The organism is Acidiphilium sp. PA (assembly GCF_026191915.1).
Lineage (GTDB): Bacteria > Pseudomonadota > Alphaproteobacteria > Acetobacterales > Acetobacteraceae > Acidiphilium.
This window is the reverse complement of the sequence record NZ_JAIMBY010000005.1, coordinates 115,344-172,195: the sequence shown is the minus strand read 5'-3', so window position 1 is coordinate 172,195 and position 56,852 is coordinate 115,344. Positions and strand designations below refer to the sequence as shown.

At 62.7% G+C, this 56,852-nt stretch carries 55 protein-coding genes (2 of these 55 cut by a window edge); 34 read left to right on the top strand and 21 right to left on the bottom strand.

Going from position 1 to position 56,852, the window contains the following annotated elements:
* The 6 genes from AruPA_RS09430 to AruPA_RS09405 all read left to right on the top strand — a co-directional run.
* A protein-coding gene (locus AruPA_RS09430) for an ABC transporter ATP-binding protein/permease (protein ID WP_265636418.1) crosses the window boundary here: on the top strand, positions 1-611 show its 3' portion. 1,168 nt of this gene lie to the left of the window's left edge; only the last 611 of its 1,779 coding nucleotides appear in the window; its start codon lies beyond the left edge, outside the window; the stop codon is at positions 609-611.
* Positions 608-1,558 (top strand): glycerophosphodiester phosphodiesterase, encoded by a 951-nt coding sequence (locus AruPA_RS09425; RefSeq protein ID WP_265636417.1) that lies wholly within the window; start codon positions 608-610, stop codon positions 1,556-1,558. The genes AruPA_RS09430 and AruPA_RS09425 overlap by 4 nt, the downstream gene beginning before the upstream one ends.
* Positions 1,559-1,621: 63 nt before the next feature.
* Positions 1,622-2,185 (top strand): hypothetical protein, encoded by a 564-nt coding sequence (locus AruPA_RS09420; RefSeq protein ID WP_265636416.1) that lies wholly within the window; start codon positions 1,622-1,624, stop codon positions 2,183-2,185.
* Positions 2,186-2,352: 167 nt separating this feature from the next.
* Positions 2,353-3,399, top strand: a complete 1,047-nt coding sequence (locus AruPA_RS09415; protein WP_265636414.1) for an HlyD family secretion protein — start codon at positions 2,353-2,355, stop codon at positions 3,397-3,399.
* Positions 3,396-4,961: a DHA2 family efflux MFS transporter permease subunit gene (locus tag AruPA_RS09410; protein WP_265636413.1), complete on the top strand. Its 1,566-nt coding sequence runs from the start codon at positions 3,396-3,398 to the stop codon at positions 4,959-4,961. Before AruPA_RS09415 ends, AruPA_RS09410 begins: the two co-directional genes overlap by 4 nt.
* On the top strand, positions 4,951-6,528 hold the full coding sequence (locus AruPA_RS09405; protein ID WP_265636412.1) for an efflux transporter outer membrane subunit: 1,578 nt from the start codon (positions 4,951-4,953) through the stop codon (positions 6,526-6,528). The genes AruPA_RS09410 and AruPA_RS09405 overlap by 11 nt, the downstream gene beginning before the upstream one ends.
* Positions 6,529-6,589: 61 nt before the next feature.
* Here AruPA_RS09405 and AruPA_RS09400 read toward each other — a convergent pair whose 3' ends face one another.
* The 3 genes from AruPA_RS09400 to AruPA_RS09390 all read right to left on the bottom strand — a co-directional run bounded on the left by AruPA_RS09400 (position 6,590) and on the right by AruPA_RS09390 (position 9,744).
* Positions 6,590-7,252, bottom strand: coding sequence for a PEP-CTERM sorting domain-containing protein (locus tag AruPA_RS09400; protein ID WP_265636411.1), 663 nt, complete (start codon positions 7,250-7,252; stop codon positions 6,590-6,592).
* A gap of 196 nt (positions 7,253-7,448) precedes the next feature.
* Entirely contained in the window at positions 7,449-8,459 is a 1,011-nt protein-coding gene (locus tag AruPA_RS09395; protein ID WP_265636489.1) for an LLM class flavin-dependent oxidoreductase, read from the bottom strand.
* Positions 8,460-8,514: 55 nt separating this feature from the next.
* Entirely contained in the window at positions 8,515-9,744 is a 1,230-nt protein-coding gene (locus tag AruPA_RS09390) for an NADP-dependent isocitrate dehydrogenase (protein ID WP_265636410.1), read from the bottom strand.
* 138 nt (positions 9,745-9,882) lie between these two features.
* Between AruPA_RS09390 and AruPA_RS09385 the strand changes: the two genes are divergently transcribed.
* Complete coding sequence (locus tag AruPA_RS09385) at positions 9,883-10,611, top strand: orotate phosphoribosyltransferase (RefSeq protein WP_265636409.1); 729 nt, start codon at positions 9,883-9,885, stop codon at positions 10,609-10,611.
* Here AruPA_RS09385 and AruPA_RS09380 read toward each other — a convergent pair whose 3' ends face one another.
* From AruPA_RS09380 to AruPA_RS09340, 9 genes are all read right to left on the bottom strand, one after another.
* Entirely contained in the window at positions 10,612-12,321 is a 1,710-nt protein-coding gene (locus tag AruPA_RS09380; RefSeq protein WP_265636408.1) for a TadE/TadG family type IV pilus assembly protein, read from the bottom strand. It abuts the gene before it with no gap.
* Positions 12,318-13,106 carry a TadE/TadG family type IV pilus assembly protein gene (locus tag AruPA_RS09375; protein ID WP_265636407.1) on the bottom strand — a complete coding sequence of 263 codons (789 nt, stop codon included), beginning with the start codon at positions 13,104-13,106 and terminating at the stop codon, positions 12,318-12,320. The genes AruPA_RS09380 and AruPA_RS09375 overlap by 4 nt, the downstream gene beginning before the upstream one ends.
* A gap of 8 nt (positions 13,107-13,114) precedes the next feature.
* Complete coding sequence (locus AruPA_RS09370; protein WP_265636406.1) at positions 13,115-13,765, bottom strand: TadE/TadG family type IV pilus assembly protein; 651 nt, start codon at positions 13,763-13,765, stop codon at positions 13,115-13,117.
* Between the two features lie 59 nt (positions 13,766-13,824).
* Positions 13,825-14,382, bottom strand: coding sequence for a nucleotidyltransferase family protein (locus tag AruPA_RS09365; protein ID WP_265636405.1), 558 nt, complete (start codon positions 14,380-14,382; stop codon positions 13,825-13,827).
* Between the two features lie 5 nt (positions 14,383-14,387).
* Positions 14,388-15,044, bottom strand: coding sequence for a DUF1345 domain-containing protein (locus AruPA_RS09360; RefSeq protein WP_265636404.1), 657 nt, complete (start codon positions 15,042-15,044; stop codon positions 14,388-14,390).
* 7 nt (positions 15,045-15,051) lie between these two features.
* Positions 15,052-16,263: a phytanoyl-CoA dioxygenase family protein gene (locus tag AruPA_RS09355; RefSeq protein WP_265636403.1), complete on the bottom strand. Its 1,212-nt coding sequence runs from the start codon at positions 16,261-16,263 to the stop codon at positions 15,052-15,054.
* A gap of 184 nt (positions 16,264-16,447) precedes the next feature.
* Positions 16,448-18,088 (bottom strand): FGGY-family carbohydrate kinase, encoded by a 1,641-nt coding sequence (locus tag AruPA_RS09350; RefSeq protein WP_265636402.1) that lies wholly within the window; start codon positions 18,086-18,088, stop codon positions 16,448-16,450.
* A gap of 22 nt (positions 18,089-18,110) precedes the next feature.
* Positions 18,111-19,058: a sugar kinase gene (locus AruPA_RS09345; RefSeq protein ID WP_265636401.1), complete on the bottom strand. Its 948-nt coding sequence runs from the start codon at positions 19,056-19,058 to the stop codon at positions 18,111-18,113.
* 10 nt (positions 19,059-19,068) lie between these two features.
* Positions 19,069-19,962 (bottom strand): DeoR/GlpR family DNA-binding transcription regulator, encoded by an 894-nt coding sequence (locus tag AruPA_RS09340; protein ID WP_265636400.1) that lies wholly within the window; start codon positions 19,960-19,962, stop codon positions 19,069-19,071.
* A gap of 390 nt (positions 19,963-20,352) precedes the next feature.
* Between AruPA_RS09340 and AruPA_RS09335 the strand changes: the two genes are divergently transcribed.
* The 10 genes from AruPA_RS09335 to AruPA_RS09290 all read left to right on the top strand — a co-directional run bounded on the left by AruPA_RS09335 (position 20,353) and on the right by AruPA_RS09290 (position 31,474).
* The gene (locus AruPA_RS09335) at positions 20,353-21,666 is read left to right on the top strand and encodes a sugar ABC transporter substrate-binding protein (protein ID WP_265636399.1); all 1,314 of its coding nucleotides are present in this window, start codon (positions 20,353-20,355) and stop codon (positions 21,664-21,666) included.
* A 63-nt stretch (positions 21,667-21,729) separates the two neighbouring features.
* Positions 21,730-22,644 (top strand): carbohydrate ABC transporter permease, encoded by a 915-nt coding sequence (locus AruPA_RS09330; RefSeq protein WP_265636398.1) that lies wholly within the window; start codon positions 21,730-21,732, stop codon positions 22,642-22,644.
* Between the two features lie 10 nt (positions 22,645-22,654).
* Positions 22,655-23,476 (top strand): carbohydrate ABC transporter permease, encoded by an 822-nt coding sequence (locus AruPA_RS09325; protein ID WP_265636397.1) that lies wholly within the window; start codon positions 22,655-22,657, stop codon positions 23,474-23,476.
* Between the two features lie 8 nt (positions 23,477-23,484).
* Positions 23,485-24,582, top strand: coding sequence for an ABC transporter ATP-binding protein (locus AruPA_RS09320; protein ID WP_265636396.1), 1,098 nt, complete (start codon positions 23,485-23,487; stop codon positions 24,580-24,582).
* Positions 24,583-24,615: 33 nt separating this feature from the next.
* Positions 24,616-25,389: an SDR family NAD(P)-dependent oxidoreductase gene (locus AruPA_RS09315; RefSeq protein WP_265636395.1), complete on the top strand. Its 774-nt coding sequence runs from the start codon at positions 24,616-24,618 to the stop codon at positions 25,387-25,389.
* Between the two features lie 223 nt (positions 25,390-25,612).
* Entirely contained in the window at positions 25,613-27,112 is a 1,500-nt protein-coding gene (zwf, locus tag AruPA_RS09310; RefSeq protein ID WP_265636394.1) for a glucose-6-phosphate dehydrogenase, read from the top strand.
* A 27-nt stretch (positions 27,113-27,139) separates the two neighbouring features.
* Positions 27,140-28,954 carry a phosphogluconate dehydratase gene (gene edd / locus AruPA_RS09305; RefSeq protein WP_265636393.1) on the top strand — a complete coding sequence of 605 codons (1,815 nt, stop codon included), beginning with the start codon at positions 27,140-27,142 and terminating at the stop codon, positions 28,952-28,954.
* A complete protein-coding gene (gene eda / locus AruPA_RS09300) occupies positions 28,951-29,586 on the top strand; it encodes a bifunctional 4-hydroxy-2-oxoglutarate aldolase/2-dehydro-3-deoxy-phosphogluconate aldolase (RefSeq protein ID WP_265636391.1) in 636 nt (211 codons plus the stop codon). Before edd ends, eda begins: the two co-directional genes overlap by 4 nt.
* Positions 29,587-29,644: 58 nt before the next feature.
* Positions 29,645-30,991 carry a sugar porter family MFS transporter gene (locus AruPA_RS09295; RefSeq protein ID WP_265636390.1) on the top strand — a complete coding sequence of 449 codons (1,347 nt, stop codon included), beginning with the start codon at positions 29,645-29,647 and terminating at the stop codon, positions 30,989-30,991.
* An 18-nt stretch (positions 30,992-31,009) separates the two neighbouring features.
* Entirely contained in the window at positions 31,010-31,474 is a 465-nt protein-coding gene (locus AruPA_RS09290) for a DUF983 domain-containing protein (RefSeq protein ID WP_265636389.1), read from the top strand.
* On the opposite strand, the gene AruPA_RS09285 is transcribed toward AruPA_RS09290, so the two are convergent.
* Positions 31,467-32,738, bottom strand: a complete 1,272-nt coding sequence (locus AruPA_RS09285) for a sodium:proton antiporter (RefSeq protein ID WP_265636388.1) — start codon at positions 32,736-32,738, stop codon at positions 31,467-31,469. The two genes, AruPA_RS09290 and AruPA_RS09285, sit on opposite strands and share 8 nt — an antisense overlap.
* A 110-nt stretch (positions 32,739-32,848) precedes the next feature.
* Here AruPA_RS09285 and AruPA_RS09280 point away from each other — a divergent pair, with 110 nt between their 5' ends.
* Genes AruPA_RS09280 through AruPA_RS09250 form a run of 7 tightly spaced genes read left to right on the top strand, consistent with a single transcriptional unit; the run spans position 32,849 to position 39,178 of the window.
* Positions 32,849-33,493, top strand: coding sequence for a carbon monoxide dehydrogenase subunit G (locus tag AruPA_RS09280; protein ID WP_265636387.1), 645 nt, complete (start codon positions 32,849-32,851; stop codon positions 33,491-33,493).
* Positions 33,490-34,392 (top strand): MoxR family ATPase, encoded by a 903-nt coding sequence (locus AruPA_RS09275; RefSeq protein WP_265636385.1) that lies wholly within the window; start codon positions 33,490-33,492, stop codon positions 34,390-34,392. Before AruPA_RS09280 ends, AruPA_RS09275 begins: the two co-directional genes overlap by 4 nt.
* A complete protein-coding gene (locus AruPA_RS09270; protein WP_265636384.1) occupies positions 34,389-35,603 on the top strand; it encodes a VWA domain-containing protein in 1,215 nt (404 codons plus the stop codon). The genes AruPA_RS09275 and AruPA_RS09270 overlap by 4 nt, the downstream gene beginning before the upstream one ends.
* Positions 35,600-35,923 (top strand): XdhC family protein, encoded by a 324-nt coding sequence (locus AruPA_RS09265; RefSeq protein ID WP_265636383.1) that lies wholly within the window; start codon positions 35,600-35,602, stop codon positions 35,921-35,923. The genes AruPA_RS09270 and AruPA_RS09265 overlap by 4 nt, the downstream gene beginning before the upstream one ends.
* Entirely contained in the window at positions 35,920-36,606 is a 687-nt protein-coding gene (locus AruPA_RS09260; RefSeq protein ID WP_265636382.1) for an XdhC family protein, read from the top strand. Before AruPA_RS09265 ends, AruPA_RS09260 begins: the two co-directional genes overlap by 4 nt.
* Positions 36,603-38,222: a molybdopterin-binding/glycosyltransferase family 2 protein gene (locus AruPA_RS09255; protein WP_265636381.1), complete on the top strand. Its 1,620-nt coding sequence runs from the start codon at positions 36,603-36,605 to the stop codon at positions 38,220-38,222. Before AruPA_RS09260 ends, AruPA_RS09255 begins: the two co-directional genes overlap by 4 nt.
* Complete coding sequence (locus tag AruPA_RS09250; RefSeq protein ID WP_265636380.1) at positions 38,219-39,178, top strand: D-glycerate dehydrogenase; 960 nt, start codon at positions 38,219-38,221, stop codon at positions 39,176-39,178. The genes AruPA_RS09255 and AruPA_RS09250 overlap by 4 nt, the downstream gene beginning before the upstream one ends.
* A gap of 59 nt (positions 39,179-39,237) precedes the next feature.
* Here AruPA_RS09250 and AruPA_RS09245 read toward each other — a convergent pair whose 3' ends face one another.
* Genes AruPA_RS09245 through AruPA_RS09235 form a run of 3 tightly spaced genes read right to left on the bottom strand, consistent with a single transcriptional unit; the run spans position 39,238 to position 41,884 of the window.
* Positions 39,238-40,041: a tetratricopeptide repeat protein gene (locus AruPA_RS09245; RefSeq protein ID WP_265636379.1), complete on the bottom strand. Its 804-nt coding sequence runs from the start codon at positions 40,039-40,041 to the stop codon at positions 39,238-39,240.
* Positions 40,038-40,472, bottom strand: coding sequence for a hypothetical protein (locus AruPA_RS09240; protein ID WP_265636378.1), 435 nt, complete (start codon positions 40,470-40,472; stop codon positions 40,038-40,040). Before AruPA_RS09240 ends, AruPA_RS09245 begins: the two co-directional genes overlap by 4 nt.
* A gap of 5 nt (positions 40,473-40,477) precedes the next feature.
* Positions 40,478-41,884 (bottom strand): type II and III secretion system protein family protein, encoded by a 1,407-nt coding sequence (locus tag AruPA_RS09235; protein ID WP_265636377.1) that lies wholly within the window; start codon positions 41,882-41,884, stop codon positions 40,478-40,480.
* A 303-nt stretch (positions 41,885-42,187) separates the two neighbouring features.
* Between AruPA_RS09235 and AruPA_RS09230 the strand changes: the two genes are divergently transcribed.
* The 5 genes from AruPA_RS09230 to AruPA_RS09210 all read left to right on the top strand — a co-directional run bounded on the left by AruPA_RS09230 (position 42,188) and on the right by AruPA_RS09210 (position 47,893).
* Complete coding sequence (locus AruPA_RS09230) at positions 42,188-43,423, top strand: ABC transporter substrate-binding protein (protein ID WP_265636376.1); 1,236 nt, start codon at positions 42,188-42,190, stop codon at positions 43,421-43,423.
* A gap of 77 nt (positions 43,424-43,500) precedes the next feature.
* Positions 43,501-44,376 (top strand): branched-chain amino acid ABC transporter permease, encoded by an 876-nt coding sequence (locus AruPA_RS09225; RefSeq protein WP_265636375.1) that lies wholly within the window; start codon positions 43,501-43,503, stop codon positions 44,374-44,376.
* Complete coding sequence (locus AruPA_RS09220) at positions 44,377-45,297, top strand: branched-chain amino acid ABC transporter permease (RefSeq protein ID WP_265636374.1); 921 nt, start codon at positions 44,377-44,379, stop codon at positions 45,295-45,297.
* 2 nt (positions 45,298-45,299) lie between these two features.
* Positions 45,300-46,766 carry an ATP-binding cassette domain-containing protein gene (locus AruPA_RS09215; RefSeq protein ID WP_265636373.1) on the top strand — a complete coding sequence of 489 codons (1,467 nt, stop codon included), beginning with the start codon at positions 45,300-45,302 and terminating at the stop codon, positions 46,764-46,766.
* A 167-nt stretch (positions 46,767-46,933) separates the two neighbouring features.
* Positions 46,934-47,893 carry a transporter gene (locus AruPA_RS09210; protein WP_265636372.1) on the top strand — a complete coding sequence of 320 codons (960 nt, stop codon included), beginning with the start codon at positions 46,934-46,936 and terminating at the stop codon, positions 47,891-47,893.
* A gap of 99 nt (positions 47,894-47,992) precedes the next feature.
* On the opposite strand, the gene AruPA_RS09205 is transcribed toward AruPA_RS09210, so the two are convergent.
* The 5 genes from AruPA_RS09205 to AruPA_RS09185 all read right to left on the bottom strand — a co-directional run bounded on the left by AruPA_RS09205 (position 47,993) and on the right by AruPA_RS09185 (position 51,984).
* Positions 47,993-48,442 carry a hypothetical protein gene (locus tag AruPA_RS09205; RefSeq protein WP_265636371.1) on the bottom strand — a complete coding sequence of 150 codons (450 nt, stop codon included), beginning with the start codon at positions 48,440-48,442 and terminating at the stop codon, positions 47,993-47,995.
* Positions 48,443-48,453: 11 nt separating this feature from the next.
* Positions 48,454-48,765 carry a thiosulfate oxidation carrier complex protein SoxZ gene (gene soxZ, locus AruPA_RS09200; protein WP_265636370.1) on the bottom strand — a complete coding sequence of 104 codons (312 nt, stop codon included), beginning with the start codon at positions 48,763-48,765 and terminating at the stop codon, positions 48,454-48,456.
* A 12-nt stretch (positions 48,766-48,777) separates the two neighbouring features.
* On the bottom strand, positions 48,778-49,269 hold the full coding sequence (gene soxY, locus AruPA_RS09195) for a thiosulfate oxidation carrier protein SoxY (protein ID WP_265636369.1): 492 nt from the start codon (positions 49,267-49,269) through the stop codon (positions 48,778-48,780).
* A gap of 266 nt (positions 49,270-49,535) precedes the next feature.
* A complete protein-coding gene (locus AruPA_RS09190; RefSeq protein WP_265636368.1) occupies positions 49,536-50,744 on the bottom strand; it encodes a glycosyltransferase in 1,209 nt (402 codons plus the stop codon).
* 175 nt (positions 50,745-50,919) lie between these two features.
* Positions 50,920-51,984, bottom strand: coding sequence for a HoxN/HupN/NixA family nickel/cobalt transporter (locus AruPA_RS09185; RefSeq protein ID WP_265636367.1), 1,065 nt, complete (start codon positions 51,982-51,984; stop codon positions 50,920-50,922).
* Positions 51,985-52,295: 311 nt separating this feature from the next.
* On the opposite strand from AruPA_RS09185, the gene AruPA_RS09180 reads away from it, so the two are divergent.
* From AruPA_RS09180 to AruPA_RS09160, 5 genes are all read left to right on the top strand, one after another.
* A complete protein-coding gene (locus AruPA_RS09180) occupies positions 52,296-53,435 on the top strand; it encodes a transporter substrate-binding domain-containing protein (RefSeq protein ID WP_265636366.1) in 1,140 nt (379 codons plus the stop codon).
* Complete coding sequence (locus AruPA_RS09175) at positions 53,432-54,043, top strand: ANTAR domain-containing response regulator (RefSeq protein ID WP_265636365.1); 612 nt, start codon at positions 53,432-53,434, stop codon at positions 54,041-54,043. The genes AruPA_RS09180 and AruPA_RS09175 overlap by 4 nt, the downstream gene beginning before the upstream one ends.
* 197 nt (positions 54,044-54,240) lie before the next feature.
* Entirely contained in the window at positions 54,241-55,281 is a 1,041-nt protein-coding gene (locus AruPA_RS09170; RefSeq protein ID WP_265636364.1) for an aliphatic amidase, read from the top strand.
* 165 nt (positions 55,282-55,446) lie between these two features.
* Positions 55,447-56,247 (top strand): CbbQ/NirQ/NorQ/GpvN family protein, encoded by an 801-nt coding sequence (locus AruPA_RS09165; protein WP_265636363.1) that lies wholly within the window; start codon positions 55,447-55,449, stop codon positions 56,245-56,247.
* Positions 56,244-56,852 carry the 5' end (the start) of a nitric oxide reductase activation protein NorD gene (locus AruPA_RS09160; protein ID WP_265636362.1) on the top strand. It continues 1,101 nt past the right edge of the window, so the window shows 609 of its 1,710 coding nt (coding positions 1-609); it begins with the start codon at positions 56,244-56,246; its stop codon lies off the right edge, out of view. Before AruPA_RS09165 ends, AruPA_RS09160 begins: the two co-directional genes overlap by 4 nt.

Below are 56,852 nucleotides of genomic sequence, written 5' to 3'. Positions count from 1 at the left end.
CGGATGGGCGCAAATTGTTTGCCCAGTCGCATCTCGCGATCGCGCCCGGTGAGCCGCTGGCCATTACCGGCCCATCGGGGTCGGGCAAATCGACGCTGTTTCGCATGTTTGCGGGCATCTGGCCGTTCGGCAAGGGTCGTGTTTCGCGGCCGGTCGGCCGTTCGATGTTTCTACCGCAACGCCCGTATTTTCCGCTCGGCTCGCTCAAGCGTGCGGTTGCCTACCCATGCCAGGAATATGACGTGGCGGATCAGGATGTGCGGGCGGCGTTGGACGATGTCGGGCTGGGATCGCTCGCGGCACGGTTGGAGCAGGTCGATAACTGGACGCTGCGCCTGTCGGGCGGTGAACAGCAGCGCCTCGCGCTGGCCCGCGCCTTGATTGTGAAACCCGATTGGTTGTTCATGGATGAGGCGCTATCCGCGATCGACGAGGCGGCGATCGGGGGTCTGTTCGCGGTCTTGCGTGCCCGGTTGCCGGCCACGCAGATTATCTCGATCGCGCATCAAGACAGTGTGATCAGTCTGCACGCGCGGCGTGCCCGGCTGACCCGGGGCGCCGACGGTGCCATGGAGTTGATCACCGACGCCGAAAGGATTGCGGGCGAATGAAACGGATTGCGGTTTTCGGCCATCGCGGTGCGCGCGGCCTGGCACCGGAAAACACGATTGGCGGGTTTGCCGTCGCGCGCGCCTGCGGCGTGACGGGGGTTGAGTTCGATGTCGGCCTGACCGCCGATAATGTCGCCGTGGTGCATCACGATTCCAGACTGAACGCCGCAATCGCGCGGGATGCGGCGGGGCATTACGTCGGGGCGGATGCGCCGTTGTTGCGCGACCTCAGTCTCGCGGAACTCGCAGCCTATGACGTTGGCCGTTTGCGCGCCGGATCGGATTATGCTGCGCGTTATCCCGATCAGGTCCCTTGCGATGGCGCGGTAATTCCAAGCCTCACCGCAGGGCTCGCCGCGCTGCGGGGGCTCGATTTGTTGATCGAGGTCAAGACCGCGCCGGATCGGCCGGCTGATACCGCAACACCTGCCGCCATGGCGAATGCGGTGATCGAGGCCCTCCGCGCGGCGGATGCGATTGAACGGGCGGTGCTGTTCGCGTTCGACTGGCGGGTGCTGCGCGAAGCGTCGGTGATCGAGCCGACGCTCCGGCGCTGCTGCCTCACCGAACCCGATACCGTCGCTCAGGGCGGATTATGGCTCGATGGGGTGGAACTAAGCACATTCGACGGCAAGATAGTCCAGGCCGTCGCCGCGACGGGGGCTGCGTGCTGGGCGCCGTTTCATGCGAGCCTCGAGGAGGCCGATGTCCGTGAGGCTCAGTCGCTCGGCCTCCTTGTTCTGCCGTGGACGGTCAATGCGCCCGAGGCGCTTGATCGAATGATCGGGTTTGGTGTTGATGGGATAATCTCCGATTGGCCGGACCGCGCCCGGCTTGCCGTCGAGCACGCTGGCTGCCAGATTGCCGCGCCAGGGTTCATTGCAGGTGTAGGCCGCCTTGTCCCAGAAGTTGGCGCGCCGGGCGGCGTGGAACAGAAATTGCCGTAGTGCGGGCGCTTGCCAGCCGGCCTCATCGATCAGAATATCGATCGGTGCGAATAATTCATGCGCATGGGCAATGTTATGCGCGGCGAACTCGTCGAACTGGCGCGGTTTCAGCGCATAAAGCACCCGCATGTCGCGTACCGGCAGGGCTACAGTGACGTCCGGTTCGCAATCGAACAGGCCGATGGTGCGCCAGCGCGGTACATCGTCCTGTTCGGCGACCGGGCGTTTGAGCCACACAGCCGGACAGGAAATCAGCAGCGAATGCAGGCTTGGCGTGTAGCGGGACCGTTTATCGAGCAGATTCTGCAGACTGCCGCAGACTTCGATGGCGAAAATATCAACGAACGGGTCCGCCGCCGTGCCGCCGAACCAGAGCCACAGCCCGTCGGGAAAGGTGCGCATGCGTGCGGCACCGGGGATTTTCAGGGAAGGTGCATCATTTTCCGAAGCCGGTCCCGGCCGCGCTTTCAGCCAGACGCCATGACCCCGTGCGTCGGCGGCCTCGAGGCCGGGTGGGGTTTGCGGCCAGGCCCGGATGCGTTCGCGTACGAAGCCGTCGAGTGTCTGAAAACCCATCATTTTGATCCATTTCTAATCGAGCCAAGGTGGTTGTGCTACCTTAGGTAGTATTCTGTAAACGGTTCCGCTTGGCAAGGCGAATCCGCATGGTGCGCGGAACTTTATGAACAATCGTTCAGATAACGTTGATGAGTCGCGGAAATGTATCGCTCTTGTGTTATCGCGCCGCATCATGACGTATTGCCGCGCAGCAGACAGAAATGAGGTCGAACCCAATGGATGGCGTCAGTGAGCAAGCGGCGGCTGCGCGAGAGACCGTAACGCCGGCCGATGCGCCACAACGCGGGCGCAGCCGCCGCCCATTCCTGATCCTGGTGCTGGTGCTGCTCGTGTTGGTTGGCGCGGGGGGGATCTATTGGTTGCACGCGCGCAATTTCGCGACGACCAACGATGCCCAGGTCGATGGGCCGATCCATCGCATCGCCGCGCGTATTGCAGGGCAAGTCGAGGCCGTGCCGGTCCATCAGAACGAGCATGTCGAAAAGGGGCAGGTCCTGGTCGTGCTCGATTCCGGGACCGAACGCGTCGCGGTCGACCGCGCGCTAGCCACGCGCGCTCAGGCTGAAGCCGATGTCGGCATCAGGCGGGCGGATGTCGCGCAGGCGGCCGCGAATGTCGAGGTCGCTCAGGCCAATCTGCTCAAGGCGCGCCAGGATGCCGCGCGCTACCGCCGGGTGGACCCGCAGGCGATCACCAGAACCAATCTGGATGCCGCCAATGCCGCACTCCAGGCCGCGCAAGCCAAGGTCGACGCCGCGCAACAACAGGTCACCGGCGCCAAGGCGGGGCTGGTCGCCGCCCAGGCCGCGCTGCGGGCGGCGGACGTCGGGGTCGAGAACGCCAGATTGCAGATGGGCTACACCATTATTCGCGCGCCCGCTGCCGGGTTCATTGCCGAACGCACGGTGCGGACCGGTAATGTGGTTTCGCCCGGCAACGGTCTGATGGCGCTGGTGGGTGATCGCTACTGGGTGACCGCGAACTACAAGGAGACCGAACTGGGCCGGATCAGGCCGGGCCAGCATGTCCGGGTCTATCTCGACGCAGTGCCGGGCATCGGGTTTCATGCTGTGGTCACCAGCATCCAGCGCGGCACAGGCAGCGTGTTCTCGCTGCTGCCGGCGGAGAACGCGACGGGCAATTACGTCAAGATCGTCCAGCGCGTACCCGTCCGCATCAGGTTCGATGACAGGCGGTTGGCGCACTACGCGATTGCGCCCGGCATGTCTGCCGAACCGTATATCCGTGTGCGTGCCAAATGAGTTTTCTCTACGCGAGCGGGCCGGCTTTGCCGCGCTCGGCGGCCGGCGTTTACAACCCGTGGCTGATCGTTGCGATGATCGCGCTGGCACCCTTCATGGAAGTGCTGGATACCACCATAGCCAATGTCGCCCTGACCCATATCGCCGGCTCCCTTGCCGTTAGTCCGGAGGAGAGCACCTGGGTGCTGACGTCCTATCTGGTGTCGAACAGCATGATCCTGCCAATCACCGGCTGGCTCGCGGCGGTGCTGGGTCGCAAGCGCCTGTTTCTGATGTGTATTGCGTTGTTCACGGCGAGCTCTGTGTTCTGCGCGTTTTCGACCTCGCTGACCATGTTGATTGTCGCGCGGGTGTTACAGGGGCTGGGCGGTGGCGGCTTGCAACCGATCACGCAGTCGATGTTTGCCGATACGTTCCCGATCGAAAGACGCGCGCAGGTATTTGCGGTCTATGGCGTGGTGATCATCGTTGCGCCCGCCACGGGTCCGATTCTCGGTGGTTGGCTGACCGATCATCTGTCTTGGCACTGGGTGTTCCTGATCAACCTGCCGGTTGGACTGATCGCGTTCACGCTGATTGCGATTTTCGTCAACGAACCCGCCTTGCTGGTGCGCGAGCGCGCGGCGCGGCTGGCGGCCAAGCTGCGGTTCGACTGGTTCGGGCTTGTTCTGGTTGCCACCGGGTTCGGCGCGTTGCAGGTGTTTCTCGATAAATTCTCGCTCGATGACGGGTTTGGTTCGACCTTCATCTGTGAGTTGTTCGTGGTCTGGACTGTCTCGCTGGTCACGCTCGGAGTGTGGGAATGGGGGCACCCCGAGCCCGTTGTGAATGTGCGGATGTTCAAATACCGCAATTTCTCGATCTCCTGCATCATCATGTTCGTCATCGGTTTCATTTTGCTCAGCACCACGCAATTGTTGCCGCAACTGACGCAGACGCTGCTGGGCTATTCATCACAGACGTCGGGTTTCGCCCTGGCGCTCGGCGGGTTGGCGACCATCGGGCTGATGCCGGTGGCCGGCATTGTGACGGGGCGGTTCATTTCGGCCAAGGTGCTGCTGATCGGCGGGCTGGTGGAAACCGGCATCGCGCTGATGCTGCAATCGCATCTGGCGCCTGATGTATCGTTCTACACTATTTCGCTAGACCGCGTGCTGCAGGTGATCGCGCTGCCGTTCCTGTTCATTCCGATCTCGGCGCTATCCTATGTCGGTGTGCCGCCGGCACGCAACGGCGATGCCTCGGCCATCATCAATCAGGTGCGCAATATCGGCGGCAGTATCGGCATTTCCTACGTCACGACGACGCTCGCGATCCGTACGCAGTTTCATCATGCCAGGCTCGCCGATGCGATCACACCGTATGTCAGCCTGCACGGCCAGACACTTCCCCAGATCGCTGCTGCCGTGCAACATGAGGCAGCATTTATGAGCTATCTCGATTTGTTCCACATCCTCGGTCTGGTCGCGTTGCTGATCTGGCCGATTATTCTGTTGCTCGGCGCGCCCCCCAAGGCGGCCCGTGGCAAGGGGCCTGCGAAAGGAGTATCTTATGAGGTTTGATTCTGTGCGTCACCGGTTGCGATGGGGAACTGCCCTAGCGGCGGGGCTGTTCGCCGCATCGGCGCTCGGCGGCTGCGAGTTGGGGCCGAATTTCCATAATCCTCATCCCCATACTGCCGCATCATTCCTCGATGACCGGCCGGCGATCACCGCGCCCAACGGCGTCAGCCAGGGCAAGGTCGACCTCACGTGGTGGCGGAGCTTCGACGATCCCGCGCTGACCAGCCTGGAGACCGAGGCGATCCGGCAGAATCTGGACGTGCGGATCGCAACCCAGCGACTGGCCGAGGCCCAGGCGCAGGCGCAGATCGAAGGGGCGACGCTTTATCCAAACCTTAATTTCGCCGGCTCGTTCACGCGCGAAGGGCCGAGTAAAAAGGGCGTGTTCACCGCCCTCAGCGGTTCGGGGTCCAACACCAGCACGAGCACCAATGCCGGCTCGACCGCAGGTGGCTCGGCGAGTTCCATCGGCGGCGGCGGCATTCCCGGGTCGGCAATCCAGCCGTTCAACCTGTTCCAGTACGGGTTCTCCTCGGTGTTCGACTTCGACCTTTGGGGCAAGAACCGCAGGGCGGTCGAAGCCTCGCTCGCTGCCGTGCAGGCCTCGCGCGATGCGCGGCGTGCGGTGTTGCTCAATACCGAGGCCGAGGTCGCGCAGACATACATCAATCTGCGTGCCGAGCAGACCGTGCTGCGGATCACCAACGAAAATCTGAAGAGCGCCGATAATATCGCGGGCTTGACCGGTCAGCGCGCGCAGGCCGGCCTTGCCAATGCGCTCGATGTGGCAGATGCGCGGGCGCAGGCGGCCTCGATCCGGTCGAAACTGCCTGCGCTCGAAACCGCGATCGATGCGGATATCAATCAGTTGAGCCTGCTCCTGGGACGCGGCCCCGAGGCGTTGCGCGCCGAATTGATCACCGCCGCACCGGTGCCCGCGGTGCCGCCGGTGGTGCCGATCGGCCTGCCCGCCGCATTGTTGCAGCGCCGGCCGGACGTGCGTGAGGCTTCAGCCAAGTTGCATGAAGCGACCGCCGAAATCGGCGTCGCCAAGGCAGATTTCTTTCCGGATATCTCGCTGTCCGGCTCGGTCTCGCTGCAGGCACTGCAATTCTCGAACCTCAATCAATTGGCGGCGGTGACCTATGCGATCGGACCGCAGATTACGCTGCCGCTGTTCGAGGGAGGCAAACTGAACGGCCAGTTGCATCTGCGCACCGCCGAACAGAAGGCCGCAGCAATCGATTACGCGAAAACCGTGCTCACGGCGTTCCATCAGGTGGATAATGCCCTGACCGCGTATGATCAGGAGCAAAATACCTTGGCGGCGCTGCGGACCGATGTGGCGCAGAGCCATCGCGCCCTGGGTCTTGCGCAGGAGCGCTACCGCGAGGGTCTCGCCGATTACCTACAGGTGTTGACGGCGCAGCAAAACGAGCTGGCGGCGAGCCAGGCCGAGGCGGAGAGCCTGGCCCAGATTTCGACCGATCTGGTCAAGCTCTATCAGGCGTTGGGCGGCGGGTGGGAGCAAACCTACCCGGCGGCTCCGAAGTCTCAAAGCCGGTGAATCGAAAACGGCTCCGGAACATACCGGAGCCGTCGACGCACGATAAACCGTTTGGTCCAGGTCAGACCGACTTCCGGCGGCGGCGCACCACCAGTCCGAGACCGAGCAGTCCGGTTCCCAGCAACATGAGGCTGCCAGGTTCGGGTACGTTGACGCTCAGAACGGCAGGCAGACCGTTCGCCTCCACGTAGTAAAGGTCATAAGCACCGGCGGACGCCGGCGGCGCCAGGGTGCTAAGCGTCTGCGATGTCGGCGCGGAGGCGCTATTCGGCAACAGGTCGTTCGACGTGTTGCCGGCCGCATACAGGCTGACGCCGTCGTCATGAGTGATGCCGGTCACCGTGTTGGGACTGTTGAAGGATATCTTCATGAAGGTCGTATCGATAAATCCGCCGGTGCTCAGGTCTGTGGTGCTGAGCGTCGTTTCGCTCCCGATTGTGAAGTTCGTCAGCGTGCCGCCACCCGATTTAAAGAAATTGTCAATGGTGTTGGAAGTGGCGTTAAAGTTCAGAGCGCCGGTGTACGTGAAGACGGCGAGCGGTGTCGTAGTACCCAGCGGATTATTCGGCAAAGCCTGCTGGCTCGGGTCCGTTTCACTGCCAGGACCGGTCCCATGATAGATCGTTACCTGAAATGACCCGTCCAGGATCCCGGCGTTCGCGGTCCCCATACAGCCAAGTGCAGCCACGGCACCAGCTAACAATAATGTTCGAAATTTCGTCATTTTACTCTCCCAAAAACTGAGAAAGATGATCCCCCCACGGAGCCATCACGCATCCGTCTCGGTGCGCGTCATAGACCTTGCACAAAGCGTGCCAAATTTGCCGTCCAGCAATTTCAGGTACTTAATGCATCTCAAAAAGCGAGATGTAAAAGATTCCGACAAGCAATTCTAATGCTTCAATTTATAATTGTAGAGATCAAGCGGCAACGCACCGTTTGCGTGTGATAGCGATTTCGCTGACAATTTCATAACTACGACGCCGCGCGCCGTGATCGTGAATTTGTGCGGTAATCAATAGCTCGTCCGGCCCGAACTCGGTAATGAAACGGTCGAGGCCGGCACTGATCGTCGCCGGCGCGCCAACGATGGAGTGGACGAGCGCGTGATCGAGCTGGGCTTTCTCCATCGGCGACCAATTGTTCTGCATCGCAGCCGGAGCCGGCAGCTTGCCGGGGCGACCGCGGCGGAGGTTGATGAACGCCTGTTGCAGCGATGTGAACAGGTGGGCCGCCCGCGCATCGGTCTCGGCGGCGATCACATTCAGCCCCAGCATTGCGTAGGGCCGTGCCAGCTGCGCCGAGGGTTGAAACCGCGTGCGATAGATCTGCAGGGCAGGCAGAAGCAGGTCGGGCGCGAAATGCGACGCGAACGCGAACGGCAGGCCGAGGGCGGCTGCCAGTTCGGCACTGTAGGTCGATGAGCCGAGGAGCCAGATTGGCACATCGAGCCCGGCACCCGGCACCGCACGCACGGCCTGATCGGGCGGGGCAGGGCGGAAGTAGCTCTGCAATTCGATCACATCATCGGCAAACTTTGCTTCGCTGCCCGCCATGTCGCGCCGCAGGGCGCGCGCGGTGCGCTGGTCGGTGCCCGGCGCCCGGCCGAGGCCGAGATCGATCCGACCTGGATGGAGTGCGGCCAAAGTGCCGAACTGCTCGGCAATCACCAGGGGCGCATGGTTCGGCACCATGACGCCGCCCGAGCCAACGCGGATGGTGCTGGTCGCCGCCGCCACATGAGCGATGACCACCGCAGTGGCCGCGCTGGCAATGCCTGGCATGTTATGATGTTCGGCAAGCCAATACCGCTTGTAGCCAAGCCGCTCGGCGTGGCGGGCGAGGTCGGCGCTGTTGCGCAGTGCATCGCCCGCGGTGGAGTTTTCAGGAATAGGCGCCAGGTCGAGAACGGAAAATGGGATCGGACTCATGGGTGCTACATAGGCCAGAATCCGCCCCGCCGTCAGGCATAAAAATGTATAAGCCTCATGCCGCTTTGCGATGAACCATGGCCGCTTGTAGGTTTTCATCGAGTTTCGCAAGGAAATCCTGCGTGGTCATCCACGGTTGATCCTTGCTGATCAAGCTCGCCAGATCCTTCGTCATGAAACCGGCTTCGACGGTTTCGACGCAGACCCGCTCGAGCGTTTCGGCGAACTCCGTTACGTCCGGTGTTTCGTCGAACTTGCCCCGATAGGCGAGGCCGCGTGTCCATGCGAAAATACTGGCGATCGGGTTGGTGCTGGTCGGCCGACCTTTCTGGTGCTCGCGATAATGCCGCGTCACGGTGCCATGCGCGGCCTCGCTTTCGACCGTCTTGCCGTCCGGGCTCATCAGCACCGAGGTCATCAGGCCGAGGCTGCCGAACCCCTGCGCGACGATATCGCTCTGCACGTCGCCATCATAGTTCTTGCAGGCCCAGAGATAGCCTCCGTTCCATTTCAGTGCGGAAGCGACCATGTCATCGATCAGGCGGTGTTCATAGGTCAGGCCATGCTTGTCGAACTCGGCCTTGAATTCGGCATCGAAGATCTCCTGGAACACGTCCTTGAACATGCCGTCATAGGCTTTCAGAATCGTGTTCTTGGTCGAGAGGTAGACCGGATAGTTCCGCAGCAGGCCGTAGTTGAAGCTGGCGCGGGCGAAACCTTCGATCGAGGCCTTGGTGTTGTGCATGCCCATGGCGACGCCGGGACCTTTGAAATCATGCACGTCGAGGATCATCGGTTTGCCGCCGTCGGCAGGGATGTACGACAACTGCACCTTGCCTGCGCCGGGAATTTTGGTTTCCACCGCGCGGTATATGTCGCCGTAAGCGTGGCGGCCGATCACGATCGGCTCGGACCAATGCGGCACCAGACGCGGGACATTGCGGCAGATGATCGGCTCACGGAAAATCGTGCCGTCCAGAATGTTGCGGATCGTGCCGTTCGGGCTGCGCCACATCTGTTTCAGGCCGAATTCCGCCACGCGCGCCTCATCGGGGGTGATGGTGGCGCATTTCACCGCGACGCCGAATTCCTTGGTCGCGTGGGCGGATTCGACCGTCACCTTATCGTCGGTCGCGTCGCGATGCTCGATCCCAAGATCGTAATATTTCAGATCGATGTCGAGATAGGGAAGGATCAGCTTTTCCTTGATGAACCCCCAGATGATCCGGGTCATTTCATCACCGTCCATCTCGACGATTGGGTTCTTTACCTTGATCTTTGCCATGTCTCGCTCCTTGCCCGGCCCTGGGCCACCGATGGGATCATTCGATTGTGGTTCTCTATCACCGATTGAGTGGCGGGCAAGCCAGTGGACGGCAGATCAGGGGTGTTTTACCACAGGCGCAGATTTGGAGGGTTGGATATGGCTGCGAGCATGGGTCACGCGAGCGACTGGGATCGGGATGCGGCATTGACCGCCGCACGGATCTTGCTGGAGATCAAGGCGGTGAATTTCCGCCCGGAGGAGGCTTATACCTTCACCTCTGGCTGGAAGGCGCCGGTGTATATCGATTGCCGCAAGATCATCTATTTTCCGCGCGCGCGCGCGAAAATCTGCGAGCTGGCGGTTGAAAAACTGACACGGCAGATCGGGTTCGAAACGATCGAGGCGGTGGCCGGCGGTGAGACGGCGGGGATTCCCTACGCGGCCTGGATTGCCGACCGGATGGCGTTGCCGATGGCCTATGTCCGCAAGAAACCGAAGGGGTTCGGCCGGAATGCGCTGATCGAGGGTGATGTGCCGGAAGGCAAGAATACGTTGCTCGTCGAAGACCTGACCACGGATGGCGGTTCGAAAATCCAGTTCGCCAACGCGCTGCGCGACGCCGGGGCAATCTGCGATCACGTGTTCGTGGTGTTTTTCTACGGTGTGTTCCCCGGTAGTCTGAACAAGCTGGCGGATATGGGCATATCACTGCATCATCTTTGCACGTGGTGGGATGTGCTGGAGGCCTGCCGCGGCGGCGATTACTTCCCCGAGGCGACGTTGACCGGTGTGCGTAAATTTCTGGAAAACCCGGTCGCCTGGTCGGCCGCGCATGGCGGCGTCACCAGTGCCGAAGAGGCAGCCGCTCATAAGGCGGCGAAGTGATTATTGCGTCAGGCGGATGGTGCTGCTCAGGGCGGATTTCAGCATGGCGTTCATCGCCGTACTGATATCCGCGGCATTGTTGGCCACGAAAAAATCGCTTGGGGATGATGCACAGGCTTGAAGCGCAGCTTCGTCAGGCGAGACTGCGTTAGGTCCAGGGACATAGCCCCCATCTGTCGTGCTGCTGGGTTCTGCATCTTCCTGCGTCGTGACTTGACTGGCGTTAACGTTTGGAAAGTCTTCCGTGAAATAGGGAGTCTGCGTGACTGACCAAGTCATGTAATACTGATTTGGTAATGGATTATAATCAACATATAAGACATATACTGTAAATCCAAGAGATTTAAAATTCTTGCAAACAGCAAGGTTTGACGGATAGGATGCGTTCTCAGCAATAGCGGACGTCATTTCGCCATTTTCACGAGTGCCCGTCGAGGCCGAATCCTGCATTCCATCAGTAACGATAAAAACATCCTTCTGCGGCGTTGCGGGTGTATTACCTGAACCGGCCGCGGTGATCGCGCTACCGAAACGAACCCCGTTGCTGTAGGTTCCGGTCAAAAGATCATGAACAGCGACAGGAAAATCGGTCTCGCAACACGCATAACCAACATTTGGTAATGTTGGAACAGGCGCCGTTGGGTTTTTATAATAATCGATCGCATCGACTGCTGACAGTGCACCGGGAAGGTTGGTCGATGCTTCCTGATTAGTCGTTCCAGTCTGCGGCTGGTTTGGGAACAGGGGAGCAATATCACTGTTGAATTGATAAACACCAACCGAAAATTGGTCCGGAGCTTGTTCATTAGCTTCCATAGACGAAATGACATTCTCCGCCGCGCTGGTTACGACATCGCTCCGCAACCGAACACCGTACTCACGGGCGATCCCATACAAATCGTTGTTATTGGCATCTGTATGGCAGGCAAACCCGCAGGGTGATTCCGGCCCCGTGTATCCTGGATCACAGGTACCTGAGATGTTGGAGGTTGATCCGTCAGCCTGATAATGAGCGACTTGCGTCATATCGATATCCAGTGCCGGATCGCTCTGGTCGTATGCACCCATCCCGTTGATCGCTGTCCAGTTCAGCGAATTTGGTAGGCAGACCGAGTGGTCTTCGAGCTTCAAGATATCATTCGGCGTGGCACCGATATCCATGGACCCTGAGTTATCCAACAGCATCAGAATTTCCACGTAGGAATAGGTCGATAGCGCACCCGCGGTACCGGTAATCGTCCAGTTGGTAGTGCTAGAGAAAAGTGGGTCGAAAAACGGCGGGTAGGTGCCGGTGTAGGCGACTGTTGCGGTAAAACCGGCGGGATTGGTCGGCGATAGATTGGTGTTGGATTGCACCGTGACGTCCGGATTGTTCGATCCGGTAACGCTGGCGGTCGGCAGCTTGCCGAGCTGGGCCCAGAACCAGGCGGTGCCAGCGGTTGCGCCGGCGGCATCGGCATCAGCAATGGCGGTGGCGGCCGAGAGCGGTGGGTTCTGGTTGATTTCGGCGGTATAGGTTTCGGTGGCGGCCCGGATCGCATGGGTGGCAGCGGCGTCAGCCGCGAGGCTGATCTGTGCGCGTGCCTGGACATAGAAAGAAAAATCGATCGACAACGCGACCAGCATCGCCATCGGCACAAGCGAGACGCCGAAAATAATCGCGATCGCACCGCGCCTATCTCGCACAAGCTGACGGATATGCGCGATCATGTCCCTGGCTCCGCATAATTAGGATTGACGCAGTACGATCCACCCGGGGCGTTCTGAAGACCCGTAAGCGTCGTGTATTGCTGATCCGGCGATAGTGGTGTCGCGTTGCCGCTGGCATCGACAGATGCGGCTTTTACGCTGCGTACTGGCCAGAAACCGATCGCCGTAAGGTCGAACGGTGTCTTCGTATAGGTCAGCAGAAGGGGCCGATATTTGATGAATACATTAACCACGAGGATCGGGTCCGGCCACGACGTCGCATTGGTCGTGACGTCCAGGGTCGGCACCGTGCCCAGCGGGCCGCCGCCTGGAGGCGTCTGTACGAGTTGCTGACAATCGCTCTGACCCAGAAGCGCTTCATACGGAACCAGCCCGCTGTCGCCGCCGGTATAGGCTACGCTCCAGGCGACATTTGCGGTGTAATTACAGGTTATTCCGGGGCTTGGAACGCATCCCGCAGTGGTCGGCTCAAACACTACGGCGGAAATCGTCACACCGGTATCGCCGGCACCATAGCCCTGCTGATGCGCGCGCAGCGCCGGAATTTCAGCGAAAATGGTCGAGGCTTCGAACTGCACCTGTGCGTAGGTGAGCGATGTCGATCCATCCGCCTGTACCGCGAGGCTGCTTGCCGAAGCTGCAATACTATGCGCGGCGGCATACACTTGCTGATTGATCATCATCGGTTCAGAGAGTTCGTATACACCGAACAGCAGGGCGAGCATCAGCGGTAAGACCAGAGCGAACTCGAGCGCCGCGACGGCCCGCCGGTCGTGCAGGATCATCGACGGCCTCAGCATGGGTTCGAAGCTTCAAGCGGCGCAAATCCCTCGGTCTCAAATCCGGCGGTGGCCAGTAGCGGTGTTACCGATGTGCCGTTATAGGTCACCACAGTGCCCAGTAACTGCCCCATAAAGCTAGGCGCGGTATAGATCACACTGATCATAATCGCCTCGTTCGGGCCGGCGTTGCAAAACCCGGTTGCCCCGCTGCTCGTCGCACATTGGCTCGGCCCGATGTCCGACCCGGCCCCGCCGTAATCGCCGAGTTGCAGAGTACCGCCCGCAATCGGCAGGGTGCCGGTCGTGGCATCGTAGAAATCGCTGCATGTATTGGTATCGATCTGTTCGACGCGGACATAAATATTGTTGCAGTCGATTAACCCATAGGTGTTGGGGCAGACCACGTTGCTGATGAACTGGGCCTGGCTCGTCGCCGCCGGTGCGGTGCCGGTCTGCATCTGCCGCGCGGTGGCCTGCACCGCGTTATTCAGCACTTCATTGGTGAACAGATCGTAGGCCACATTGAAGACAAACAGCAGTGCGAGCAGAAAGATCGGCCCCACCATCGCAAATTCCAGCGCAAAGGCGCCACGCCGGTCCGCGCTCAGCGGCGCATGACAGGCCCATAAACGGACGCGATCGTTCGAGCGGCGTTCACCCATGGTCGCACCGTTATCAAAAAATGCTTAACCAATCGTTACCGCTCGCGGGTCCGCACCGCTCAGCCCGGCTCGATCCGCAGGTGCGGCCATCGGCGCTGATAACTCAGGCATTTTTCGGCAAGTCGCGCCGTCAGCGCAACATCCGGGTTCGGTCGCAAGATGCCTTCAGCGATATCAACAAGTCCAAACGGCGCGAACACCTGCCCGCATTTCGCCCTGATCCCGACGCAGGTGCCGCGCACCGGAAACCGCGCCATGCCATCCTCGCTCGACCGGAGCACCGGGTAATCCGTGCCAAATCGGTCGCGGTACCATAAATGGACCCGCGCTTGATTTTTTACGTCGATGGTCACGCCAAGGTCGGCACAGGCGCCGGCCACACGGCGAATCACGCGGTCTTCCGCCTCCCATGAAAGGTCGGCCGGATCATAATAAAACACATCGTGGTCAACGATCTGTTCATCCGGCGGCCGACCCGTCTGAAGATTCCAGACGGTCTGGAACAGGCAGCCCGCCGTGAGCCAGGCATCAGCCAGGCTAATATCAGGCAGCCGCTCCAGCAATGCGCGATTGACAGTATTCCGACGGATGATGTCGCCAAACACCGCCGCGTCCATTGCCGTCAGAAAATACCGGCCGCGATATTGATGGTGAGGGCCAATACCACTGTGTTGAACATATACCCGATCAGGCCCTGCAATGTCGCCAGCCGGCGCATCTTACGCCCGGTTATGTTCACATCCGACACCTGGAAGGTCATGCCGAGAACGAAGGAAAAATAAATGAAATCCAGATAATCCGGCGCATCCTCGCCGGGAAAGTTCAGCCCGCCTTCAGGCCCGGCATCGGTATCGGCGTAATATTCATGCGCGTAGCGGTAGGCGAACGTCACCTGGGTCATCAGCCAGGACGCAACCAACGTCAGGCCGACCAGCGCAACATACTCGCCGTGATGGCCCTTAAGCTTGGCAAGGCCCGAAAAAATCACGATCGCGGTGAAGCTCATGATCGTGCCGATCAACGTCAGGGCAAATAGGGTCCATTCACCCTCCTCCTGCCGGGCCGCGTCGGCTGCGATCCGGGTATGATCGGCGCTGATAAAATGAGTGGCCGCCAGAATCAGGAAGACAGTGACGAAAATATCCCAGGCCAGGACGCCGCGCGTGGTCAGGGGCAAAGCATGCGGCAGAAACGGGAACGCGATCAGCCCGCACACGAGACCGGAAAACAAACGCGGACGACCAAGGATGATTCGTAGCGGCAGAATCGGCTGAGGCATGCCTCCGTTAATAGACGACCGTGCTGTAATAGCCAGAGGTCTCATGCTGCCGCAGATCGCAGCGGCCGGCCTCGAAGGAGAGCGGCGCGATATCGGCGGGGCAATAATGCGTGACGACACTGCGCCGCGTCGCATTGTTTGAAATCGGTTTGCCCCCATGCGCGAGGTCGGCGTGCCAGATCAAGACGTCACCGGCTTTGGCGAGCAGGCTTTCCTCGCGCAGGCCCTGGCCCTCGGCGTGGCGGATGATGGCACGGCCGTGCTGTTCTTCCGCCTCGCGCAGCGAATTGCCACCCGCAATGTTCATTCGCATCGCCTCGTGCAGGCTCTTGTAGCGATCGGCATAGATGAAATCCGGCGCCCGCTGGCTGCCCGGGAAATAGACGAGTTCGCCCGCACCTTCCGTCACGTCTTCGAGTGCGATCCACGATGCAGCGAACCGGCGGGCCTGCGAGTAGACCACATAAGCGGTGTCCTGATGCGCCGGCTGACCGGAACCGCGCAGAAACCCGAGACTTTGCGAAGCGAGTGGCGGCCGCTCGAAGATCAGATGCAGGAAATGTATGATGGCAGGGGCAAAGATCAGATCGCGCGTCGCTTGGGAATGCCAGTGCAGATCGAGCGCCTTGGCTGGCCGCGAATTGATTTCGGGCCGCCATGGCATGTCGTTCGGGCTTAGACTCAGGCATTGGAACAACAGGGAAGGCATCCCGCCCTGATAGGCGCGATCGAGATCGGTGCAGGCGACATCGAGCAGGTGGGACGGTATCGCGCAGGGCAAAATTACGTAGCCATTGGCAATCCAGTCGCGCAGCAAAGCGGCATCGCCATCACTCAGCGCGCCGATTGCATGTCGGCCGGCGATGGTATCGTCCGCGTCCGGCGCGTCGGTCCACAGCCCACCAAACCGGGCCGTCATGCGTGACGGGTTTTCCGGCCGCGGTGCACCGGGGTTCGGCAGATACCCGCGATAACGGCCAATCCGCTGCCAATGATCCCAGGCACCCCGCGCGCGGCCGTTCTCGATGTCGATCGTCGCCATCGGATAAATTCGGCCATACCACGCAGCGTCGAACACCGGCGCGCAGATGCGCCCCTCTTCGCGGCCGTGCAGCCGGTAGTGGTGATAGCCGTTGACGAAATATCCAGCAGCGATGCCGTCGACGACATCGGGATTGACCGCGAGATAGTAATCCTCGTCATACGGCTCCTTCGGCAAATTCGCACATATGCTCGCCCCGTGCAAAATGCCGGAAGGAGCACCAATCTCTTCTACAATACTTTCGTCCAATTTTTTTATCTCGATCTCAATATCGTATTACTTGTCTTTGATTGAACCAATACTTTGTACTCAGCAATATCAGCGAAATGTGTTGGAGGCAAGGACGAAGTTGACGAGCGCACTAAGCGTTCATCAACACACGATACGACATCTGATCGTCATGAAGTTTCCGAAATACCCGATATTTACGATCGTGATACGACCGCAATGCCGCATCCGGCTCGATCACGTCGCCGCTGCGGCTCATCGCACCCATCGCGCGCCGCACATCAGGATACACGCCGCCGGCAACCGCACCGAGAATCGCAGATCCCAGGAGAACCGCCTCTGGCTCCGCCGGAAGTACGATTTTGCAGCCGGTGGCATCGGCATGCTCGCGCAGAAACACCGGATTTTTGGTGCCGCCCCCGGTCGCGAAAATCGTATCGATCAGATATCCGCTCTCATTCATGGTCTCGATGATATGGCGGGTGCCGTAGGCAACCGCCTGGATCGTCGCGAGATAGAGCCGCGCGCAATCCTCTGGCGTGGCGGATAGCGCCAGACCGCTGATCATGCCGCGCAACGTTGCATCGGCGCGCGGCGAGCGATTACCGTTGAAATCGGCTAACACGTGCAGGTTCGCCGTGAGCGGTGCCAACGCCGCTCCGCTGGCCAGACCGTCCAGGATGTTGTTCAACACCTGGTACACCGTTTGCCCTCGCTCGCGTGCCTGTTCGGCGAGCGCCGGATACGCAGCATGCGTGCCAATGATATGGTCTATCAACGCGCCGGTCGCCGATTGGCCACCCTCGTTCAGCCAGAACCCGGGTACCATCGCCGAGAAATATGGTCCCCACACACCCGGCACGAAGGTGGGATCGCGTGTCACCGCCATATGACAGGACGACGTGCCGCCGATCAGCGCAAGACGTGTGCGCAGCGCCGCATCGTCAGGCAAGGCACCGTCAAACGTCGCGCCGATCACCCCGATTCCGCCGGCATGGGCATCGATCGCTGACGTTCCAACCGGGATCCCCGCTTCCAGCCCGAACGCCGCCGCAGCATCGCGGCTCAACCCGCGCCCCAGTGGCGTACCGATCGGCAGAATCGTGGTGCCGATCCGCGCAAACCCTTCTTCGGCGAGGTCGCCGAGCCCGATCGCGCGGATGAACGCTTCGTCCCACCGGTTCTCGTGGCCGCTATAGGTCCATTTGCAGACGGTCGAGCACAGGGAGCGGGATGCATCGCCGGTGGCACGAAACGTCAGATAATCCGGCAGGTCGAAAAAATACGCGGCCCGCCGCCAGGTCTCCGGCGCGTGCTCGCGCAGCCAGAGCAGTTTCGGCATCTGCATTTCGAGGGAGATGCGCCCCCCGACGTAGCGCAGCACGTCGTGATCGGCAGCATTGATTGCGTCGGCTTGCGCCAGGGCCCGATGATCCGCCCATAAAATGATATTCTGCTCCGGCTCACCATCGGGATCGACGCTGAGCGGTGCTGCATGCGCGTCCAGCACCACCAGCGAACAGGTTGCATCGAAGCCGATGCCCCGCACCGTGACATCAAGCCCCGCCGTGGCCACCGCGGCACGCACCGCATCGCTCACCGCTGCCCAGATATCGGCGCTCGACTGCTGGATGAAGTCGTCGCGCGGCCGCCACGCGCGGATCGGGCGAACCGCACTGCCGCGCATCGCCCCGCTCAGGCTGAACACACCCGCGCGCGCACTGCCTGTCCCGACATCGATGCCGATGACGCAGTCCTTGTCAGAGGAATTCATCGCTGCCTGTCTCCAGCCGTGATCAAATGGTTGCCGCAGTCGCGATGAACCGATCGAGCGTCACGAAATCTTCGATCCCTTCCATGCCGCCTTTTTTCGAGGCCGCCAGCGCGCCGGCAGCATTGGCATAGGTCAGTGACCGCTCGGTGTTCATGCCGTTCAACAGGCAGGTGACGAATGCGGCATCAAAACAATCGCCCGCACCGGTCGGGTCGGCCTCTTCGATCGCGAAAGCCGGCAGATCGAAACTTTCCGTTCGGCTGCGGAAACTCACACCCTTGCGGTTGCGTTTGTGCACGACCATACGGATGCCCATCCCGAGCAGTTCCTCGATTGCCGCACGTTCCGAGCGTGCCTCGGTCGGCAGCAGAATTTCAGGGCCGGATGGCATGAAGATGTCGGTGTAGCCGAGCATGAATTCCAGCCCCGCGCGCATTTCCGGTATCGTCAGCATCTCCTTGCGGATATTCGGATCGAACGAAATGACGGCGCCGTTTGCCTTGGCCAGTTCGATCGCCTTTTTCATTTCATCTATGATATGAAATGAAAACAGGGACGTACCCATGATATGAAAATGCGCGCACTGCGCCAGCATCCCCCGCGCGGCTGCATCGATACTGATCCGTCCGGCGGCACTGCGCTTGAGGTTGAACAGAAAATCTCGATCACCATCGTCGCGATAGCGCACGAAGGCGCTCGCAGTCACCTGATCGGGATCGACGCGAACCGCGCTGACATCGACGCCATCAAGCTTGAGCCGGTCGACGCACAACCAGCCAAAATCATCATCCCCGACGCAGGAAATGATCCCCGCATCAGCGCCGAGCCGGGCAGCCTGGGCGGTGAAGGTTGCCGGCGCGCCGCCCGGAAACGGTCCCAGCAGCCGCCCTGGTTCGCGAAATCCCTGACCTCGATCTTCGGCCAGAATGTCGACCAGGATCTCGCCCATCGTCACGATCATCCCGGCCATGGCAACGCAATCATGGCATGGCTCCGGTACTGTGCGCCCGCCGGGCTGCTGTGCGGACGAAATTGGAAAAATGCGCCTCGCCGCCGGTGTCGGACTCTACCGGGCGAAACCCGGCATCCAGCAGAATGTCGCGCGCGCGGTTGCTGGGTGGGCCGGGTAGAATGATGTCGGTCGCGACGCCCAACGGCAGCTGGGCGGCCCGCCGCTCCAGCGAGAGCGCGGGACTGCTGACTAAAACGATACTGCGTTCGGCGCGTCGGGCGGCCGCCTCGCTCAGCCGCTCGGCCGCCTTCGAGGTCAATAGAAGGGCCGAGTCGGCGGATAACGCGTCGGCGTCGAGTACCGCCCAGCCGAGCGGGTAATGATCGAGGCTGCGCACAGCGTTACCACCTTCGAAACTACCACTCTCCGCACCAATCTCCCCGCCAAGACAGTAGATCCGCGCATCGAGGCAGGTACGCGCCAGCGCAATTGCTTCGACATTCGTCAGCAACACGGCAATGCCCGGAATATCGGCAAGCCACGGGATGATCTGCGTGGCCAGGGGACCAGGGCCGATCATCACGGTCTGGTCCGCGCCGATCAGTCCCTGCGCGCGTCGCAGCATCGGGACGATCAGCGATTTCGTCAGCGTCATACCGGCCGGCCGGTCACGCGGCGCATTCGATTTCGCGGCAATCGCCTTACCGAAACTCCGGACGATCAATCCTTGTTCTTCGAGATACGTCAGATCGCTCCTGATAGTGACCTCGGACACCATCAGGGCCGTACTAAGCTCATCAACCCGCATCTGGCCGTGCTGACGGATCCAGTCGGCAATCTGTAGCCGGCGCTGCAGCACGGCGCTCTTTGCACCGACCGTCATCGTTGTCGTTCCGGACGAACCATGGCGTATCGATGCCATCGATTTAGCATCAGGTCTATAGGTTTCGAAATGAAAGTTCGCCGGGTGGGGCATGGTTGCTGGCGCGCCTCCGATCGCTGCGGGTTGCCTGAATAACAGGCGATTTATCGTCAAAATCGCATGTAAAAATTCCATTGACTTTCCAAACGAAAGTCCGCTACCTGCGTTTCAGAAGACGTGGCCCAGCTGCGCATGACGAACATGAGGAAACGACCAAACCGCACCGACCCGATGAGGGCGCTGCCCGTTTGCTTTCATTTCCGTTCGAACTGGCCCCCTGGGTCCGCCTTGCGCAGGTCGATCTGCGCCGCCGGCGCGCGTGATTCGCATCGGCCTGAAGTCGAGACAAATGAAATGAACCAGGTTCGTTCAATGAGGGAGATACGCTTGATGAAAAGACATATCGCCTACACGTTTGGCGGCATCGCGATGGGCTTATTGGGTCTGATGTCCAGTGCCGCCGCCGAGACGCTGACGATCGCGACCGTGAACAATCCCGATATGCTGCAGATGCAGAAATTATCGCCCCAGTTCACCAAGGAAACCGGCATCAAGCTCAATTTCGTCGTCCTGCCGGAAAACACGTTGCGCCAGCGTGTCACCACCGATATCGCAACGAATTCCGGCAATTTCGATATCGTCACGGTGGGTTCGTATGAGGTCCCCATCTGGGGTAAAAGCGGCTGGCTGACGCCGATCAAGGGCCTCCCCGCCAGCTACGATGTCGCCGATATCTTTCCCTCGGTTCGCAAGGGCCTGTCTTACCAGGGCTCGCTCTACGCGTTGCCGTTCTATGCCGAAAGTTCGGTCACATACTACCGTAAGGATCTGTTCAAGGCGGCTGGTATCACCATGCCAGCCCACCCGACGTATAAGGAAATCGAGCAGTACGCCGCGAAAGTGAACGACCCCGCCAAGGGTATTTATGGCATGTGTCTCCGGGGACTACCGGGCTGGGGCGAGAACATGGCGTATTTCGATACGCTGGTGAACACCTTCGGCGGTCGCTGGTTCAACATGAAATGGCAGCCGCGGTTGGATAGCGCGGCCTGGAAAAAGGCCGCCGATTATTATGTGAACATCGAAAAGAAATACGGCCCCCCGAACGTGACGTCGAACGGCTTTACCGAGAACCTCGCCCTGTTCAGCCAGGGCAAATGCGGTATGTGGATCGACAGCACCGTTGCGGCCGGCTCGCTGTGGGACCCGAAAACGTCGAAAGTGGCCGCGGATGTCGGCATGGTCGATGCCCCGGTGGCGGTCACCCCCAAGGGTGCCCACTGGCTCTGGGCCTGGTCGCTCGCCATCCCCAAGACGACACGCCACAAAGCCGATGCGATGAAGTTCCTGGAATGGGCAACGTCAAAGAGCTATATCGCGCTTGCCGGCAAGACCTTCGGCTGGGTGCAGACCCCGCCGGGAACGCGCATCTCGACCTACGCGAATCCTAACTATATCAAGGCCGCACCGTTCGCAGCCATGGTCAAAAAGGCGATCCTGAGCGCCGATCCAACCGATCCGACCCTCAAGAAGGTGCCCTACACCGGCGTTCAATTCGTCGCGATCCCGCAGTTCGAGGGCATTGGTACCGAAGTGGGGCAGCAGATTGCAGCGGCCCTGTCAGGTCAGAAAACGGTCGATGCCGCCCTTTCTCAGGCCCAGGCCGCGACCAGCAGGACCATGAAGGAAGCCGGGTACAAATAATCAGGAAATCGCGGCAGCGCTGCCCCGAGGCGGCGCTGCCAATACTTTGAAAAGGGTGGGACGATGGACCAGGGCGTTGCGGTTACCAACACCAGCACTGAAGTGCGGTCCGGCCGCAGCGCGCGACAGGTCAACACGCTACCGCTCCTGCTGCCGGCGGTCATCCTGTTGCTCCTGTGGTCCATCCTGCCTCTGCTGCGCACGATTTTCTATTCATTCGAAAACTACAACCTGATGACCCCGCCTGCCGTCTTTAACGGCGGCCTGAATTATCGCTACCTCTTCACCGATATCTCGACCTGGATTGCCATCAAAAACAGCGTCGTTCTGGTGCTGGGCGTCCTGGCCGCGTCGGTCATATTCGGCACGCTGATAGCGTTGCTCCTGAATAACGATTTCCCCGGCCGCAATATCGCACGATTACTTGCCATCGCGCCGTTTTTCGTGATGTCGCCGGTTGCAGCGCTGATCTGGAAAAATCTGTTGCTCGATCCGGTCAGCGGTCTGTTCGGCTGGTTCATGACGCTGCTGGGCCTGCACCCGATCGCGTGGTTCAGCACGGCGCCGATGCTGTCGGTCGTGATGATCTATTCCTGGCGCTGGATTCCGTTCGCAACGCTCATTCTGCTCACCGCGCTACAATCTCTCGACACCGACCAGCTCGAAGCCGCGCGGATGGATGGAGCCAAAGGTTTCGCGCGGCTGCGCTACATCGTCCTGCCCCATTTGCTGCGACCGATCTCGATCGTCATCATGCTGGAATCGATCTTCCTGCTTTCCGCGTTCGCGGTGATCTACACGACCACAAACGGCGGCCCCGGTGATGCGACAACCACTTTGACCTATCTGATCTTCATCAAGGCTCTGAACGATTTCTCGATTGGCAGCGCCTCCGCTGCCGGCGTGTTCGCTATCGTGCTGGCCAATGTGCTGGCAATGTTCCTCATCCGCGCCGTCTCGCGCAACTTGCAGGCATGAGGGCGCCATCATGAAACCAACGGCTTCAAGCCAGATCGTCTTCGGCGTTCTCGCCTGGATCGCGGCGCTGGTCATGTTCTTCCCGATCCTGTGGATGATCGTGACCGCCTTTAAAACCGAAGGCCAGGCCATCGCCATTCCGCCGCTGATCCTGTTTGCCCCGACCATCCGAAGCTTTGTCGATGCCACGGCCAATGCGGGCTACCTGCTGTTCGCCATGAACAGCGTGATCGTCAGCGTCGGCTCGACGGTGCTCGCCATCGCGATTGCTTTTCCGGCAGCCTACGCGCTCGCATTCTTTCCAACCAAGCGCACCGAATTCACCCTGATGTGGATGCTTTCAACCAAAATGCTCCCCGCCGTCGGTGTGCTGATGCCCATCTACCTCGGGATGAAAGCGATCGGGTTGCAGGATACCAGGATCGGTCTGGTCGGGCTCGACACGTTGATGAACCTGCCGATCGTCGTCTGGATGCTCTACTCGTTCTTCAAGGAAATTCCAGGTGAAATTCTCGAAGCTGCCCGCGTCGACGGTATTGGGCCGCGCCAGCAGATGTGGCATCTGCTGCTGCCCCTCTCGGGTCCCGGCATTGCTTCCACCGCCCTGCTCTCAGTGATCCTGTCCTGGAACGAGGCGTTCTGGAGCATCAACGTCACCGCCTCCCACGCCGGCACGCTCGCCGCCTACATCGCGCGATTTTCCGCACCGGAAGGCTTGTTCTGGGCAAAATTATCGGCGGCGTCGGTTCTGGCGGTTGCCCCCATTCTTGTATTTGGCAGTCTGACGCAGCGGCGCCTGGTGCGCGGCCTGACGTTCGGCGCCGTGAAATAGAGGCAGTCATGGCAAAACTCATCCTGCAGAACGTCGAAAAACGCTACGAAACCTTCCACGCGATCAAAGGTATCGACCTGTCGATCGACGACCGTGAATTTGTCGTCTTCGTCGGCCCCTCGGGCTGTGGCAAGACAACGTTGCTGCGCATGATCGCCGGCCTTGAAGACATCACCGGCGGCGACTTCAGTATCGATGGTGTCCGCGCGAACGACATCCCGCCCGACAAACGCGGCCTCGCGATGGTGTTTCAGACCTATGCCCTTTATCCGCACATGACGGTCGCCGAAAACATGGGCTTTGCCCTGAAAATGGCGAAAGTGCCGCGTGATGAAATCAAGGCCAAGGTCGCCCATGCCGCCGCGATGCTGCAACTCGACAAGGTGCTCGATCGCCGCCCGAAGGCGCTGTCCGGCGGCCAGCGCCAGCGCGTTGCGATCGGCCGCGCTATCGTTCGTAACCCGAAAGGATTTCTGTTCGACGAGCCGCTCTCGAATCTTGACGCCGCTCTGCGCGTGCAGATGCGTACCGAGCTGGTCAAGCTGAACAAGCAGCTCCAGACCACCATGATCTACGTCACGCACGATCAGATCGAGGCGATGACCATGGCCGATCGCATCGTTGTGCTCCACGCCGGTATCGTCGAACAGGTCGGCAGCCCGCTTGAGCTTTATAATAACCCGGCGAATTTGTTCGTCGCCGGCTTTATCGGCTCGCCCAAGATGAACCTGCTCGAAGGCGTTGTGACCGCCCGCGACGACCAGCATGTCGAGGTCAAACTCGACGATGCAGGGACCGTTGCCGTCATGGCCGCGCGCATCGCCGTTGCCCCCGGCACGCGCGTCACCGTCGGCATGCGCCCTGAACATACGGCGCTGGTATCCGACGGCCCGATCGGTGGTGTTGCCGATTTTGTCGAGCATCTCGGCAACGAGACGCTGGTCTACGTCAAGCGGCCGGATGGGCGGCAGATGATCGTGAAGGCCGATGATCTGGCAGGCGTCCGCATGGGCGATGCGGTGACCATGGCGCCGAAGGGCGATCGCTCCGTACTGTTCGGGCCGGACGGCAAGGCGTTGCTGCGGCGCGAGTTTCATCTGCACTGAGCGCAGTCAAGTTTGATAACCAGAGGAGCGACGATGTATCTCGAAAAATTCAATCTCAAAGGTCGTAATGCGTTCGTCACCGGCGGCGGTCGTGCCATCGGTCTCGCGTGCTCCACCGCTCTTGCCGAGGCTGGAGCCCACGTCGTGATCGCGGATCGGGATGCGATGGTGTGCGAGGAAGGCAAGGCCTCGCTCGCAAAACTCGGTTATTCCGCCGAAAGCATCGTGCTCGATGTCACCGACAGCACCGCCGTGAACGAGGCTGCGGCATCGCTCAACGAAAAGCTTGGATCGATTGATATCCTGGTCAATAACGCCGGCATCGCCCGCTCCGGCACCGCCGCCGAAGACACCACTGACGAACATTGGCTCGATGTCATCAACGTCAATCTGAACGGCACGTTCTACTGCGCACGTGCATTCGGCAAAGCCATGCTCGCGCGGAAAAGCGGTGTCGTCGTCAACATCGGCTCGATGTCGGGCTTCATTTCCAACAAGCCGCAGAAGCAGAGCTTCTACAACGCCTCGAAAGCCGCGGTACATCACCTCACCCGTTCCCTGGCCGGCGAATGGGCCGATCGCGGTGTGCGCGTCAACGCGGTCGCCCCCACCTATATCGACACACCGCTGACCCGATTCGGCATGGAAGACGAAGACCTCAACCGCATCTGGCTCGACATGACGCCGATGCACCGCGTCGGTCAGCCCCATGAAATCGCCTCCGTCGTGTTGTTCCTCGCCTCGGAGGCGTCGAGCCTGATGACGGGGTCGATCGTGCTGGCTGATGGCGGTTATTGCGTCTGGTAAAGGGTAGCGAGGAAGGACTTCTTTTTTGGAAAAAAAGAAGCAAAAAACTTTCCAACCCTGGGGCACCGGCGGTTTCACGGGCACGGCCCAGATTAGCAAAGTTTTTTTTGGTTCTTTTTTGTTCACAAAAAAGAATACCTTCCTGCTGCGTTTACCCGCCCGAGTTGAGTTACCCCTTCCGCCGCCCTATAATCATGGTCGCAGTTGCGAATAGGTCTGATCCATGAATTTCTCCCAGCCGATCATCGAGCCGTTCGATTACATCGTCTTCGGCGGCACCGGCGATCTCGCAAAACGGAAATTGCTCCCCGCCCTCTACCACCGCGATCTCGACGGCCAACTGCCGGAAACCTCTCGCATCATCGGCTCGGCCCGCGCGGAGATGACGCGCAAATCGTTCCAGACATTGGTCCAAAAAAGCCTCGAGGAATTCGTCGGGCCGGATCCGCTCGACAAGACCGTTCTGAAGCGCTTTCTCGAACGGCTCTATTTCATCTCCTGCGATGCCACGGCCGCCCGCGGCTGGCCCGACCTCGCCAAATTGCTCAACCACGAACCGCGCGCCATCCGGGTATTCTACCTCGCGACATCACCGGAACTCTACGGCACCATCGCCGACAACATCCACGCCCACAAGCTGCAAACACCGGAAACCCGCATCGTGCTCGAAAAGCCGATCGGCCACGATCTCGCCTCCGCGCGCGAAATCAACGACCGGGTCGGCGCCGTGTTCGAAGAGCGTAACATTTTCCGTATCGACCATTATCTCGGCAAGGAAACCGTGCAGAACCTGCTGGTCCTGCGCTTCGCCAATTCGCTGTTCGAACCGGTCTGGAACCATAACGGTATCGACCACGTCCAGATCACCGTCTCCGAAACCGTCGGTGTCGAAGAACGCGGCGGCTATTACGACCACACCGGCGCCATGCGCGACATGATCCAGAACCACCTGATGCAGTTGCTCTGCCTCGTCGCCATCGAGCCGCCTTCCACGCTCGACCGCGAGGCGGTGCGTGACGAAAAAATCAAGGTCCTGAAATCACTCGCCCCCATCACGCAAAATGAAATCTCGACCAAAACCGTACGTGGTCAGTACCGCGCCGGTGCCATCAACGGTGGCCCCGTCAAGGCCTATGCCGATGAAAAGGACATCGTGCCCGGCTCGACCACCGAGACCTTCGCCGCTCTCAAGGTCGAGGTGAAAAACTGGCGCTGGGCCGGCGTGCCGTTCTACCTGCGCAGCGGCAAGCGCCTGCCCGAAAAAGTCTCCGAAATCGTCATCCAGTTCAAACCGGTGCCGTACTGGATTTTCCCGACCGGCTCCGATCACGCCCAACCCAACCGCCTGGTCATCCGCGTGCAGCCGAACGAACATATCCGGCTGCATCTCTGGACCAAGGAGCCCGGACCCGGCGGCCTGCGCCTGCGCAACGCCCCGCTCAACCTCAGCTTCGCCGAAACCTTCAAAGGCCATCTGCCCGATGCCTATGAGCGTCTGCTGATGGATGTGGTGCGCGGCAACGCCACCCTGTTCATGCGCCGTGATGAGGTCGAAGCCGCCTGGGAATGGACCGAGAGCATTCTCGATGGCTGGAAAAACTCGGGCGAGCGTCCGAAACTCTATACCGCGGGCACCTGGGGTCCCTCCGAGGCGATCGCCATGATCGTGCGCGACAATCGCACATGGTTCGACGAACAGGCCGGCGATTATCCCGGCGACTGACATGACGTTAGAAAGCGAGCCTCAGCCATGCTGAACGATAGAATTGCCCGCGTGACCGATCGCATCCGCGAGCGCAGCCTCACCGGCCGATCCGCCTATCTCGCGCGCATCGAGGCCACGGCCAAACGCGGCGTCCACCGCAGCGCCGTAGGCTGTGCCAACCTTGCCCATGCCGTCGCCGGCTGCTCGCCGGCCGATCAGGCCGATCTGAAGCGCGACGACAAACCCAATATCGGCATCGTCACCTCCTTCAACGACATGCTCTCGGCGCATCAACCGTTCGAGCGTTTCCCCGACATCATCAAAACCGCCGTGCGCGCGGCGGGCGGCATCGCTCAGGTCGCCGGCGGCGTGCCCGCGATGTGCGACGGCGTCACCCAGGGCCGCGAGGGGATGGAACTCTCGCTGTTCTCGCGCGATGTCATTGCCATGGCCACCGCCATCGCCCTCTCGCACGATGTGTTCGACGGCGCCCTGCTGCTCGGCGTGTGCGACAAAATCGTCCCGGGCCTCGTCATCGCAGCGCTCACTTTCGGCCATCTGCCGTCGATTTTCGTCCCCGCCGGCCCGATGCCCTCGGGCATTTCAAACACCGAAAAATCGCGCATCCGCCAGTTGGCCGCCGAAGGCAAAATCGGCCGCGCCGAACTGCTCGAAGCCGAAGCCGCCTCCTACCACAGTCCCGGGACCTGCACCTTCTACGGCACTGCCAATTCCAATCAGATGCTGATGGAAATCATGGGCCTGCATCTGCCCGGCGCCTCTTTCGTCAACCCTAACACTCCGTTGCGCGACGCACTGACCGAAGCGGCATCCCGGCGCATTCTGGAAATCACCGCACGCGGCAACGAATTCACCCCGGCCGGCGAAATGATCGATGAACGCGCCGTGGTCAACGGCATGGTCGGTCTGCTCGCGACCGGCGGTTCCACCAATCACACCATCCATCTGGTCGCCATGGCGCGCGCCGCGGGCATCCACATCAACTGGCGCGATTTCTCGGATCTGTCGGACGTGGTGCCCTCGCTCGCGCGCATCTACCCGAACGGCCCGGCCGATGTGAACCAGTTCCAGGCTGCCGGCGGCATGCCGGTCCTGATCGGCTCGCTGCTCGACCACGGCCTGCTGCACGGCGATGCCGCCACGGTCTGGAGCCGAGACGGCATGGCGGCCTACCGCGACCAGCCCGGCCTCGAAGACGGTGTTCTGCGCTGGAAACCCGCCCCCGCCGCAAGCACCGACACCGCCATCCTGCGGGATGCCACAGCACCGTTCAGCGCGGATGGCGGGTTGAAGATCATGCACGGCAATCTTGGTGAGGCGGTCGCTAAAATCTCGGCGGTCAAGCCCGAGCACCGCATCGTCGAGGCGCCAGCCCTGGTGTTTCGCAGCCAGGAAGCGTTGCAAGCGGCATTCAAGGCCGGCGAACTGCACCGCGACTTCATCGCCGTCGTCACCCACCAGGGCCCGATGGCCAACGGCATGCCGGAGCTGCACAAACTCACCCCGCCGCTCGGCGTCTTGCAGGATCTCGGCTTCAGGGTCGGGCTGGTCACCGATGGCCGGATGTCCGGCGCCTCCGGCAAGATCCCCGCCGCCATCCACGTCACGCCGGAATGCGCGCGCGGCGGCCCGCTCGCCAAACTCCGCGACGGCGACATGATCCGGCTCGACTGCACCGCCGGTGTCCTGCGCGTGCTGGTCGATGAGGCGGAATTCGCAGCGCGCCCCCTGCCGGAGGTCGATCTGGCGGCCAACCATCACGGCATCGGCCGTGAATTGTTCGGCGCCTTCCGTGCCGCCGTGGGCGGTGCCGATGTCGGCGCGAGTGTCTTCGCATGATCGATCAGGGGCGCCTCGCCGAACTGCTTGCCATCTCGCCGGTCATCCCGGTCCTCACCATCGAGGATGTCGCCCACGCGGTCCCGCTCGCCCGCGCGCTGCTCGAAGGCGGCATCGGCGTGGTCGAAGTCACCCTGCGCACCCGCGCGGGCCTGCCCGCCATGGCGGCGATGGTGGCCGAAGTGCCGGGCATGGTGGTCGGTGCGGGCACAGTGCTCACCGCCGCGCAATACCGCGCGGTCGATGAGGTCGGGGCCCAATTCGTGGTCTCGCCCGGGTCCAGCCCGCTGGTGCGCGAAGCCGCCGCGCGCAGCAAAGTGCCATTCCTGCCCGGCGCCGCCACCCCGACCGAGGTTCTGCATCTGCTCGAAGACGGCTATCAATGGCAAAAATTCTTCCCCGCCGAACCGGCCGGTGGCATTCCCATGCTCAAAGCCATCGGCGCGCCGATCGCCGACGTCCGCTTCTGCCCGACCGGTGGCATCACCCGCGGCAATGCGCATGATTACCTGGCCCTTGCCAACGTCGTCTGCGTTGGCGGGTCGTGGCTCACCCCGGCGGATGCGATGCGCGATGGCGACTGGCGGCGCATCACCACGCTCGCGGCCGAAGCGGCGGCATTGAAACGGTAAGTGCTACTGGCCATTTCCCCGTGATCGTCGCGCAAAGACGGTCAAAGGGAGAGAAGCGATGCGGTTTACCCTGATTGCCGTCGTGGCCGGCCTCGGCGGCTTGTTGTTCGGCTACGATACGGGCGTGATTTCCGGTGCCCTGCTGTTCATCCGCCACGTTTTTCATCTCGATGCGACCATGCAGGGCGTCGTCGTCGCCATCGCTCTTGCGGCCGCCGCGGTCGGTGCTGCCTTTGCCGGTGTGCTGTCCGACCGGTTCGGCCGCCGCATCGTGCTGCTGATCACCGCCGTCATCTTCGTCACCGGCGCGCTGGTCTCGGCAGTCGCCTGGAGTGTGCCAATCCTGTTGACCGGCCGCGTCCTGGTCGGTGGTGCCATCGGCGTCGCCTCGATGGTGACGCCGCTCTATCTCTCCGAAATCGCCCCGCCCGATAAGCGCGGCGCGGTCGTCACCATCAACCAGTTCTACATCACCTTCGGCATCGTCCTGTCCTATGGCGTCGGTTATCTGCTGTCGCACGGCGGCAATGGCTGGCGCTGGATGCTCGGTCTCGGCGCGCTGCCTGGCATCGTGCTGTTCATCGGCATGCTGACCCTGCCCGAAAGCCCGCCATGGCTCGCCGGCAAGGGGCGCGACGACGACGCGCGCAAGGCGCTGCGCTACCTCCGCGCCGGCAGCGATGTCACAGGTGCCGTGGCCGATCTCAAGCGCGATGTCATGGCCCGGTCCGAACGCGCGGCCCCCTGGTCCGAGCTGTTCGCCAGCAAAGCCCGCCGCCCGCTGATCATCGGCGTCGGCCTCGCCATTTTCCAGCAGGTGACCGGCATCAACACAGTCATCTATTTCGCCCCCACCATCTTCCAGAAGGCAGGGCTGCCTTCCGCCTCCGCCGCCATCCTGGCCACCGCGGGCGTTGGCCTGGTCAATGTGATCATGACGCTGGTGGCCATGCGCCTGCTCGACGTGGTGGGCCGCCGCCGCCTCCTGCTCACCGGGCTGGTCGGCATGCTGGTCACGCTGATCATGCTCGCGGGCGGCTTCATGGCCGGGCTGCACGGCGGCCTCGCCTGGGTCACGGTCGCCTCGGTCGCCGCCTATGTCGCCTTTTTCGCGATCGGCCTCGGTCCGGTATTCTGGCTGCTGATCGCCGAAATTTTCCCATTGGCGGTGCGCGGCCGCGGCATGTCGCTCGCGACGATCGCCAACTGGAGCTTCAACATGCTGGTCTCGATCACCTTTCTTGACCTGGTGCACGGTTTCGGCCGTGGTCCGACCTTCCTGATCTACGCGGCCATGACGCTGGCGACCCTGATCTTCACTTGGTTCCTGGTGCCCGAAACCAAGGGCCGCAGCCTCGAGGATATCGAGGCGGCACTGGAAGGCGAAGCCGCCCTGACGGCCTGACCCCGATCGGAGAGACCGATGACCCTGCCGCCGAAACTCCCCCTGCCGGTGCAACGCTGGTCACGCCGGCCGCCGTCCCGCGTCACGACCTTCACCATGCCCGGATGGGGCAGGGCGCTCGCGCGCGGCGCCGCCATGCGCTGCCCCGCCTGCGGTCGGGCCTCGGCCTTCGCCAACTGGTTCGTCATCCGTGCCCGCTGCCCGCGTTGTGACGCCCCGCTCGGTCTGGTGCCATGCGATACGCTGCCACCTTACCTTACCATCGTGATCGGCCTTGCGATCATCGGCGCCGGCCTGCTGATCGCGGACCGCGACGGCGGCCTGCGCTACACCACCTCGCTGCTTGTGTTCATCCCACTGGCAATCGTGCTGCAACTGACCCTGCAACGCCCGATCAAGGGCATCGTACTCGCCATGATGATGAAACTTGACCTGATTCGCTCGGGCATCGGCCCTGACGACCCGAACCCCGCGGTCAGATGAAGAACAGAATGGTCTGCACGATCAGCAGCGGTCCCAGCACCAACCCCGCGGCCGCGCAATAGCCGAAAAAACCCGGCATCGGCACCCCACGCCGCGCCGCGACTGCCCGGATCATCAAATTCGGCGCATTGCCCAGATAGGTCACCGCACCGAAAAACACCGATCCCGCCGAAATCGCGGCCAGCAGCCGGGCAGGGGGGACGATCAAATGCGCCGCATCACCCCCCGCCGCCTGGAAAAACATCAGATACGTCGGCGCGCTATCGAGCAACGCCGAGCACAGCCCCGCCAGCCAGAACCACAGCGCCGGATTTCGCCCGAGTGGTGCCGTCTGCAGCAGATGCAGCACCGGCGGGATCGTCGCGAAAATCGCAAAGAACAGAACCGCGATTTCCCCCATCGGCCCCCAGGCGAAGCGATTGCGGGCGCGAATGCCCGCCGCCGTGCCGCGTTCGGAAATCAGCGTCACGATCGCGGCGAGCAGCGTCAGCGCCACCTGCGCCGCCGGCAACCGCGCCGGCCCGACTGCCAGCATCGGCCCCGGCACCAGCCCCGATAGCGTAATCGCGCCAACGAACAGGATCAGCAGGACAATGTTCAACCCGCCGCGCAGGCGCAATCGCGTCGATGGGGCCACCGGTTCGCGCACCGCCAACCTTCGGTCGATGCCATAGGTCAGCGCCAGCACCGGTGCCGCGATCACCACCACCGGCCATGCCAGGTGCAGCGTCGGCCAGAAAAACGGCACGCCGCGCAGAAACCCGATCAACAGCGGCGGGTCGCCCAGCGGGCTGAGCGCACCGCCCGCATTCGCCACCAGAATAATGAAGGCAAGCACCAGATGCCGCCGCTCGCGTCGCGCGCCATTTGCGGCCAGGAGCGGGTGGATCAGCAGCAGCGCCGCGCCGATCGTCCCCATCACCCCGGCCAGCACGGTGCCAATCGCCAGGAGCAGCACGTTGCCGCCCGGCCGCCCCCATGGCCCGCCCGCGATCAGCACGCCGCCGCCGAGTGTGTACAGCGCCATCAGGATCGCAATGAACGGCAGGAAATCACCCGCTGTTGCAACCCACAACCCGTCCAATGCCGCCACCGGCCCCGCGCGTACTGATGTCAGCGCAAGGCCGAGCGCCACCCAAAGCAAGGTAATGGGCACCATCCGCCGGTGCCACAGGTGCGGTGCCAGCCCCGGCAGCAGCGCAAAGCTGAGCAGTGTGCCGATGAACGGCAGCATGGATGGTATCGCACCAGCCAGGCTTGTCATCGCGTCCTGCCCGCGCGATGTCGTCTCACACCCCGGCTGATTTGCGCCGCCGCGACGGTCAAACTAAACACGGCCGGCATGGTTGAATTCGATGAAGGAGCGTCCCTCTGATGGATATGTCTGGTGAACGGCTGATCGCGGCACCGCGCGAGACGGTGTGGCAGGCCTTGAACGATCCGGCAGTGCTGAAAGCCTGCATCCCGGGCTGCGAAACCATCGATAAGCTCTCCGACACTGAAATGACGGCCACGGTCAGCGCCAAGATCGGCCCGATCTCGTCGCGGTTCAACGGCAAGGTCACGCTGGCCGACCTCGATCCGCCGAACTCATACACGATTTCCGGTGAAGGGCAGGGTGGCGTGGCCGGATTCGCCAAGGGCGGCGCGAAGGTACAACTTTCCGATGCCCCCGGCGGCACCGCGCTGCATTACGAGGTCAACGCCCAGATCGGCGGCAAGATGGCGCAACTCGGCGCGCGCCTGATCGATTCGGTCGCGAAATCCTACGCCGAGACCTTCTTCACCCGGTTCTCCGAACTCGTCGCCCCCGCCGTCGCCGCACCGCTGCCGGCGGCTGCGCCCCACCACGCTCCGCATGAGGACACCATGGCCGATCACACCCACGCCCACGCGCCCGCCGCCGATGGCTACGACCGCAGCAACCCGGTCATCGCCGGCCTGCCGATCGGAATCTGGATTCCGCTGATCATTTCGATCGTTGTGGTTGCGATCGTCATCGCCAAATTCATCGGATGACCGCAATCCCCTTGCCGACCTCGGTTGCCGAAACCGCAGCTCTCCTCGCCCGTGGCGACTACATCGCCGACCGGGCGCTGGCGACCAGTGTGCATCTCGCGCTGGCGATGCAACGGCCGCTGTTTCTCGAAGGCGAACCGGGTACCGGCAAGACCGAGATCGCCAAGGTGCTCGCCAGCCAGCTCGGCCGCCGCCTGGTCCGCCTGCAGTGCTACGAGGGGCTCGATCTCGCCGCCGCCGCCTACGAATGGGACCACGCGCGCCAGCTGATGGAAATCCGCCTCGCCGAAACGGCGGGCGAGTCCCGCGCGGCATTGCGCCAGAACCTTTACGCGCCGGAATTCCTGCTTCGTCGCCCGCTGCTCTCGGCGATCGACCCCACTTTGCCGCCGGCGGTCCTGCTGATCGACGAACTCGACCGCGCCGATGAACCGTTCGAGGCGTTCCTGCTCGAAATCCTGGGCGATTTCCAGATCACCATCCCCGAATTCGGCACAATCGCGGCGAGCACCAAACCCATCGTGATCATCACCTCCAACCGCACCCGCGAAGTCCACGACGCGATCCGCCGCCGCTGCCTCTACCAATGGGTCGACTATCCCGATGCCGCGCGCGAACGCGCCATCCTCGCTGCCCGCGCGCCCGGCGTCCCCGCCCTGCTTTCGGCCCAGGTGGTCGCCTTCGTGCAAAGTATTCGGACCACAGACATCTTCAAACTGCCCGGTGTGGCCGAAACGATCGATTGGGCCTCGGCGCTCGCCGCCCTCGATGAAACCGAACTCGCCCCAGGCGCGGTGGACGATACGCTCGGTGCCCTGCTGAAATATCAGGATGACATCGCCAAGGTGCGCGGCGAACTCGCGACCCGGCTGACCGGGGAGGCAGTCCGCGCCGCATGAACGCCCCCGCCGCCCACGGCGTGCTGGCGTCGAACGTGATGCATTTCGCCCGCCTGCTGCGCCGCGCCGGCCTGCCGGTCGGCCCCGGCGAAGTGGTTGCCGCGGCCACGGCACTCGCCCATGTCGACATCACCGATCGCCGCGTGATGCACGCCGCCCTTCGCGCTGTCATGCTGCGCCGCCACGAGCACGCCGCTCTGTTCGACCAGGCCTTCTCGGTGTTCTGGCGCAACCCCGAAGCCGCCACGTTCGAGGCGCTACTTGCGCAGATGGACGGTCGCGCCCCTTCTCAGGAACGCGCACCCCCCGGCGCCCGCCGCCTCGCCGAAGCCATGGCTACCGCCAAGCCGCGCGACCGCCCGCCCACGCCCGACCAGCCCCAGCAGATCGACGCGATCCTCACCGCCTCCGGCCAGGAACGGTTGGAAACCCTGGATTTCGAGGCGATGAGCGCGGCTGAAATCGCGGAAACCAAGGCCGAGATCGGCCGGCTCAGCCTGCCCCTCGATGAGCGGCGCACCCGCCGCTTCCGCGTCGCCGCGCGCGGCAGCCGCGTCGATCTGAAGCGCACGATGCGCGAGGCCCTGCGCCACTCCGGTGAGATTTTCGACATCACGCGCCGTGTGCCGGTCACCAAACCGCCGCCGCTGGTCGTGCTGTGCGACATTTCCGGCTCGATGGCGCGCTACGCCCAGATCCTGTTGCACTTCCTGCACGCCGTCGCCAACGACCGCGACCGCGTCACGGTATTCCTGTTCGGCACCCGCCTGACCAACATCACCCGCCAGCTCGCGCGCCGCGACCCTGAAATCGCCTTCGCCCACGTCGCGAGCCTGGTGCCGGACTGGTCCGGCGGCACGCGGATCGGCGAGGCGCTGGGCGAATTCAACCGCCTGTGGTCTCGCCGCGTGCTGGCGCAAGGCGCCGTCGTCCTGCTGGTCACCGATGGGCTGGACCGCGACGGTGCGGTGGGCCTTGCCGAGAACATGGCGCGCCTGCATCGCTCGGCCCGCCGTGTCATCTGGCTCAACCCGCTGTTGCGCTACGATGGATTTGCACCAAAATCGCAGGGCGCACGCGCGATGCTACCCTATGTCGACGAGTTTCGGCCGGTGCATAATCTCGCGAGCCTGCGGGGTCTGGTCACGGCGCTGTCGAGCGCCGCACCGCCCCGGCTGCAAGCGGCTGCTTTATGGGAAGGACGGACATGACCATGGATTCCGAGGATATTCTGACGATCGCCGCCGACTGGCTGGCGGCGGGCGAGGCTGTGGCAGTCGCCACCGTCACCAGCACCTGGGGCAGTTCGCCGCGCCGCGCCGGCAGCCGCATGGCAATCACCCAATCCGGCCGGATCGCGGGTTCGGTCTCCGGCGGCTGCATCGAGGGTGCGGTGGCCGAGGCCGCGCTGCGCAGCATCGAGACCGGCACGCCCCAGGTGCTCGATTTCGGCGTCACCGACGAACGTGCGTGGGAGGTTGGCCTCGCCTGCGGTGGCAAGGTCTCGGTGTTCGTGGAAAAACTGGCGTGAAAGCCGAACACCTCCACGCCCTGCAGGTCGCCGCCGCGCAGCGCATCCCGGTCGCCTTCGCAACCCGCCTGCCAGATGGCGCCGCCTTCATCCTGCCGGACCCCGCCGCGCCGCAGGCCCTGGCACTCGAAGCCGCCGCCATGCTCGCCGCCGACCGGACCGGTATGGTCACGATCGGCGCGGAGACCTGGTTCATCGAAGCCCGCAACCCTGCGCCGCGCGCCATCATCGTCGGCGCCGTGCATATCGCCCAAAGCCTCGCACCGCTCGCGGCCACCATGGGGTTCGACGTCGCGGTGGTCGATCCGCGCCGCGCCTTCGCCTCGGCCGACCGTTTCCCCGGCGTCGTCATTCGGACGGACTGGCCGGACGAAGCCCTGCAGGACCTGCGCCCGGACGCGCGCACCGCCATCATCACCCTGACGCACGACCCCAAACTCGACGACCCCGCCCTGATCGCCGCGCTCGCGACCGAGGCGTTCTACATCGGCTCGCTGGGCTCGCGGAAAACCCATGCCGCACGGCTCGACCGGCTGCGCGCGGCCGGCCTCACCGACGCGACCCTCGCGCGCATCTGCGCCCCGGTCGGGCTCGACATCGGAGCGGTGACCGCCCCCGAAATCGCGCTCTCGATCATTGCCCAGATGGTCGCAGCGCGGCGTGGCAAGCCGACCAGAGCGTGATTTTCGGACCGGCACCGCTGAGCGAGGCGCTGACCGGCGCCATTCTCGCGCATAGTCTCAAAACCGGCGACCGCGTGATCGCCAAAGGCGCCACGCTCGATGTCGCCATGATCGCTGCCCTGCGTGCGGCCGGACATGATGAGGTCATCGTCGCACGCCTTGATCCGGGCGATGTGCCGGAAGCCGCCGCCGCCGCCCGGCTCGGCGCCTGCCTCACAGGCCCGGGACTGCGGATCGCAGGGCCGGTGCACGGGCGGGTGAACGCGTTTGCCACGATCGCCGGGCTGCTGCGCCTCGACCGCGCGACGATCGATGCGTTGAACGGAATCGACGAAGCGATCACCCTCGGCACGCTGGCCGATGCCGTGCCGGTTGCCGCCGGCGACATGCTGGCAACCCTCAAGATCATCCCGTTCGCCGTCGCCGCCGCCACGCTCGCCCGTGCCACCGCGCTCCTCGAACAGGCGCCCGCCATCACGATCCTGCCGTTCCGGCCGCTGATCGCAGGCCTGATCCTGTCCCGCCTGCCGCAACTCAAGGATGCCGCCATCCGCAATACGATCGATGCGACCCGCCGCCGCGTGCTCGCCCGCGGCGGCCGCCTGCTCGAACCGATCGAAACGCCACATGAAGCCGCCCCGATCACCGAAGCCATCACCGCGTTGCGCGCCGCCGGCGCCGATCTGATCCTGATCGCCGGCGCCTCTGCGGTGACCGACCGCGCCGATGTCGCCCCGGCCGCGATCGTCGCCGCGGGCGGCGTAATCGAGCGGTTCGGCATGCCGGTCGATCCGGGCAATCTGCTCTGTTTCGGGCGCATCGGCGCCATGCCAACCGTCGTGCTGCCCGGCTGCGCCCGCAGCCAGAAACTGAACGGTATCGATTTCGTCCTCGATCGCGTGTTCGCCGGCGCCCCGATCGATCATACGGCGATTTCCGGCATGGGCATCGGCGGCTTGCTGAAGGATTTCGCCCCACGCCCGGTGCCGCGCACCGCCCGTCCCGCGCCGAGTGCCGCGCCGCGCATCGCCGCCGTTGTGCTTGCCGCCGGCCGTTCCTCGCGCGCCGCGCCCGCCAACAAATTGCTCGCCCCCCTGCCGGATGGACGCGCGCTGATCGCCATGACGGTCGACCACGCCCTGGCCTCGCGCGCCGACGAGGTGATCGTCGTCACCGGCCACCAGGCCGATCTCGTGCAGGCGGCCCTCGCGGGACGCACTCTGCGATTCGTCCACGCCGCGCGCTTCGGCGCGGGCATGGCCGAAAGCCTCAAAGCCGGCGTCACCGCCCTCACCGAAGATATATCGGCGGCGCTGATCTGCCTCGGCGACATGCCGCTGGTCGATGCCGCGGCGCTCGACCGTCTGATCGCAGCATACGACCCGGATGAAGGCCGCGCGATCGTGGTACCCACCCATCGCGGCCGGCGTGGCAACCCGGTCCTCTGGGACCGGCGCTTCTTTGCAGCGATCGCCACCCTCGACGGTGATGCCGGCGCCCGCCAGATCCTGGCCCACAATCTCGAGCTGGTCGCCGAAGTGGCGATGGACGACGATGCGGTATTGCGCGATTTCGACACCAAGGATGCGCTGGCAGCGCTGAAGGATGACTCATGAAACGACGGTTGGTGATCACCCGCACAATGCCGCCGGCCGTCGCCGGCCGGGCAACCGCCGAATACGACGCCCAGTACCTCGACATGGTGGGCCCGTTCGATGCCGAGGCGTTCCTGGCAGCACTCCCCGATGCCGACGCTGTTCTGGTCACCCCGGCGGACCGGATCGACGCCGGCGTGATCGCGCAGCTTCCGGTCGGCGTGAAAGTGATCGGCACCTTCTCGGTCGGCACCGATCATATCGACCTGCAAGCCGCACGTGCCAGCGGCCTCGCCGTTGTGAACACGCCGGACGTACTGTCCTTCGCCACCGCCGAGATCGCGCTGACCCTGATGCTGATGGCTGCGCGCCGCGCCGGCGAAGGGGAACGCCTGATCCGCGCCCGCGCCTGGGGCGGCTGGACGCCCGATTTCATGCTCGGCTCCAGCATGGAAGGCCGCACGCTCGGCATTCTCGGCATGGGGCGTATCGGTCAGGCCCTCGCCCGCATGGCGCAGGGCCTGTCGATGCGGGTGATCTACCACAACCGGCGCAACCTCCCCGCCGCGCAGGAACAGGGCGCCACCTACGAGCCGGACGAAGCCGATTTCCTGGGCGCATGCGATGTTCTGTCGATCCACCTGCCCGGCGGTTCCGCAACCCTGCATTGGCTGAACGCTGCCCGCATCGCCCAACTCAGGCGCGGCGCGATCGTGGTCAACACCGGCCGCGGCTCGACGATTGACGATGACGCCTTGATCGCCGCTCTGACCTCCCGGCACGTCGCAGCCGCCGGGCTTGACGTCTTCGCCGCCGAACCCGCCGTTCCCGCCGGCTATCTCGCCCTCGAAAACGCGGTTCTGCTGCCCCACCTCGGCAGCGCCACACATGAAACGAGGACGGCTATGGGTATGCTGGCGCTCGATGGTATCGCGGCCGTGCTGGCAGGTGACGAGCCCGCGAATCGCGTCGTTTGATCCGGCGTGTCGATCGCGCAGTTCGTGCGAACGAACCCGTACCGAGCCCATCAACCCCCTCAGCCCGCAGCCTCTTTCACAGCAGGCAGCGCGCGGAGCCTGAGGATCTGCGCGATCATCGCATCGGCCTCGGCCGCCGGCATGTCAGCGATCAGAATGCGGTTCGCCGCCTTCGGATGGCCGGCGAGGGCGAGTGCCGTCGCGTAGTCCGCGCGGATCAGCGGCGTCGCACCGGGGTCGCGCGCGAGCGGACCCAGCACGATCTCGGCCTGCGCGGGATTGCCGCCAAGGGCCAGGCTCATGCCAAGATTGACCGACGCCGCCTGCATCGAAGGGTCGATCGCCAGCGCTGATCGAAAGGCCGCCTGTGCCGCACTGAACTCACTCTGGTCGGCCCGAGCGATGCCCAGATCGTTGAACGCGACCGCATTGCCCGGCGCATCCCGCGTGGCGTCGTTGAAATCGTCGGCGGCGGTGCGCGGATCGGTTGGCAGCGCGCAACGGCCAAGTCCAAGCTCGGCTGTCGCGGTCCGCGGCGAAACGCGCAGGGCGTGGCGAAAATCCGCCGTGGCGCTGACGCAGTCGCTCAGCAGGTAATAGGCGTCACCCCGATCGATCAGGGCTTCACTGTCATCAGGGTTGGATTTCAGGACAGCATTGGTCACGGTCAGCGCCATCTGCGGATTGCCACCGGCGAGTGCCGTCCGGGCGATATTGAGTGTCCGGTTGCCGGTCAGCGCCGCGCTCAGCGGCGTGCCGTTCGAACAGGCTGCCAGTGGACCCAGGATCAGAAGAACCGCCGCGATGCGACGTCCAAGCCCGATCGTGACGTTACGTTGAGAATCGATAATCGACGAGATCATTGCGTTGCGCCCCCCGACATGCCGCCCATGCTGCCGCCGCCCGAGCTACCCCCGCCCATACCGCCGGACCCCATACTGCCCGAACCCATGCCAGCCGAACCGCTCGAACCGCCCGCGGCACTGCTCGATGCACCTGCACTGCCGCCACTGCCAGACTGCGCGGACCCCGTGCTGCTGCCCGATGACCCGCTCGATAGTGCGCTGGTGGCGGAATCGATGGCGGTGGTCGCCATGTTGCCCGTCAACACCGGATGGCTGCTGCCGCGATAAAAATCCCGCGGGTTCGCCAGTTCGATCTCGATGTTCTGCATCGGCGCCCGATTGGCGTGCCAGGTGCCCTGGCGTTGAAACGGCTCGAACTGGCTACAGCCGCTCAGCCCCATGCCAAGCGCGGCGACGACCAGAGCGGTAGCGGCGGAAACCGGGTTCATGCGCCTCACCGGAGCACGAAGCCGGCAGCACCCGGCAGGGTGGTTTCCTGCGCGACGGTGCCGTTTTCGCGAAACAGGAAGATACGCTGAACCTGATCGGGGGTGGTCCACCCGCTGTCCGGCGTTTCGAATTTCGCCGCATCATCGACTGGCTTGACCAGGTAGGGTGTGACCAGAATGACCAATTCTTCTTCCTGCTTGTTGAAGTTATCGTTGCGGAATGCCGCTCCCAGCACGGGAACCTGCCCCAGGCCCGGCACGCTGCTGTCGGTTTGGTTGCTGCTGTTATCAAGCAAACCGGCGATCGCCAGCGTCTGACCGCTGCCGATCACCACGGTGGTCGATGCCGATTGGGTGGAAAGCGACGGCACGACAATCGCTTCGCCGGCGACCGAAATTTGAAACGAGCTCTGCGTGGTCGGCGAACTGACTGTCGGCTCGACATGCAGAATGATACTGCCGTTATTCAGCACGACCGGTTTGAATTTCAACTGCACGCCGTAATTCTGATACGCGACGGTGACGGTACCGTTCTGCCCGGGCACCGGCACAGGGAACGACCCGCCGTCGAGAAAGCTCGCAGTCTGCCCGGACAACGCCGTAAGTGTCGGCTCAGCCAGGATATGCGCCAGATTGTCCGTGTTCAGCGCATCGAGTACGCCATCGATCGGAACGGTGTTCTGCGGAAATTGCAGATTGAACGAACCCCCGACCGGTGCGGCGGCGCTCGATGGTCCGAGCAGACTGCCAAGAGTCGAAAATCCGAACAGGAACTTGCCGATCGCGACACCACCCGCGGCACTTTGCCAGTTGATGCCGAGTTGTTGGGTAACGGTACGCGACATTTGTGCGATTCGCACTTTCAGGGCGACCTGTTGCGGTTGCTGCACCTCGGTTTCGTTGATCACGGTCTGGCCCGGGCCGGCGGCGAGTTGGGCCCGATTCATCAGCATCCAGTCCTGTGCCGGTGTCGGTACACGCCCCCGCACCACCAGCCCGTTCGCCTCGCTGGTCACGCGCACGGCAGCACCCGGCGCGACCTGCGCCGCCTCCGCCCGCACCCGCACCGCCGGATAGCGATCGGGTGTCACGACCACGTGATAGAGTGCGATTGCCTTGCCGTTACTGTCGGTCGCGGTCAGCGTGGTGAAACCCGGCGCCTTGCCGAACACGAACAGCTTGCGCGCACTGGCTGGCCGAACCGCGATCACATTGGGGTCCGCGACGAACACATTGCTCGCCGCCCCGGTCAAATCAACGAGGCGGCCGCTGCCCTGCGTTACCACCAGCCGACCACCCGCTGCCGTTCGTGGCTTCGCAACAACAGGGACCTGATGCTGCGGCTCGGCATGGGCCGCCCCGCCCAACATCGCGACAACCGCGCCCGATGCCAGTACCCAGCGCCTCAGCATCGCACGGCTGCCATTGCTGAAATCATCCCGCCACGTGTGCGCGACGCCGACCAATTTTGCCCGATCACTGCCACAGCATTTTGCCCTCAAACCCGGCGTGGAATGACCCTGCTCACGCCATCGCATCGCCATCCCTAACCGAGAGTTCTTAATATTTGATTGAGATTGCCGATGAATTCCGCAGCATCGTGAAGGCGATCGGGGTTACAGCGTGCGATACCCCCTTGCCGTTTGCGCCACCTATGGCATGAATGGTCGCGAGGGCTTCGTCCATCCTCGCCAAAAGAAAACGGGAGACATGATATGTCCAGAAAACTATGCACAGTCCTGCTGGCAGGCGCCGCGTCGTTGGTCGTCGCCACCGCCGTCGCGCAGGCCGCCAAACCGCTCGTCATCGGCATCACCACCGAACTCGGCACCATTCCGGGCAAGGCCATTGCGAATGGTGCTACCCTCGCGGCCGACCAGATCAACGCCAGCGGCGGTGTTGACGGTCGGCAGATCAAGCTGATCATCGAAGACGATCACCTGTCCACCACCGATGCCATTCGCTCGTTTCAGCGCATGGTCAAGCAGGACCACGCCGTCGCCGTCGTCGGCACGTTCGTGAGCGAAGTGGCGCTCGCGCTCGAACCCTGGGCCGCCCGCCTGCACGAGCCCTACATGATCACCGGCGCCGCCGCCAACGAATTGTCCGAATACGTCCACGCGGACTACAAGGCGCGGCAATACATTTTCCACGCCTACCTTCCCGCCGCCGATCTCGCCCGTGCCGTCTGCGATGCCTCGAAGCAGACCCTGGTCGACCAGTTCCACATGACGACCGCGGTCGTCATGAGCGAGGATGCCGCCTGGACCAAGCCGCTCGACGCCGGCTACGACAAATGCCTGCCAACCGCCGGGCTGAAAGTGCTCGACAATATCCGTTTCGCCCCGAACACGACCGATTTCACGCCGATCTATCAAAAAATCGAGGCCCTGCACCCCAACGTCATCATCGATGGCTGGGCGCATGTCGGTGTGCAGCCCACCGTGCAATGGGCCGAGCAGAAAGTGCCGATCGCGATGGCCGGTATCAACGCGCAAGCGGGTTCATCGGTGTTCTGGAAAGCCACCAATGGCGCCACCGAAGGCGTCATCACCGGCAACACCTCGGCGCCCGGCGTGGCCATCACGCCCAAGACCCTGCCGTTCACCGACGCCTATCAGAAAAAATTCGGCATCTCGCCCGCCTATTCCGCCTATTCCACCTACGATGCGATCTACGCCCTGAAGGACGCGATCGAGCGGGCAAAATCGACCAAGCCGCTCCCTGTCGTGGACCAGCTTGCCAAGACCGACATGGTCGGCACCCAGGGCCAGATCGCGTTCGAAGGCCCGTCCGACAAATTCACCCATGCGCTGAAATATGGCCCGAAATACGTCACCGGCGTCGCGGTTCAGTGGCAGAAGGGTGAGCAGAAATGCATCTGGCCGTTGAACCTCGCTAATGCCAAGCCCGCGTTCCCTTCGTTCGTGAAGCTGCCCGCGAAATCCTGATCGTGCCGCAACCCGCCGGCCCTGCGGGGCCGGCGGCGCTGTATGATCGGCATGATGTCTGACCGGGGGCGGAATCCTTGCTTGCACTGCAAATCCTGATCGATGGCTTCGCGATCAGCACGCTCTATGCTCTGGGCGCGCTGGGCTTCACGCTGATTTTCGGCGTCTCCGGCGTGCTCAACCTCGCGCATGGCGGCCTGCTGGTGGTTGCCGCGATGATCGCCTGGTACGTCGGGACGTCGCTCGGCTATGGTGCGGATTGGGGGGCACTCGCCGGGCTCGGCGCCGCCATCGGCGCGGCCCTCCTCACTTATGGCGGTGTCGTTCGCCCGATCGAGCGATCCCGCGCCATCCCGCCGCGCGAGCGTGAATTGTTCGTCCTCACCGCAACGCTGCTCTGGGGCGTCATGATCCAGGAAGCCCTGGCCTATGCCTTCACCGACAGCCCCGTCACCGTCCAACCGCTGATCGGCGGCACCATCGGCATCCTCGGGGTTCGCACACCGATCAATGAACTGCTGATCGCCATCATCGCCTGGGCGGTCATGGGATGCCTTTGGCTGCTGGTCAACCGCACCAAAATCGGTAAGCGCCTGCTCGCGGCCTCCATCAATCCGCGCGCGCTCACCCTGCTTGGTTTCGAACTCGGCACCATCTACCTCACCGTCTGGCTGATCTACGGCGTGCTCGCGGGCATTGCCGGCGTGCTGCTCGGCAGTTTCCTCGGCACCGGCTCGGATTACATCCCCGACCTGACGGGCAGCGCCTTCACCATCGTCGTGCTCGGCGGCCTCGGTTCGGTCTCGGGCACGTTGATGGCGGCTTATGTGGTCGGCTACATCGAAACCCTTACCGCCTACCTCATCTCGCCGTCGCTGCGCGATGTGCCGGCGCTGTTTCTGCTGATCATCGTTCTCTACGTGCGGCCGCAAGGGCTGCTGGGACGGCGCTAGATGCGAACAATCTCGCTGCGGCGTGCCCTGCCGCTCATCATCGTGCTCGTGTTCCTCGCGGTCCTGCCGCTGGGTGCCAATGGCTATATTCTCGGCGTGCTGACCACGGCTTTTTACTTCGCGGTGTTCGCGATGTCGTGGGATCTGCTGTTCGGCTATGCCGGTGAGGTCAATTTCGGACCGACCTTCCTGATCGGCCTCGGCGCCTACGGGGCCGGCATGGCCAACGCCCTGCTGCACGCGCCGGTGCCGCTCGCCATTCTCATCGGCGCGATCGTCGCGGTCGCAGGCGGCGTCGCGCTCGCCATTCCGGCACTCCGCCTCAGCGGCCCCTATCTCGGCCTGATCACCCTGGTCGCGGTGCTGCTGCTGCAACAGGCCATCGTCATCTTCGCCGGCGTCACCGGCGGTGAAATCGGCCTCTCGGTGCCCGACGTCCTTTCGATCGACAGCGGCCCCAACTATGAATATGCGCTCGCCTTCATGATCATCAGCGGGCTGGTGCTCAGCATCATCGCCCGGTCCTCGCTGGGCATGATCCTGCAAGCCGCCGGCCAGGACAAAATCGCCGCCGCCGCGCTCGGTTTCAACGCGACACGACATAAAATCATGGCCTTCGCAATCTCCGCCCTGTTCTCCGGCCTCGCCGGTGCCCTGCTGGTGTTCTACCTCGGCACTGCCTCGGTCAGTGCCGTGGTCGATGTCTCGATCGGCGTGCGCGTGATCATCGCCGCCGTGCTCGGCGGCCGGCGCACGATCATCGGCGGCGCGATCGGCGCCATCTTCCTGATCGTCGCCGGCGAATTGCTGCGCCCGATCGGCCAGCTCTCCACGTTCGTCGTCGCCCTGATCGCCCTGATCGTCATCGTGATCCTGCCGGACGGGCTCCTCGGCCTCCTGCCCTCGCGCAGGGGGGCCTGAGCATGCCGCAGCCCATTCTTGTCGTTGATCGCCTGCACAAGCGATTCGGCGGCCTGATCGCGGTCAAATCGCTCGATTTCGCCCTTCATTCCGGCGAAATCCTCGGCCTGATCGGCCCGAACGGCTCGGGCAAATCCACCGTCATGCAGATGATAATGGGTGTGGTGAAACCCACCAGCGGCGCGATCCTGCTCAACGGCAGCGATATCGCCGGCAAACCCATCTTCGAGATCGCCCGCGCCGGCATCGGCATCGTGTTCCAGCACTCCCGCCCGCTGCGTCTGCAAACCGTGCTCGAAAACATCCTGCTCGGCCTGCTGCCGGACCGGATCGACCGGCTCCGTCCGCCACCCGGCGCAATCGACCGCGCCCGCGCCATCGCCGCCGAATGCGGGCTCGCGGCCGTGCTCGACCGCATGCCCGCCACCCTGCCATTCGCCGACCTGCGGCGGATGGAACTCGCCAAAGCCATCGCGCGCGACCCGCAGGTGGTGCTGATCGATGAACCTTTCGCCGGCCTCACCCGCGGCGAGGTCGATGATTTCGCGGCCCTGATCACACGGTTCCGCGACCAGGGCAGGGCGGTCATGCTGGTCGACCACAATGTCAAAAGCATCGCCTCCCTCGCCGATCGGGTGCTCGCACTCTATCTCGGCGAAAAAATCGCCGAAGGTGCCCCCGGCGCGGTCATGCGCGACGAAACCGTCCGCCGCGTCTATCTCGGTGGCGGCATCGAAACCCATGAACGTCCCGAAGCCGATATCGCGGCGCGCAAGGTGCTGCTCGATGTGCGCGGCATCAGCCTGTTCTACGGCAAGGCCCAGGCGCTCGACGATGTTTCGCTCACGATCCACGAAGGTGAATTCGTCTCGGTCGTCGGGCTCAACGGGGCCGGCAAGACCTCGCTGTTCAACGCCATTTCCGGCCTGGTGCCGTTTCGTGGCGCGATCGCCTGGAACGGTGCCGTGCGCGGCCGCGAGAGCGCTGCCGCCATTGCGCGCGCCGGCATCGTCCAATGCCCGGAGACCCGCGAATTGTTCGGCGCCATGAGCGTCGCCGACAACCTCGCCCTTGCCGGCCAGCGCCTGCCCGACCAGGAGCGGGCCGAACGCCTCGCCTGGTTGTTCGGCCTGTTCCCCATCCTCAAGGCGCGCGGCGAACAGCACGCGCGCACCCTGTCGGGCGGCGAACAACAAATGCTGGCGATCGCCCGTTCGCTGATGCTCAAGCCGCGTTTACTGATCCTTGACGAGCCGACGCTAGGTCTGGCGCCGGTCATCCTCGGCCAGTTATCCGAGGCACTCACACGCTTGCGCGAAACCACCGATATCACCGTGCTGCTCGGCGAACAAAACGTCACCTTCGCGCTGCCCCACGCCGATCGTGTGTATGTCCTCGAACACGCCCGCATGGTCTGGCAGGGCAGTCCCGCCCGCTTCGCCGAAGAAGCCGGTGCCGGTTATTTATGATGAACCCAAAGCAAAAACTGCATGTGGCAGAAACGACACTTCGCGACACAAAACAGGCGCCGAATTACAGTTCAACGATGCAGCGTGTTGATCTGATGGGGTTTATGGCCGCACAATCCCGTTAAATAAAGCTGCAACAATTTCCAGTTCAAGGGAGACTTCGTCCAATGACACCAACCCGCAAAAACCTGGCGAGCCGTGCGATCTGCACCGTCGGTGCCGCTGGCGCGCTGCTCGCGCTGAGTGCTGCTGTCATGCCCGCGCAGGCCGGTGGCCCATTGCCCTACGACCTGATCACGCCGCCGCCGAACGTCAATATCGCGATCATGTATAACGAAATCACCTCCGGCGACAGTTTCTACACCGCCGGCGGCACCAAGGTGGGAAACACCAGTGTCGTCACCGATGTGCCGATCCTGCGCTTCGTCCACACGTTCGGCCAGGTATTCGGTGCGCAATGGGGCGTGCAGATCATCGCGCCGGATGTCAATTTCATCGGCAACACCAAGGTCGGCGGCCAAAGCCTGTCCAATAACGGCGGCTTTGCCGAGCCGCAGCTATCGGCCTTCATCTACCCCTACAGCAACCCGACGCAGGACGCCTATCTGAACTTCACCTATTTCTTCAGCCCCGCCATCGGTGCGTACAACCGCAACGTTTCCCTGAACGCCAGCAGCAATTCGGTCGTCAATAATTTCGAAATCGGCTTTGGCCATCGTCTGTTCGGCCAGCCGAAGGGCAAACGCCTCGACTTCGAAGTCTGGCTCGATGGGTATCTGTACGGCAACAACAGCGATGGTCCGCCGATCGGCCCCTTCAAATCCACCGTCCACACCGAAGCGGCCGGTCAGGTCATCGTCTATCTGCCGTATTATTTCCACCCGCAGACCGCCGGCTACGTCGGTCTGAGCTTCGAGCAGACCATCGGCGGCAAGGCCTATCTCTCCTCGCCGATCGGCAATTTCGATACCGGCAATCGTAACGACGTCACCACCATCGGCGTCAACGCGGGTACCTTCCTCGCTCCCACCATCGCCGCGCAGGTCTCGCTCACCACCGATGTCCGCGTACGCGGCGGCGTCAGAAACAACGTGATCTTCCTCGCCCAGGTTGCAAAAATCTTCTGATCCGACCCGGGACCGCCGCACCCCGCGGCGGTCCGTATCGGGATGGATCACATCGCTCCGCGCGATCCCGACCACCCATCCCCTCCATGCCCGCCATTCTTACGGGCGCACCAGGATATAGCCCTTGGCCACCAGCGCCATGATGCGCGGAATGCCGTACGGCACCGGAACGGCGTGCGGGTTGAGTTTCGGCGCGTGGCCGGTTTTACGCGCGATGGTGTCGATCGTATTCATGCACACGTCGAATTCGACCCCTTGCGCCACCAGACTGTCCACCGCCTCGCGCAGCACAGCATTGGCATAAAGGATCCGCACGCCGGGTCCGAACGCGACAACCACGATCGAAACGGTGTCGGGATAATCTTTCAGCACCGAGTTGGCGGCGCTGATGATGGTGTTCTGTTTGGCCATCGAACCATCGGACAACTGCAGCACGAGCTTATGCGTGGCGAATGGATTAGCATTGTCCGGCGGCGTGGCGGCGCGGCTGCGCGTTGCCCATCCTGTCGTGATCGCGGCGGCGGCGATCAGCGCGGTGCGGCGGTCCATGCGGCCCGGCGTCAGACGATCTTGGCGGTGCTGACGGCGGATTCGCCTTTATTGTCGACCCAGGCGATCCCGATCGGCTGGCCAGGTTTGCCGCCCTTGAAAGAGAATTTGATGAACGGATTTTTCGACACCGCCGGCCCCCAATAGCCCGTGAGCACCGTCTTGCCCTGGCAGGTGAATTCAATCACCTCGATGTAGTGGGGCGGGATGATCCTGCCGCTCTTGTCCCGCACGAAGCCGCTGTCCATCGGGTGCTTGATCAAAGCTTCGACCGTGGTGGTATCGCCCGTCGTCGTGGCATGGACCAGAATTTGATGAACCATCTCCAATCTCCTTCAGCCGCAGCCGCCGAGGGTGACTTTGACCTGTTTGGCGGTGCTCATCAGTTTGCCGTTGGACTGGATGACGCTGATAACCTGCGTCGTCTTCGCCAGTTTGATCCGGCTCGAGATTGCAGGGCTGGTGCCGGGCGGGATTTTATAAGCACAGGCCAGAATGAACGGATTATCGAGCGCGAGTACGCCGGCCGCCGTGATCCCGGGCAAATTGGCATCGAAGGTGACGGGCACGACCGCGCCATTCTCCGCGATATCAGGTGCTTCCATCCTGACATCGGCGGTGTCGGTCAGCGTCGCGGTGCCGAACATGGCCTGCAAGGCCGGATCTTTCTCGGTCTGGCGGAACGCCTTGGCAGGGTAGCTCGAAACCGCCGGTGGCGCGATTTCGGCCGATGCCAAAGACGGCAGAGCAATGCCGGCCGCGGCGCCGGCAGCGACGGCGCGCAAAACATCGCGCCGTTTCGGCCCGGTGGGGATAGGCTGACCCATGGAGTCCATGTTTCCTCGCTTCCTTGGCGTTTCCTGATCGTGGCAGGCATGAACGGCTCGGACGAGGATGCGCTACCGCGGTTTTCGATGCAAGCTGGCGTTCGCAGTAGCCATAATGGTAAGGCAGAGGAAGATCTTTTTTTTTGTGAACAAAAAAGAAGCAAAAAAAACTTTGTTAATTTGGGTCCGTGCCGTTTGAAACTTTCGGTATCCCGATGTCGGAAAGCTCTTTGCTTCTTTTTCACAAAAAAAGCTCCGATCAGACCCTACCCCTGCAACGGCCTCAACGACCGATCCATGATCGCGGCCAACCGGTCCGGAATTTCGAACAGTGCCTGATTGCGCAGCCCAAGCGCGTTCCGCCGGAACCGTTGCAGCCGGTCATCGCGATAGAGCGACGTAACGGCCTCGCCGACATGGCGCAGATCGCGGATCACCAGGCCAACGTCGTGCTGGGCAACCCATTCAGCGTTATAGCGTTCCTGCGGCATGGTGCGCCGGTTGCGCTCGATGATCACCGGCAGACCAAGATGCAGCGCCTCGCTGATGCTGCCCGGCCCGGGTTTGCCGATGAAAAAATCAGCGAGACGCATGTAATGCGGCACCTGGTCGGTGAAGCCGATCGCCCGGCACCGGTCGGTCGCCGCAAGTTGCGCGGCGAGCACGCGGTTATGGCCGCACATCACGATCGATTGCACCGCGAAAGGCAGGCGCGCGAGGCGTTCCACGATGGTGAGGGCGCGTTTCGACCCATTGCCGCCGAACATGATCAACGCGGTCGGCCGATCCGGATCGAGGCTGAGTTCGCGCCGCGCCGCGCTTCGATCGATCGGGGCGGTCTGATAGAAGCGCGGGCTGAGCACCATGCCCGAAACCTGCATGATACGTTCGGGCCGGTAATGCCGCGCGCGCGCCTGTGCGGCCGCCTTGTCGCTGCCGCAGATGATGAATTGATCCTGATCCTCTTGCCAGAACCGCGGCGGCTGATCCGCAATATCGGTCATGATCGTGACGTAGGGCACCTCGGCGTGCACGCGGCGGAGTGAACGGAACAGCACACCGTTGAAGTTCGGAATCAGCGAAACCACGAGGTCGGCCGGCCGCCGCCGCCAATGGGCTTCGAGCACCGCCTCGATCGGTGCGGCGCGCAGGCGGATGCCCGCCTGCAGCCCCCGCAGCAGCGGCAGCGAGCCATAGGTCCAGCCGCGTTTGAGCATGCCATTATAGACCGCCTCGGACGAGGCGCGCCGGCGCGTCAGGCGCACCACGGGGTCGACCGGGCGCAGCAATTCCTGCAGATTGACCAACTCCACCCGCCAGCCAGGGTAGCGCTGCCCGATGATCTGATGCAGCGCAACCGCCGCACTCCGGTGGCCGCCGCCGGCATCGAAATAGATGAACTGGACGGACGGACAGCACGCCGACGGAGCGATCGGCGGTGCGCGCCGATCGACCGGTATCGTCAGTTCAGTCATGTCGATGGCATCACCCGGCTGGCTTTGAACAGACAATCGCATGCGAATTGCGTCACGAGATTAAAGCACGCAACCGTTAGCCCGCGCGTGATGATTAAATGACAATGTGCGCGACCGCGCGGTCGTCGCCGCGCATTGCTGATTGTCAAGCCAGAACGTTGGGCCGTTCTCAGGATCATTCGACCGGCGCGATTTCGACCTCATCGAGCCGCTTAAGTCGATACACCAGGGTGGAGACGAGCCAGCTCGCGACAAAAATTCCGATGATCAGAAAGCCGATCATGCCGAAATACCGGTCGTTCGCGGCACCGATGGTGCGCCAGAACAGGCCATGCAGGCTGAATTCGTTGGCGATCAGGCCGAGCGTTTCGACGCTCCCGACAATGACGGCGACAATGACCGAAACGATCGTGATGGTCAGGTTGTAGTAAAGCTTGCGGATCGGTTTGACGAAGGCCCAGCCATAGGCGCCGAGCATCAGAATACCATCGGTCGTGTCGACCAGCGACATGCCGGCGGCGAACAGCATCGGCAGCATCATGATCGCCCAGACCGACACGCCCTTGACCGCCTCCGCACCGCCCATCCCGAGCAGGCTGACCTCGGTCGCCGTGTCGAACCCAAGGCCGAACAGCAGACCGACCAGCAGCATCTGCCAACTACGCGTCACCAGGCGGAACAGCGGCCGCAGCAGGCGCGACATGAAGCCCCGCTTGTTCAACAGGATATCGAAATCATCATCGGCGTACCGCCCGGTGCGGCGCGCGGCGCGGTATGTTGCGTAGACCGAGCGCGCGATCACCAGATTCATTGCGGCCATCGAGAACAGAAAGACCGCCGAGATCAGCGTGCCGACGATGCCGGCGGCGCTGTTGAGCATGGTGAAGCGATGGTCGACGGTCATGGCGGTGAGCGCGATGGCGGCGGTGGCAATCACGAGAACCATCGAATGGCCCATCGAGAAAAAAAAGCCGACCATGGCGGGCCGTTGTTTATCCTGCATCAGCTTGCGGGTGACGGAATCGATCGCCGCGATATGATCGGCATCGACGGCATGGCGCAGCCCGAAAGCGTAGGCGAGGGCGGAAAAACCGAGCAGGACGATGTTGTGGCGGAACGCGAGCAGCGCGCCGGCCCAGGCGCAGATGTTCAGCGCGATCAGGAACGCGTAGCTCGCGATGATCTTGCCGCGGATGTTGTCGCTCCGATCATCGAACACCGCCTTCAAGGCACGCAGCATCGGATCGCTCCTGTGGTGGGGTGATTGCCATCGCGGGATCACGGTAGACGGCGCACAGGTTTGGAGGCAAGGTGTCGTGGTTTGCAAACAACTATGCAGTACAAAAATCTCGATATTATGCCCGTACCGCCCCAAATGCCCGTACCCCAAACCCACAAAGTTTTTTGCTGCTTTTTTCAAAAAAGAAGCGCTTCCTTGTCCGGTCCGCGCATAGCGAAAAATCCTTGCGGGCGTTTGCGCTTTCATGCAATGTTCTGGGGGTCTGCGGCAAAATAAAAATTTAATTTTCTTGGCATCGGAAGGTTGCAGGCATGGGTAATCCCACGGCAGAAACCGGCGCGCCATGGCGGGTTGGTTTATTGTTCTCGAAAACCGGCATCACCTCGGTCATCGAGCAGACCCAGTTGCAGGCATCGATCCTGGCGATCGAGGAGATCAACGCGGCCGGCGGCATCAATGGGCGCGAATTGCAGGCGATCCACTACGATCCGGGTTCGAGCACGACGGCGTTTGCCCAGCACGCCAAGCGCCTGATGATCGATGACGGGGTGACCACGATTTTCGGGTGCTATACCTCGAGCAGCCGCAAGGCGGTGCTGCCGGTGGTGGAACGGCTGAACGGGCTGCTCTGGTACCCGACATTGTACGAAGGGTTCGAGTATTCGCCCAACATCATCTATACCGGTGCCGCACCCAATCAGAACAGCGTGGTCTTGTCACAGTATCTGCTGAAGACCTACGGTACCCGTTTCTTTCTCATCGGGTCTGATTACATCTATCCGCGCGAGTCGAACCGGGTGGTGGGCGAGCTGGTGCGCATGGCGGGTGGTGCCGTGGTGGGTGAGCGTTATGTCGGCCTGCGGGCGCAGCGGCGCGATTTTCTGCCGCTGATGCGTGAATGCCGGCAGGTGCAACCGAGCGTGATTTTCTCCACCGTGGTCGGCGAAGCGACGACGCATCTGTATCAGGCCTATGCCGATGCCGGGTTCGATCCGCGCATCATGCCGATCGCGAGCCTGACCACGACTGAGGCGGAAATCGGCGCGATGGGGCCGGATGTCGGCTGCGGTCACATCACCGCCGCACCCTATTTCGAGGCGATCGATTCCGATGTGAACCGCGCGTTCGTCCGGCGTTACAAAAAACGCTTCGGGTCCGATCAGACGACGAACATGTGCGTCGAGGCCGCGTATTTTCAGATCCACATCTTCGCCCGCGCGCTGGCGATGACCAATTCGATCGAGACCGATTGCCTGCGCCCGATGGTGCTGGGTGCCGCATTCGATGCACCGCAAGGCCAGATCACGATCAACCCGCTCTGCGGCCACACGGATTTATGGACGCGCCTGGGCCGGGCCAACGGGGATGGCAAATTCGACATCTTCTGGCAGTCCCGCATGCCGGTCGACGCGGATCCGTATCTGGTCGGCTATGGAGCGCACGTCGCATGATCCGTGAACAAACCGGGCGCGAACCAGCAGCGCGCGCACGGCAGGAAGCGGCGTTGGCGGCGCTCGATATCGTGGTGATGACGCCCCGCAGCGCGGACGGCGAACTGCTGATCCGCGAATTGCAGCGCACCCGCGCCAGTGTGCGCCATTGCTGGCCGGCGCCCGAAACCTATCCGGTCGAGGCGGATGTGATCGTGAGCGAATGGGTGCCGCGCCTCGCCCATCGGCTGCCCTGGGTGCCGGGCCAGGCGAAGGCAGCGCTGGTGGTGGTGCTCCCCGCCGGCCCGCTCGCGCTCGATCAATTGCACGATGTCGCGGCGGATGCGCTGCTGCCACGCCCGTTCACGCAAGGCGTGGTGGCCGCCATTGTGCTGCATGCCCATGTCAGATTCGCCTATGAACAGCGCCTGCGCGCGCGGATCGACAAGCTCGATGAAACATTGCGGGGCATGCGCACGATCGAGCGCGCCAAGGCGATCCTGGTGGAGACGCGCGGCATCGGCGCGGATGATGCGTATCATTTCATCCGCCGCCAGGCGATGGACCGCCGCGTGACAATCAACGCGGTCGCTGCGGCAATTATTGACTCGCACGAGCTGCTCGGATAGATTTGTCGAAGCAACGCGGGTCGATTGCAAGGTCGGCCTAAGCGTTACGACAGACGAACGGCAACAGCGCCGTGGAAAATTGAACGGCGACATCGCCCTCGTAGCGGCCACCCCAGGTGGACGACACGAGGGTTTTTGTTGTTCGGCGTTCGCCAGCGTTTTTTGTGAACCGGCCATCATTTCTGGAGAACGGACCCATGCTTCACGGTGACATTTCGAGCAGCAAGGACACGGTGGGCGTCGCCGTGGTCAACTACAAAATGCCCCGCCTGCACACCCGGGCCGAGGTGTTGGAAAACGCGCGGAAAATCGCGGACATGGTGGTGGGCATGAAGACAGGATTGCCCGGCATGGATCTCGTTATATTTCCAGAATATTCGACGCACGGCATCATGTACGACAGCGCCGAAATGTACGAAACCGCATCGTCCTGTCCCGGCGAGGAGACCGACATATTCGCCGCCGCCTGCAAAAAAGCCAAGGTGTGGGGCGTCTTTTCACTGACCGGCGAGCGCCACGAGGAACATCCGCACAAGGCGCCTTACAACACGCTGATCCTGATGAACGACCAGGGCGAGATCGTGCAGAAATACCGCAAGATCATGCCGTGGGTGCCAATCGAAGGCTGGTATCCGGGCAATTGCACCTATGTGTCGACCGGTCCGAAAGGCCTGAAGATCAGCCTGATCATCTGCGACGATGGCAACTACCCGGAAATCTGGCGCGACTGCGCAATGAAGGGAGCGGAGCTGATCGTGCGTTGCCAGGGCTACATGTATCCGGCCAAGGAACAGCAGATCATCATGGCCAAGGCGATGGCCTGGGCCAACAACGTCTATGTCGCAGTGGCCAATGCAACCGGCTTCGACGGCGTCTATTCGTATTTCGGCCATTCCTCGATCGTCGGGTTCGACGGGCGGACGCTGGGCGAATGCGGCACCGAGGAATATGGGATCAATTACGCCCAGTTATCGATTTCGCTGATCCGCGATGCGCGGCGGACCATGCAGAGCGAGAACCATCTCTTCAAGCTGCTGCATCGTGGATATACCGGCAAGATCAACTCGCGCGAGGGTGTCACCGGTGTTGCGGAATGCCCTTACGATTTCTATCAGAAATGGATCAGCGATCCGGAAGGCACGCGCGAAATGGTCGAAGCAATGACCCGCACGACGGTCGGCGTCGAGGAATGCCCGATCGATGGGCTGCCGAACGAGGGGAACGCTGGACATCGGTGAAGTGAAGGCAGGCAGGAACACTTCCTTTTTTGAGAAAAAAGAAGCAAAAAAACTTCATTCATCTGTGCCGGTGCCGCTGAAACCGCGCGTAGCCCAGATTAACAAAAGTTTTTTGCTTCTTTTTTACAAAAAAGAAGTCTTACCTTCCGTTGATTGGCTAGCTCTATGATCCTGGACTCCCACCGCATCACCACCGAGCCCTATTACTGTGCCGCGGGCGACGAGATCGCGCTCTTCGCCGCGGCCTATGCGGCGCGGATGCCGATGATGCTGAAGGGCCCGACGGGCTGCGGCAAGACGCGGTTCATCGAATACATGGCCTGGCGTCTGGGCAAACCGCTGATCACGGTCGCCTGCCATGAGGACATGACGGCATCGGATCTGGTCGGGCGGTTTCTGCTCGATGCGAACGGCACCGTCTGGCACGATGGGCCGCTGACCCGGGCGGTCCGGCACGGCGCCATCTGTTATCTCGATGAAATCGTCGAGGCACGGCAGGATACCACGGTGGTCATCCATCCGCTGGCGGACGACCGGCGGGTACTGCCGCTCGAGAAAACCGGTGAGCTGATCACGGCGCATCCCGATTTCCATCTCGTGATTTCCTATAACCCCGGTTATCAGAGCGTCTTGAAGGATCTGAAGGAATCGACCAAGCAGCGATTTGCCGCGATTCAGTTTCTCTACCCCGATCGGGCGCTGGAAACCGCAATCGTCGCGCATGAGGCAGGACTCAGTGAAGACGATGCGATGCGGCTGGTGCTGGTCGGCGAGGCGGCGCGGCACCTGAAAGGTCACGGGCTCGATGAGGGCGCATCGACGCGGATGTTGATCCACGCCGGGCAGTTGATCGCGCGCGGCGTCGCACCGGCTGCAGCCTGCCAGGTGGCGCTGATCCTGCCGCTTACCGACGATCCGGATCTGCGCGACGCGCTGACCGCGACGGTGGATGCCTGTCTGCGGTGAGCGCGGAACAGACCGGGCAGTTCGCAAGCCTGGAGCGGCGGCTCGGCGGCTTCGTCACCGCGCTGTGGGATACCAATCCGAGGCTGCAATCAATGCCGGTGGAGCCGCTGGCGCCGCCGGGTCGGGCGAGTTTCGGCCATGGCGTGGTGCGGCTGCCCGAGCGGTTTCGCGGCTTTACGCCGGCGCAGGCGACGCGGCTGTATCACGCCGCGATCGCGCATGCCGGGTCGCATATTCGCTTCACGGAGACGCGCTTTACCCAGGGCAGTCTGAAGCCCGTGCAGGTGGCGCTGATCTCGCTGATCGAGGATGCCCGGGTCGAGCATCTGGCGATGCGACGGTATCCGGGACTGCGGCGGTTGTTTCTGCCGTTTCACGTCGCCTCGCCGGGCAGCGGCGGCATGGCGCCGGCGCTATTCGCGCGGCTGGCGCGGGCGCTGATCGACCCCGATTATGTCGATGGCGACGCATGGGTCGAAAAGGGCCGCGCGATGTTTCTCGCCGCCGCCGATGATTGGTGCAGTCCCGCGGTTTCGCGCAGCATCGGCGGGTTGCTCGGCAATGATCTCGGCCAGATGCGGGTGTCGTTCAACGCCAGGACCTAT

Bases quoted from the DNA above. Each gene is read 5' to 3' on its own strand.
- AruPA_RS09425 (WP_265636417.1), top strand. From the start codon at position 608: ATGAAACGGATTGCGGTTTTCGGCCATCGCGGTGCGCGCGGCCTGGCA.
- AruPA_RS09420 (WP_265636416.1), top strand. From the start codon at position 1,622: ATGGGCAATGTTATGCGCGGCGAACTCGTCGAACTGGCGCGGTTTCAG.
- AruPA_RS09415 (WP_265636414.1), top strand. From the start codon at position 2,353: ATGGATGGCGTCAGTGAGCAAGCGGCGGCTGCGCGAGAGACCGTAACG.
- AruPA_RS09410 (WP_265636413.1), top strand. From the start codon at position 3,396: ATGAGTTTTCTCTACGCGAGCGGGCCGGCTTTGCCGCGCTCGGCGGCC.
- AruPA_RS09405 (WP_265636412.1), top strand. From the start codon at position 4,951: ATGAGGTTTGATTCTGTGCGTCACCGGTTGCGATGGGGAACTGCCCTA.
- AruPA_RS09400 (WP_265636411.1), bottom strand. From the start codon at position 7,252: ATGACGAAATTTCGAACATTATTGTTAGCTGGTGCCGTGGCTGCACTT.
- AruPA_RS09395 (WP_265636489.1), bottom strand. From the start codon at position 8,459: ATGAGTCCGATCCCATTTTCCGTTCTCGACCTGGCGCCTATTCCTGAA.
- AruPA_RS09390 (WP_265636410.1), bottom strand. From the start codon at position 9,744: ATGGCAAAGATCAAGGTAAAGAACCCAATCGTCGAGATGGACGGTGAT.
- AruPA_RS09385 (WP_265636409.1), top strand. From the start codon at position 9,883: ATGGCTGCGAGCATGGGTCACGCGAGCGACTGGGATCGGGATGCGGCA.
- AruPA_RS09380 (WP_265636408.1), bottom strand. From the start codon at position 12,321: ATGATCGCGCATATCCGTCAGCTTGTGCGAGATAGGCGCGGTGCGATC.
- AruPA_RS09375 (WP_265636407.1), bottom strand. From the start codon at position 13,106: ATGATCCTGCACGACCGGCGGGCCGTCGCGGCGCTCGAGTTCGCTCTG.
- AruPA_RS09370 (WP_265636406.1), bottom strand. From the start codon at position 13,765: ATGGGTGAACGCCGCTCGAACGATCGCGTCCGTTTATGGGCCTGTCAT.
- AruPA_RS09365 (WP_265636405.1), bottom strand. From the start codon at position 14,382: ATGGACGCGGCGGTGTTTGGCGACATCATCCGTCGGAATACTGTCAAT.
- AruPA_RS09360 (WP_265636404.1), bottom strand. From the start codon at position 15,044: ATGCCTCAGCCGATTCTGCCGCTACGAATCATCCTTGGTCGTCCGCGT.
- AruPA_RS09350 (WP_265636402.1), bottom strand. From the start codon at position 18,088: ATGAATTCCTCTGACAAGGACTGCGTCATCGGCATCGATGTCGGGACA.
- AruPA_RS09345 (WP_265636401.1), bottom strand. From the start codon at position 19,058: ATGGCCGGGATGATCGTGACGATGGGCGAGATCCTGGTCGACATTCTG.
- AruPA_RS09340 (WP_265636400.1), bottom strand. From the start codon at position 19,962: ATGGCATCGATACGCCATGGTTCGTCCGGAACGACAACGATGACGGTC.
- AruPA_RS09335 (WP_265636399.1), top strand. From the start codon at position 20,353: ATGAAAAGACATATCGCCTACACGTTTGGCGGCATCGCGATGGGCTTA.
- AruPA_RS09330 (WP_265636398.1), top strand. From the start codon at position 21,730: ATGGACCAGGGCGTTGCGGTTACCAACACCAGCACTGAAGTGCGGTCC.
- AruPA_RS09325 (WP_265636397.1), top strand. From the start codon at position 22,655: ATGAAACCAACGGCTTCAAGCCAGATCGTCTTCGGCGTTCTCGCCTGG.
- AruPA_RS09320 (WP_265636396.1), top strand. From the start codon at position 23,485: ATGGCAAAACTCATCCTGCAGAACGTCGAAAAACGCTACGAAACCTTC.
- AruPA_RS09315 (WP_265636395.1), top strand. From the start codon at position 24,616: ATGTATCTCGAAAAATTCAATCTCAAAGGTCGTAATGCGTTCGTCACC.
- zwf (WP_265636394.1), top strand. From the start codon at position 25,613: ATGAATTTCTCCCAGCCGATCATCGAGCCGTTCGATTACATCGTCTTC.
- edd (WP_265636393.1), top strand. From the start codon at position 27,140: ATGCTGAACGATAGAATTGCCCGCGTGACCGATCGCATCCGCGAGCGC.
- eda (WP_265636391.1), top strand. From the start codon at position 28,951: ATGATCGATCAGGGGCGCCTCGCCGAACTGCTTGCCATCTCGCCGGTC.
- AruPA_RS09295 (WP_265636390.1), top strand. From the start codon at position 29,645: ATGCGGTTTACCCTGATTGCCGTCGTGGCCGGCCTCGGCGGCTTGTTG.
- AruPA_RS09290 (WP_265636389.1), top strand. From the start codon at position 31,010: ATGACCCTGCCGCCGAAACTCCCCCTGCCGGTGCAACGCTGGTCACGC.
- AruPA_RS09285 (WP_265636388.1), bottom strand. From the start codon at position 32,738: ATGACAAGCCTGGCTGGTGCGATACCATCCATGCTGCCGTTCATCGGC.
- AruPA_RS09280 (WP_265636387.1), top strand. From the start codon at position 32,849: ATGGATATGTCTGGTGAACGGCTGATCGCGGCACCGCGCGAGACGGTG.
- AruPA_RS09275 (WP_265636385.1), top strand. From the start codon at position 33,490: ATGACCGCAATCCCCTTGCCGACCTCGGTTGCCGAAACCGCAGCTCTC.
- AruPA_RS09270 (WP_265636384.1), top strand. From the start codon at position 34,389: ATGAACGCCCCCGCCGCCCACGGCGTGCTGGCGTCGAACGTGATGCAT.
- AruPA_RS09265 (WP_265636383.1), top strand. From the start codon at position 35,600: ATGACCATGGATTCCGAGGATATTCTGACGATCGCCGCCGACTGGCTG.
- AruPA_RS09250 (WP_265636380.1), top strand. From the start codon at position 38,219: ATGAAACGACGGTTGGTGATCACCCGCACAATGCCGCCGGCCGTCGCC.
- AruPA_RS09245 (WP_265636379.1), bottom strand. From the start codon at position 40,041: ATGATCTCGTCGATTATCGATTCTCAACGTAACGTCACGATCGGGCTT.
- AruPA_RS09240 (WP_265636378.1), bottom strand. From the start codon at position 40,472: ATGAACCCGGTTTCCGCCGCTACCGCTCTGGTCGTCGCCGCGCTTGGC.
- AruPA_RS09235 (WP_265636377.1), bottom strand. From the start codon at position 41,884: ATGCTGAGGCGCTGGGTACTGGCATCGGGCGCGGTTGTCGCGATGTTG.
- AruPA_RS09230 (WP_265636376.1), top strand. From the start codon at position 42,188: ATGTCCAGAAAACTATGCACAGTCCTGCTGGCAGGCGCCGCGTCGTTG.
- AruPA_RS09220 (WP_265636374.1), top strand. From the start codon at position 44,377: ATGCGAACAATCTCGCTGCGGCGTGCCCTGCCGCTCATCATCGTGCTC.
- AruPA_RS09215 (WP_265636373.1), top strand. From the start codon at position 45,300: ATGCCGCAGCCCATTCTTGTCGTTGATCGCCTGCACAAGCGATTCGGC.
- AruPA_RS09210 (WP_265636372.1), top strand. From the start codon at position 46,934: ATGACACCAACCCGCAAAAACCTGGCGAGCCGTGCGATCTGCACCGTC.
- AruPA_RS09205 (WP_265636371.1), bottom strand. From the start codon at position 48,442: ATGGACCGCCGCACCGCGCTGATCGCCGCCGCCGCGATCACGACAGGA.
- soxZ (WP_265636370.1), bottom strand. From the start codon at position 48,765: ATGGTTCATCAAATTCTGGTCCATGCCACGACGACGGGCGATACCACC.
- soxY (WP_265636369.1), bottom strand. From the start codon at position 49,269: ATGGGTCAGCCTATCCCCACCGGGCCGAAACGGCGCGATGTTTTGCGC.
- AruPA_RS09190 (WP_265636368.1), bottom strand. From the start codon at position 50,744: ATGACTGAACTGACGATACCGGTCGATCGGCGCGCACCGCCGATCGCT.
- AruPA_RS09185 (WP_265636367.1), bottom strand. From the start codon at position 51,984: ATGCTGCGTGCCTTGAAGGCGGTGTTCGATGATCGGAGCGACAACATC.
- AruPA_RS09180 (WP_265636366.1), top strand. From the start codon at position 52,296: ATGGGTAATCCCACGGCAGAAACCGGCGCGCCATGGCGGGTTGGTTTA.
- AruPA_RS09175 (WP_265636365.1), top strand. From the start codon at position 53,432: ATGATCCGTGAACAAACCGGGCGCGAACCAGCAGCGCGCGCACGGCAG.
- AruPA_RS09170 (WP_265636364.1), top strand. From the start codon at position 54,241: ATGCTTCACGGTGACATTTCGAGCAGCAAGGACACGGTGGGCGTCGCC.
- AruPA_RS09165 (WP_265636363.1), top strand. From the start codon at position 55,447: ATGATCCTGGACTCCCACCGCATCACCACCGAGCCCTATTACTGTGCC.